The sequence below is a fragment of the Fictibacillus sp. 5RED26 genome, assembly GCF_015903895.1.
GTDB classification, from domain to species: Bacteria; Bacillota; Bacilli; order Bacillales; family Fictibacillaceae; genus Fictibacillus; species Fictibacillus phosphorivorans.
Window position 1 is genome coordinate 917121 of sequence record NZ_JACZDU010000001.1, and the last position, 57671, is coordinate 974791.

Consider the following 57671-nt stretch of genomic DNA (forward strand, 5'->3'; position numbering starts at 1 on the left):
ATACAGCTCTGTAAATTTTCTTCTTCCATTAGTCGATCGGCGGTTTTCGCCAGCTTTCCTAACTGAAAGTAGTCTCTGCCATCTTGTGCGATTAGAATAGGGTATTTAACGAGTGGAGTAAACTTAGAAGGCAGGTAGATGAGCAAGTCAATCTCCTCATCCAAGTAGTTGCTGTATATTTTATCATCTGTAATAGAACCTTTAAGTATGGCCATAAAAAGTACCTCCTGTGCTGACTGATCTTTAAATTATAAGCGTTTTCATTCAACTCGTTTTATTGTATCACATAATGATATAATGAAAGAATCAAATCGTTTTGCCATAAGAGATCGAACATTAAGAAGAGGTGAAGTCTGTTGAATAATAGAGTGCACAGTCGAGAAGTTGAAGCAGCGGCTAGAAGGCTGTTGAATGAAAGAGGCGTCACAATTCCTGAAATCGCTGAGATCGTATATGAAATGCAGATCCCATTTTCACCTGGCTTAACGAAAGAAGAGTGTATAGAAAGCGTCGATGCTGTTCTTATGAAGCGCGAGATTCAGCATGCTATTCTAGTCGGAGTAGAACTTGATATACTTGCGGAACAAAGAAAGTTATCTGAACCACTTCAAAGTATCGTTGAACAAGATGAGGGATTGTTTGGAGTAGATGAAACCATTGCACTTGGTGCCGTTTTCGGATATGGATCCATAGCTGTTACAACCTTTGGTCACCTAGACAAATTTAAAATGGGTATTATTCAAAAATTAGATACGAAGATAGCAAATGGGAAAGTGCATACATTCTTGGATGACCTTGTTGCAAGCATTGCTGCTAATGCTTCAAGCCGACTCGCACACAGACTTCGAGATAAGCAGGAGCGGCTTGATGTAGAAGAGATTAAAATACGTGATGAGGAAGAGAAGATAGGATAAGTATTACACAAAAAACACGCCATAATTTCGGCGTGTTTCTTTATTTTTATTAATTACAAGACATCAATAGATACGATATCTAAGAGTGGAAATTTTGTTTGTGCTGCGTTATTAATACGTGCGTAATCTGATTGTACTTCTTCAATTTGTACGCCATTGAACACTCTACCAGCTACGATTAAATCTACGATAACATCTCCATTAGCTAATGTAATCAAGACTGAACGAAGTGTACGACTTGTAACTGTTGGTGTATTAGTTGTAACTAATATAGAATTTTGATCTACTGCAGCAATAGTTGTGAACGGAATATATCTATCAACCGTTGCATTTGTCACTCGAATATAGTCCGATCCAACCTCTCTTATTGTCACATTCGTAAGAAATGCTGCTGCTAGACCCGGAACATAAATATCCACAGTGAATACTCTTGCAAAATCAATTACACGAGCTCTAAAATCAGCACTGTTTACTTCAGGAGTTACCCCCGCGCCTAGTGTATTATCAATGCTTCCAATTTCAAACAGATTGATTAATGCATTAATACCAGTAACTAAGTTGAAAACGCGAATGAAATTACCACCAACTTCTCTAATTGAGACACTATTAAAAGGTGTTACTGCATTCCCTGTGATATAAACATCTACTAGATTTTCACTAGCTAGAGGAATGATTCTGCTTCTTAGCGTGCGGCTTTGGATGATCGCCATATGATTCACCTCCTTGCCGGAACAAACTTTTATAGCAAGACGATGCTCAGTATAAAGATTCCATACTATAATCTATTAATAAAGTAAGAAAGTGTGTAGTGTTCTATCTTGCGTTTATCATAGGTAAACACATATTTATCGATTAATAGGCATGTATCCTATCATTTTCGAAATAAATTAATATGCTATTTAGTATCTGGTATACAGATTGATTAATTTTAAAAATGGATGGGAGGTCAGTAACGATGGGTGACTCTTTATTCCACGGAAAAGAGAAATGTACAAAGCATGATAACACACGCGGTTGTGATAGCTGTGTATGTGATTTCTTTCGTGATCTATCCGACGACATTGATTTTTGTAGCCAAAACTTAAACAGCTTCCTTGTAATCGTCTTAAAAGGAATTGGACCGTTAAGCTTGAATGGAACAACAGATCCTACGTTGTTCAGATTTGTACGTTGGGAACACACAAAGTGCTGTGTTGTGCTTTCTTATGAAGTAACGACGGCAACGGGAACAGCTACTCGTAATCTACTAGTTAACTGTAAAGACATCATAGCTGTAACTTGTGTACAAGACGGAGATCTTGCTGCAGGTACGTTCAACTAATCGTTGATTCAGCCGGGATACTCTCCCGGTGTATACATAAGAAAAGCTGAAGACATCATTGGTTTTTTTACAGAATTAGAAGAAAAGTGTTGTCAAAACTTCTAAAAAGCATATATAATAATTTTTGTTAGACAAAGGCATTGATTCGATAGCTCAGCTGGGAGAGCGCTACCTTGACAGGGTAGAGGTCGGGGGTTCGAACCCCTCTCGAGTCACCATACATAATAAGCAAACCTCCTTAGCGATAAGGAGGTTTTTTTGATCCTTTTTTTTGTTATATTTTAATGTGTTACAGTAGCAAAAACACGGCAGAGATAAAGACCCCTGTAATGATCATCATAACAAGACCATATCCCATGATGTCTTTTGCTTTTAATCCAGCAATAGCTAAAGCAGGAAGCGCATAGAATGGCTGGATCATGTTTGTCCATGCATCACCCCAAGCTACAGCCATAGCCGTTCTTGATAACGAAACGCCTAAGTTTTGTGCTGCTTCTAACATAACAGGTCCTTGAACCGCCCATTGTCCACCGCCAGACGGAACAAAAAAGTTAACGAGACCTGCACTCCATAAAGTAAATAAATGAAAAGTATGTTCGTTTGAAAAGGAAATAAGCATATTGGATAGGACCGCCACAAGTCCCGATGAAGTTACGATTCCCATTAGTCCTGCATAAAAAGGAAACTGAATAATAATTCCGCTCGCATTTTTCACAGCATCCGTAACCGCTTTCAAAAATAACAGCGGTGTTTTATGTAAGATGATACCGATAAAAAGGAATAAAAAGTTTACGATATCTAGATTTAAGCTAAATCCATTTTTCGTGAAATAATAGACTAAGTATGAGATTCCTAATAGCCCTATGAGAATAGATAATAACTGACTATTTTCAAGTCGATCAGCAGGTGTTTGAAGGGTTTCTTCTTTACTTGCTGCCTCATGTGATTTCTTTTCCTCTAACAAAGCGGGATCGATTACAAACGCTTTTTCACTCGGAGGAACCATTACTCTGTTTATGAGCGGTACCATTATGAATAAGCCAGCTAGGATAATTAAGTTGAACGATGAAAAGATTGTCTCACTCGTCGGAACAACTCCCATAATGTTTTCGGTAAAGTGTCCCGGTGTAGCGATTGTTAAGACAACCGAGCCTGATAGACCTCCACTCCATATGATAAAACCACTATAAGCACTTGCGATTAATAACCGGTAGTCGACACCTTTTACTTTCATCGCGATTTCTTTTGCGAATAGAGCACCTATTATAAGTCCGAACCCCCAATTGATCCAGCATGCGACGAGCGCGACTAACGTTACGAGTATGATAGCTTGTCCAGGTGTTTTTGGGATTTTTGCTAAGTAACCTAATAGTTTCTTAAATAGCGGGGAGCTTGCCATAACGTGGCCGGTCACTAATATTAACACCATCTGCATGGAAAACGTTAATAAACTCCAAAAACCTGTACCCCAATAATTAACGATTTGCACAGGAGTGCTATCTGTCGCAAATAGTGCTAAACCACATACGAAGAATGTCAGTAAGATGACCAACAGAAAAGGATCGGGCATATACCTTTGCATCAATCTGTTTGAAAATGAAATTAAAAGTCTCAAATTTCTTCTTCCTCTCCTCATAAATGATATTTGAATAGTATGTATTTCAAGTACAGTTCGATTAATTTCTACAAAATCCTTTTAATACTTATTGATAAATGGACGAACTTTTTAAGTCGTCCTACATAAAATATAGAGAAATAGGATATAAGGTTTTTGAAAGGAGAACATTTTTTTGGCTTTATTTAAACGCCCTGGCATTTTTGCCAAAAAGGGAATGGTTCCTAATATGGGTGCAATGGGACCTACGATGGGAGCAATGGGTCAGATGGCGCCTACGATGGGAGCTATGCAACAGATGCCCCAGATGGGTGGATGTGGATACCCAGCAGTATCACCATCTCAATATTATCCTCCACAAGTTATGCCTGCACAGTTTAGCCCTACGAACCAACAAGTTCAATATAACCAGCAAGATGTATATGTTCCGATGGTTCATCCAACTCAAACGACTCAAGTCAACCAGATGAACTATAAATATGTACATTATTTTCCTCAGAACACGAACGTCGTAAACCAAGCAACGCAGCAAAACCTTTGTGGAACGGTCCAACCCATCATGGCACCTTGTCCCCCGCCATGCCCTCCTCCATGTGGTCCATGTGGTCCTTGGAGAAAGAAGTAATAGTGAAGCTGTCGACACGGTCGGCAGCTTTCATTATTTCGACTAGTACACTCCACACGTTATAGATTTTTGAATAATTAAACTTTTCTAACTATAATGAATAAAAAATAGTATGATTAAACAATCGGCTAATAGAAAAACCATTAGTTTACTTTTAAAGAGTTTGCAGACGACTTCTAAGGAGGGACATACATGTCAGTAGTATTGGAGAAGGACACGATTTCTTTTTTCTATATAGAAGCAACTCTAAACAATGTAATCTTAATAATGAATGATCGATTGAAAGAAGAAATAAACAACACTGTTATAAATGAATCAATTGAAACAGTATTCGATGAGTGGAAACCAACATCAGGAGGCAATTTAATTCAAGCTCGTTTGAAGGATAAGAACTTTATTTTTATTAAAGATAAAATATCAGGTAATAGGTTTGTATACGTAGGAATCGTTTCTGCTGAATTGGAAAAGAAGTCTGAAGAAGTGAAAGAACTTCAGAGATTGAATCTTCACCTTGATGCTATCATTGAAAGTTCATACGATGGCATTTATATAACAGATAAAGACGGAATTACGTTACGGACAAACTCTGCCATTGAACGAATAACAGGAATACCAAAGGAATATTACATAAATAAAAAAGTGGATGATCTAGTGAAAAGAGGAATTCTTGAAAACTCGATCACAGATAAAGTCATCCAAAAGAAGAAAAGTGTCACACACATTCAATTAAGCTATTCTGGACGCGAAACTCTGCTTACAGGAAATCCTGTTTTTAATGAAAACGGTGAAGTTGAAAGTGTCGTTACCAATATACGTGATCTATCTGAATTAAACAGTTTACAAAAAGCACTTAGTCAGGCGAATAAGTTAAACGAAAGTTACCAAAAAGAAATAGAACGCTTAAAAGGGAGCGCATCTTTATTTGGTGGAAAAACAGTTGTTGAGGCGGATCAGATGAAACTTATCTACGATACAGCGAGTCGAATTGCGGATGTATCGGCAACTGTACTTATTTTAGGAGAAACTGGGGTAGGTAAGGATGTACTGGCAAAGTACATCTATAATAAAAGCGAGAGAAAAAGAAGTGGCACGTTTGTTAAAGTAAATTGTGGTGCTATTCCTCCTGATCTCTTAGAATCTGAATTGTTTGGGTATGCACCGGGAGCCTTTACAGGTGCAAACAAACAGGGAAAACCAGGTTTGTTTGAATTAGCTGATAAAGGCGTATTATTTTTAGATGAAGTTGGAGAGATGCCGTCGAACCTTCAGGTGAAACTGTTAAAAGTTATTCAAGAAAAAGAGATTCAACGTGTTGGCGGAACAGTAACTAAGAAAGTGGATGTACGTATTATTGCTGCTACGAACCGTAACTTAAAAGAGATGGTGCAACTGGGAACGTTTAGAGAGGATTTATTTTATCGACTAAATGTTGTTCCTTTATTCATACCAGCCCTTCGTGAAAGAAGGAAAGAGATCCCTAGTTTAATTTCATTATTTTTGGAACAAATTAACCAAAAGTACAACACAGCAAAAGTAATAGATTCAGAGCTCAATGCTTTTTTTTACAAGTATTCTTTTCCGGGTAATATAAGAGAGCTTTCAAATGTATTAGAGCAGCTTGTCCTTCTTAACAGTGAGGATTTATTGGGACTGAGACATTTACCAGAGGAATATCAGTCAAGTAAAGCTTCAATGAATGAAACAGAAATTCAAACATTAAAAGAAGTTGTTGAACATGCAGAAAGAAAATATTTAAGTCAAGCAGCAATCAATTACACAACCACCTATGAACTTGCTAAAGCTCTTGATACAAGTCAGCCCACAATCGTAAGAAAACTAAAAAAATATAATATCCGTTTAAATGAGTAATTCGAGCCACTTCTTTTTGGAAGGGGCTTTTTGCTTTTAATAGTTATCAATGATTCATTTTTGAATCATTGATTCTTTTTTAAATCATAGAAGGAATATCCAATTTGTTGCGATTTTGATTCATTTATGAATTCCGCTCTTTTTACTCATATTGTTATTCATGTTATTCATGTTATTGACAGATTAGTGCGGGAAAGATTCCCGAAACTTCTGCGACGGCTCGCCGGACAACACGCGGATAGCGATCATGTGATACGGAGATCAGCACTTTATAGAGAAATCATGTATCTGATTTGCAGAAAAATGAACATTCTCTAGAGTTGGCATGGAAATTGCATATCTGTTAACTAAGAACTTTTTCTTAATTTTTGTATTCAAAAGGAGGAAGAAAATGATTACGACATTAGCCCCAGAAATTGAACAGATGAAACAAATGGTGAAAAACTTTGTTGAAAACGAGGTAGAGCCTTATGCTCAACAAATTGAAGAGGATGATAAGATACCGCAACATTTGGTAGAACAAGCAAAAGAACTTGGTTTATTCGGGATGAGTATACCAGAGGAATATGGAGGAATCGGTTTAAATACAGTTGGAAAAGCAACGGTGCTAGAACAGCTTGGACGCACTCACAATGGATTTGTGAGTTTAATAGGTGCTCATACCGGCATCGGAAGTACGGGACTTGTAAAACTTGCATCGGAAGAGCTCAAGCAGAAATACTTACCAGCGATGGCGACAGGTGATAGGATCGCTGCGTTTGCTCTATCTGAACCTGGTGCTGGATCTGATGCGACCAACTTATCAACTCGAGCTGTAAAAAATGGTGATAAATGGGTCTTGAATGGAACGAAACACTTTATTACCAATGCTCCGATCGCCGATTTTTTCACAGTCTTTGCTTTAACAGATAAAGAAAAAGGGGCTAAAGGCGGAATAACTGCCTTTTTGATTGAGAGGAATTCACCTGGATTTAGTATAGGGAAAAAAGATAAAAAAATGGGTTTACGTGGATCTTATACAGCGCAACTCATATTTGAAGATTGTGAAGTACCTGAAGAGAACGTGATTGGTGAAGTTGGTATGGGCTATATGTCTGCTTTAAAGATATTGGGAGAGGGACGAATAGGATTAGCTGCAAGAGCAGTAGGTTCATGTGACAAACTGATCGAGCTCTCTGCATCTTATGCAAAGGAACGGAAACAGTTTGGAAAACCGATTGCTGATAATCAAGCTATTCAATGGATGTTAGCAGATATGGCAACCGAAACGGAAGCCGCTCGCTTGTTAACGTTGAAAGCAGCGCAAATGGTCGATGAAGGAAAGAAAGTGATTAAAGAAGCTTCTATGGCTAAATTATTTGCAAGTGATGTGTTCAATAGAGTGGCCGATAAAGCTGTTCAAATTCATGGCGGAATGGGTTACGTTTCCGATTATCCTGTTGAGCGGTTCTACAGAGATGCAAGGATCACAAAGATTTATGAAGGGACCAATGAGATTCAACGGTTAATTATCTCGAGAAGAATTCTTGAAGAAAATTAAAATCCTTATCTAAATTACAGAAATGAGGGATTATATGCGTTGGATCGTCCTCGTTTTATTATTCTTTGGAATGATCATTAATTTTGCAGACAAGTCTATTATTGGACTTGCTGCAGCTCCAATTATGGAGGACTTTAATCTTTCCTATACGGAATGGGGTCTTGTTGGGAGCAGCTATTACTGGTTGTATCCGGTAACAGGTATATTTGGAGCAGCCTGGGCTGACAGAATAGGAGCAAAGAAAGTATTAGGATTACTGATGTTAACATGGGCAGTTCTGCAATTTGGAGTGTTAGCGATCACTGCCTTACCGTTATTAATTGCTTATCGTATCCTACTTGGAGCATTTGAGGGACCATTCAGCCCAGTGGCATATAGTCATGCGAATAAGTGGTTTCCTCCTAAACTGCGAGGTCTTGCTAATTCAGTAGTCGTATCAGGTGCAACAGTAGGTGCCATGGTGGTTGCCCCTATTCTTGTGGCATTGATTAGCACGTTGGGATGGAAACCTGCTTTTGCTTGTTTAGGTGCTGCAAGTATCGTTTGGGCGGTTGCTTTTCATTTTTTTACGAAAGAAAATCCATTGAAAGTATTTGAAGAAAAGGAGAAGAAGCGAAAGGAGAAACTAGAAAAAATCAATCTAAGAGATTTTGGCAGATTACTGCTATCTCCTTCTGCATTATTTACAACACTCGCTTACTTTTCAACCTATTTCCTGGTCGTTTGGATCGCGGTTTGGCTGCCGATCTATTTAGTGGAAGTTGTGGAAATGACATCTAAGCAAATGGGTTTAGCCGTGATGATTATCGGTATAGTGTCCACGTTTATCTATATCGGAGTGTCTTTTATTTCTGATCATCTATACAAGAAAAATGAGAATTGGCGGATTTCCAGAGTTTATGTTGTAGGAATCTCTATGGTGATTGGAGCGTTATTAATGGCTTCTATTACCTTTTATCAAAATCCGGTATGGGTAATTATAGCCATGTGTTTGTCTAAGGGGTTAACTTATGCAATTTTACCAATTGGCCCAACCATTATGATCAACGAGATGCCAGAACGAGGAGGTTTAATGACCAGTATCCTCACTTCATCTGGCAATCTTGCAGGTATAATCGCGCCAATCATTACTGGGTATATTATTGCGATCTCCGATTCTAGTAAGATTACCGGATATAACTATTCTGTGCTGTTTATGGCTTTTCTCGTATTGACTTTTGCACTGCTGTTTCTACTATTTGTTAAACCTGATTCCACGTACAAGGAAAGATCACAGGGTCAGATGGAAGTGTTAGAAAAGAAGGTCAATTAGTCTGATATGAATCTCGTAATTTTGTTGGGAGGGAATACGAATGAACGAGATCCAGAACCGTCCATGGGACAAATACTACCGAGATGTGAACGAAGCAATAGTGTTTCCAGAAGTATCACTCTACTCATTTTTAGCAGACTCAGAAAACAAATATGGAGACCAACCCGCTATAACCTTTAATGATCAAGTTATCACGTATTCGGAATTAAAGAACAAGACAGATCGATTAGCAAACAGTTGGAGAGACCGAGGTTTTGAAAAAGGTGAACGTATCGGTTTGATGTTAGGCAATCACCCTGATTATATCGTTTCTTACTATGCGGCCATGTCGTTAGGGTTAATCATTGTTCAAATTAACCCTTCTTATACACCAAGAGAATTTCTGCAAATTTTGGACGATGCAAAAGTTTCTTATATTGTTGCAGATAATCGGTCATTGCAAACCATCTATGAGATTGAAGAATTCTACCCTTTTAAATACGTTATGACATCCAAGGTAAAAAAACAAAAAACAGATTACTTTCTTACCTTGGACGAGCTCATTGAACAAGGTTCACCATTATACTGCCCAGTCGAGATCAAGGCTAAAGATGATATAGCTGTCATTCAATACACAGGTGGGACGACAGGTAAAATAAAAGGTGCCATGTTAACTCATCATAATTTAACAACGAATGCGTATCAGAGTTTTACGATGTATAGACAAAAATATATTCCAGGTAAAGAAACGGTCTTAACCGTAACACCGCTTTATCATGTTTATGCGATGACGAGTGCAATGAATGTGGGCATTTTCTTAGGAGCTAACCTGTTATTATTGGACAAGTTTGATATCGATAAAATGATGCAGGCGATAAAAAAATACAGACCTACTGTTTTTCCAGGTGTTCCTAAAATGTATATTTCAATCGCTAATTACCCAAATGCAGAGCAGTTTGGATTAAACAGCTTGAAAATATGTTCTTCAGGATCAGCTCCTCTTCCTGTAGAAGTAATTAGAAGATTTGAAGAGGTTTCTGGCGCGACAATTCTAGAAGGATTCGGAATGTCTGAAACATCTCCTACCACCCATCGAACTCCGATCAATGGAAAACGGAAGGTAGGAAGCATCGGTATTCCAGTTCCAGAAACCGATTGCTGTATAACGGATAATGAGCATAACCTTCTCGAACCAAACTACGTAGGTGAGCTGTTGATCAGAGGTCCTCAAGTTATGAAAGGGTATTGGAACAATGAATCCGAAACGAAACATGCGATTGTGAATGGTTGGCTCCGCACGGGTGATTTAGCAACGATGGATCATGATGGGTACTTTTATATCGTCGGAAGAAAAAAAGAAATGATTATTTTTGGTGGATTTAATATTTATCCGCAAGAAATTGAAAGCGTTTTATATGATCATGAAGATGTGAAGGAAGCAGCTGTAGTAGGCATTCCAGATGAAATACATGATGAGATCGTAAAAGCGTATGTTGTCCCTAAAGAAGGACGAACTATAGACACCGATGCACTGAAAAGTCATTGTTACTCCAATCTTACTCCATATAAAGTGCCAAAGAGTATTGAAGTGAGAGAAAGTCTCCCTAGGAATGGAGTAGGCAAGTTATTAAAAAGACTATTAGTTAAAGAAGAGATGGAAAAAGGAGTGAGAGTGAATGAATAATATGTCCATTCAAAGAGTAGCAGTCGTAGGTTCAGGTGCGATGGGATCACAGATTGCAATGGTATGTGCACTAGCTGGGTATCCTGTCGTACTGCAAGATGTTCGTGAAGAAAGTCTTGTTAAAGGAAAAGAGCAATTGAAGAAGCAGATGGAAAAAAGAGTAACAAAAGGGAAGTTAACATCAAACGAGGTGAAGCAGGCGTTTAATCTCATTACCTTTACTACTTCTTTAGATGAGTTATCAGAAGCGGATCTTGTTATAGAAGCAATCATTGAAAAGTTAGACGCGAAGAAAGAATTGTTTCAAAACGTAGAAAAAATAGTTTCAGAACAGACGATACTGGCAACAAATAGTTCAACGATTGTAAGCTCAAAAATTGCAGAAGCTGTAAGTCGACCAGAGAATGTATGTAATATTCATTTTTTCAACCCTGCACTTGTTATGGAACTTGTTGAAGTAGTAAAAGGACCACATACGTCGAATCAAACTTCTGAAAGATGTATGGATTTTGTTCGAAGCATCAATAAAGCCCCTGTATTGCTAAAAAAAGAAATTTCAGGATTTATTGCGAACCGAATCTTAGGAAAACTTATGGATGAAGCACTTTTTCTATATGAGAATGGTTATGCGACACATGACGAAATTGACTTAGTCTGCAAAAAAGCGCTCAATCATCCAATCGGTCCGTTTGCTTTAATGGATTTAACAGGTTTAGACGTTAATTATTATGTTCGAATGCAGAGGTTTGAGGAAAGTGGAGATGAAAACGAAAAGCCTTCAAAAGTTGTAGCTGAAAAAGTAAGAAAAGGAGAATTAGGTAAAAAAACAGGTAAAGGATTTTATGAATACGATGAAAAAGGAAGAAAAGTAGAAGTAGTTTTATAGTATTTATCTCTCCCATCAGTCTATCGGGCGTGAAGCACCCTGTTCTTCTTCAGTTCTTAAAAATGGTTACGGGAGAATGAAATCATGATAAACGAAAGAAATTATAATTCACATTCAGCATTCTTTAATCATCTAGGAATAAAGAGGGAACCAAATGAGAATAAGAATGTCATCATATCACTCAATATGAAAGAAGAGCATTGTAATGAGTCAGGAGTGTTATCAAATGGAATCTATTATACCCTGCTTGATATAGCACTTGGGACTTCGATTACAGAAATGAAAAATTGCTTTACGATAACGATTAACATGCATGTTCAAGTATATGAAAACAGGTATGTAGAGCAACTTACATGCAAAGGACGTTCTATTAATATAACCGGAAATATTGGAAGTGGAGTAGGAGACATATTTGATGAGAATGGAAATCATTGTGCTTCAGGTTCGGCTACTTTCAAAATCATTTCGGCAGGAGGGGAGCGTAAATACTAAAATGACTACACCTGTTATTGTGTCAGCTGTTAGAACAGCAATCGGCAAACAAGGAGGGGCTTTGGCGACACTTCCTTACTATATGTTCGGAGCAGAAGTAATGAGAGAGGCAGTGAGAAGAGCAGAAATTCAGCATCACGAGATCGATGATGTAATTTTTGGGAATTGTTTAAGTGGAGGAGGAAATCCAGCACGAATGACGTTATTACAAGCTGGAATACCATTTGAAGTACCTGGTATGACGATTGACCGTCAATGTGGTACAGGCATTAATGCAGTTGCTCTTGCAGCAGATCTTATCAAGGCTGGAAGAGGAAGTGTGTATTTAACTGGAGGAGTAGAAAGCATGTCCCGTTCTCCCTATCTATTATCACCAGCAACTAGAACGTATGACCGAAATCCTCCACAATTTATTAAGAGAAAACTCTCTCCTGACGACATTGGCGACCCACCAATGGGCATCACAGCTGAAAATGTTGCTGAAAAATATAAGATTACAAGAAAAGAACAAGACGAATATGCAGCTGAAAGTCAAAGACGTATGGCAAGGGCGATGAAAGAGGGATTGTTTGATAAGCAAATCGTACCTATTGAGATAAGAGGTAAGAAAGAAACATATGTTTTTAAACAAGATGAACATCCTCGCCATTCAACAACTATAGAAAGTTTATCCCCTCTTTCACCTGTATTTAAAGAGGGTGGAACGGTTACAGCTGGAAATGCATCAGGTGTGAATGACGGTGCGTCTGCATTAGTGATGATGTCTCATGATGAAGCCCAGAAGCGCCATTTAACAGTACTTGCTGCAGTTGTAGATTCACAAGTTGCAGGAGTAGATCCAAATATGATGGGTATGGGTCCGGTTCCTGCAGTTAGAAAACTACTAAAACGAAACCAATTGTCGATCAAGGATATAGATTTTGTGGAATTGAACGAAGCATTTGCATCCCAAGTCCTAGCATGTAACCGTGAGTTGGAGATTCCAAAAGAAAAATTAAATGTTAACGGTGGTGCTATCGCGCATGGCCATCCAATTGCAGCGACCGGAGGGATTTTAATAACGAAAGCGGTCTATCATATGAATAAGACACGTGCCAAACGTGCGATTGTTACGGCATGTATCGGTGGTGGGCAAGGGATAGCGATTTTATTAGAAAATACAAACGAGGTGAAGTAATCATGCAAACCTTTCAAAATATTATTGTTGAAAAATCTAATCAGCTCGCCTATCTAATTATAAACTTACCCGAACAGCGAAATGCGTTGGGTAAAGAAACGCTCTTAGAGATAAAGAAAGCGTTGGATGAGTTAAAGAACGATGATCAAATTTACTGTATCGTATTTACAGGGAAAGGAGACAAATCATTTGCAGCAGGAGCAGATATTAGTCAGTTGAAAGACCGTGAGCCTTTAGATGTTTTCAATCCAGATGGAATGCAAGAAACGTATGATTATATTGAAGGGTTTGAGAAGCCAACTATTGCTATGATAAATGGATATGCTTTAGGCGGAGGATGCGAGCTTGCAATGGCATGTGATATTAGAATAGCTTCTCAAGATGCCAAACTTGGTCTTCCTGAATTGAATTTAGGTATTATTCCAAGTGCAGGGGGAACACAACGATTAGCGCGTTTAATCGGAAAAGGAAAAGCGATGGAACTTATACTGACTGGAAAAATAATATCGGCAGATGAAGCGGAAAGAATTGGCCTCGTGTCCGAAGTTGCACCAGCTAGACAATTGAAAGAATCCGTAGAGAGAACGGCACATCAAATCATATCTAAAGGACCGCTGGCAGTTAAGTTTGCTAAATTAGCCATTCATGCCGGTTATGATTCTGATATGAAAGCTGGATTATTAATAGAAAAGCTGGCTCAAGCTGTTTTATTTTCAACCGAAGATAAAAAGGAAGGAACAAGGGCTTTTCTTGAGAAAAGAGCTCCTGAATTCATGTCTAGATAGAAACGAAGGAAGAAGGGACAAACGATATGCCATTAACAATCGATGAAATCCACAAAGAATTTGCGCATTGTCCATACCTTCACCACTTAGGTATAGAGATCGTATCTTTTGAAGAAGAAAATGTGAGGATAAAATTAAAAATAAAGAATGAATTGTTGAATACGAATGGTACCCTTCATGGGGGTGTATATGCCTCCATCATTGACTTCGTTCAAAGTATGCATCTTCGCTCTGTTACAAAGACGAGGTGTGTGACGATGAGTTTAACCGTTCATTTTACGGCACCAGTCAAAACAGGCTACATATATGCAGAGGCTCATATTATTTCTAAAGGTCATAAGACCGCTTTTGTGGATGGGGTAATTAAAGATGAGTACGGAAATGTTGTTTCAAAAGGAACAGGGACTTTTAAGTTGATTCATGTGTAGGAATAGTTGCATGAGGATGAAAGATAACACTTCAAATCTAGGAGGTGGTGATGTTGGAACGAACTAGAATGATTGCAGGTCATGCGAAGCTTCCTCAAGGTATGTCGGCGAGTGAAATTCATCAAACATTAACAGTTACTATTGAAACGGATCATCAGTACTGGGTGATTCTAAATGCTTCATGTACTTTGTCAACGCAACATGCTCAAAGTTTTTTTAGTAGTTTATTAAAAGGGTTTAGTCTCATGGATGGGTGTGATCCCATTGTGAATACGATCGAAAGAAATTATCACGGAAAGGCAAAAACGGCATTAATAACGGCGGTAAAAGATGCCTATAAACAATATAGTGCAATAAGAGCAAAAACAGAGGTCTGATGGACTTGTTAAATTTCTGATTATTCAATTTATTTATTGACACAAGATAAAAACTGATTTAAAATGATATAAATATTACCCGTAGGTTGGTGTCCCCTACCACGTCTAGTAATAGTTAGTATGCAACTTATAATTAATAATAACTGTTAAGTCTATCGGACTTTTACCAAAAGCCAAAAGTAGACTACAAGCCAGTTTTATCATTTCCTAATGAAATGGTACAACTGGCTATTTTTGTGGAAAAAAAGGAGGAAGAAAAATGAGCGTAACTAAAGAAAATGAGAAAACATTTGTAGGAACATACGGTACTTTTAAGGTGAATAGTCATCCGAATCATCAACGACTATATCATCTAGTCATTGAAAAAGATTCATTATTAGCATTTTTGACTGAAAATCAACTAGTGAATGCACAACAATTAGAGTACGTTCCTTATATGAGACTCGTATTATCGCAATCATTGGAAAGACACTTAGGTAGTTCATTTTCTGATACCGTTCGTTCCATATTACACGATCGGAATACAGGTGGTTTTACAGTCGGAATGCAAGGGTTAACTCAAAATTATGATGAGTATATTAAATTTTCAACTGCTTTATCTCACTTGATCGGAGGGGTAAACTTTGATGCGATGTCAGGAACCTACTACGCTAGATTTACAGTTAAAGATACAGACGAAAGTGATTCCTACTTAAGGCAAGCATATCGACGTTTTACTCTTCATACAGATGGAACGTTCGTAGATGAACCTACAGATTGGCTTCTAATGATGAAGTTTGCGGAAGAAAATGCGAAAGGTGGAGAGTCTCGGGTTTTACATTTAGATGATTGGGAAGAATTAGACCACTTTTCCAGCCACCCATTAGCAACTTGTCGTATTGAATATAAGGCACCGGCTAGTAAAAATGTTGCAAAGAATGTTTATAATGAAACATTTTTTGAACATAACGGCAAACCATGTATCTGTTTTATTGACCAATTTGCTCATCCAACAACGATGGATCAAGCCGTTTACTTAAAAAATCTTTCTGAGTCTATGGAGAACAGCAAGTACACCATCGACCTCCCTCTCCCTGTTGGAGACCTTGTTATGGTGAACAATACTTTCTGGCTGCATGGCAGAGCTGCATTCGCAAAGAATCCTGAGCTTCATCGTGAATTATTAAGACAAAGAGGTTATTTTGCTAGAGTGTAACAACTACGAACATATCCGGAGGGAAATATGGAAGATATCGTAATTATCGGGGGAGGAATTGTTGGATTATCCACTGCGTACTCATTAAGCAAGAGATTTCCACACGCTCGTCTTAGCGTATTAGAAAAGGAAGATTCATGGTCAAAACATCAGACAGGAAATAACAGCGGTGTAATCCACTCAGGCATTTACTATAAACCAGGAAGTTTAAAAGCTAAGTTTGCAAAAGAAGGAAATAAAGAAATGATAGACTTTTGTCAAAAGTACAATGTGAACTATGAACAATGCGGCAAAGTTATAGTGGCAACGAAACAAGATGAATTGCCGCATATTAAAAATTTGTATCAAAGAGGCATTGCAAACGAGCTTGAGCTATCAATGATTGGTCCAGAACAAATAAAAGAAGAGGAACCATTTGTTCATGGGATACAGGCAGTTAAGGTACCTTCAGCTGGCATTGTAGACTATAAACAAGTATGTTTGACTCTTGTTTCCATTTTAGAAAAGCATGGAGTTGAACTTCTTTTAAATACTGAAGTAAAAAAGATTATTGAAAAAAACGAGCAAGTAGATATTGTCACAAATCAAAAAGATTTCACTTCTAAATATGTTGTGAACTGTGGTGGACTACACAGTGATCGACTTGCTAAAATGACGGGTTTATCACCAGATCTAAAAATAATCCCTTTTAGAGGAGAGTATTTCGAACTTAAACCAGATAAACAGTATTTAGTGAAAAATTTAATATATCCTGTTCCGAATCCAGAGTTTCCTTTTTTAGGTGTGCATTTTACTAGAATGATAAATGGTGGCGTTGAGGCTGGTCCGAATGCCGTTTTAGGATTAAAAAGGGAAGGCTATTTAAAACGTGATATTAACTTTAAAGATGCAACGGAAATCATGCTATATTCAGGTTTTTGGAAGATGGCACGTAAATATTGGAAAGAAGGGACGGTAGAAATTTGGCGATCTTTAAGCAAGAAAGCCTTTGTAAAGAGCCTTCAAGAGCTCGTACCAGACATTCAAGAAAGTGATATAATACCTTCACCATCTGGTGTTAGAGCACAAGCTTTGCGATCTGACGGCTCATTAGTCGATGATTTCTACATTGAACAGAGTAAACGAAGTATTAATGTGTGTAATGCACCTTCTCCAGCAGCTACTGCATGTTTTCCAATCGGAAGAGAAATTGCTAGAAGAGTGCCTGAATTAGAGTATAAACTTTTTGCTGCAAGATAGTTTGGAATGTAAAGAGAAGAGAGTGTAAAAACAATTGTTTTTATGCTCTTTTTTTATGTGTAAGTCTTTGATGAAAATAATAGAAAGAGGGGAAAGAATAGTATATATGGATTTTTTATTTTAGGAGGAACTTATTATGGTTAAGACTAGAGGTATAGTATTGGTTACAGGTGCTGCTGAGGGAATTGGAAAACAGATAGCAATTGATTTTGCCAAAGCAGGATGGAAGGTCTCGCTAATTGATTACAATAAAAATGAGCTTGAAACCACATTTTCTGAAGTCCGTCAAATTCAAGCAGATAGCATCTTTATTACATGCGATGTAAAAAATCCAGAGGAAATTATTAAAGCAGTATCAGAAACACATGATAGATTAGGCGGTCTGAACTGTGTTATCAACAACGCCGGTATTTCAAAATGGAAATCGCCATATGAATTAACAGTAGATGAATGGGATGACATTTTAAACACGAACTTGCGAAGTGTTTTTCTTTTTTCTAGAGAAGCGGCTAAGTACATGTCCCAGTCTGGAGGAGGTTCTATCATCAATATGGCTTCCACTCGTGCGGTAATGTCTGAGCCTCATTCCGAAGCATATGCGGCAACTAAAGGCGGAATTGTTGCTTTAACTCACGCCTTGGCTGCATCGTTCTCTGAAGATTTTATTACCGTGAATTCTATTAGTCCTGGTTGGATACATACAGGAGATTATAAAGAGCTGCGTGAAGTTGATCACGATCAGCATCTCTCAAAAAGAGTGGGTATGCCAGCTGATATTTCAAGGGCATGCTTATTCTTAGCGCAGTCTGACAATAATTTTATTACCGGGGAAAATATTACGATCGATGGCGGGATGACTAGAAAAATGATCTATGAACATTAATGTTTCCTATAGGGAAAAAGATTGCTCTAGACCCACCCCCAATCCATTCTTTATGATGTAAAAGGTATTATTTAACGAAGGAGAATAGAGAATGCAATCTGATCAGCAAAAAAGAGTGGAACGCGGTGTTTATCTTAGTCTAGGAGCATATATTTTTCTATCAATAGTTAAACTTGTGTCAGGTATTTTTTATAATTCCGATGCATTAGTTGCTGACGGATTAAACAATGCTACTGACATTATCGCTTCTATCGCAGTATTAATAGGATTGAAAATTTCAAGGAAGCCAGCAGATGAGGATCATCCTTATGGACACTTGCGTGCAGAAACGATTGCATCGATGGTTGCTTCATTTATTATGGTAGTCATCGGTATTGAAGTATTGATTTCATCTATTAAAAAGATGTTTAACGGAGTGGAAACGGAGCCTTCACTTACGGCGGCCTTGATCGCTCTGTTCGGTGCAGCTGTGATGTTGATCGTTTATTTGTATAATATAAAGGTTGCAAAAGAAACAGACAGCCAAGGGCTGAAAGCAGCCGCTCTTGATAACCGTTCAGACGCATTTGTCAGTATTGGAGCAGCAGTCGGAATTCTTGGCGCACAGATCGGCTTACCGTGGCTAGATCCAGCAGCAGCAGTTCTTGTTGGTCTGATCATCATCAAGACAGGTTGGGAGATTTTCACTGAAACCTCCCATAACCTTTCAGATGGCTTTGATTATGAAGAAGGCAAGGAAATGGAACACAAGATTTTAGATGTTGAAGGTGTAGAGAACGTGGGAGACCTGAAAGCTCGTAAACACGGTAACCGAGCTATTATCGATGTAACGATTAAAGTTGATCCTTCCCTTAATGTAGTGGAAAGTCACGAGATCACAGAAAAGATAGAAGACACGATTAAAGAAGCTTATAATGTCGAGAGTATACAAGTTCACGTTGAACCAGAGGACGGAAAGAACAAAGATAATTCATTAAAGTGAAGAGGGCTGAATGAATTCTATCCGATTTCCGAAGGGATCTCGTATCGTAAAGCGTGAAAATCCAGGAAACGGCAGTTCTTGTTGTATCGGTACTTGATGAAGAGCCAAATGATCTTTGAAACTTGTGAGGTCATCGACTAAAAAGGCAGGGTGATGTTTACCTTTGTAAACCTGATCTTCCACTCCGATGTGTAGTTGTTGATGACCGAATTGGAACCACATCCCACCATTTTTTCGAAGAGCATCTGGTTTTGGAATTTCTTCAAGTTGCAGGATTCCTTTATAAAAAGCTCGTGCTTCATCTTCCTTTTCTCGTGGAATACATATTTGGACATGATGGATACCTGTTATTTTCATGGTTTATTACCTCCATTGAATAATTAATTGAATAATTAGCAGAACAGTTACAGTCCTCATAAGGATTGTAACTTGTTTTGTTTTTAAATGAGGTGCAAGTTTTACCGCAGCTTGAGCACCGCATATACTTCCAATCGTAAGCGGTATAGCCACACTCCACATATAATGTCCTGCCCATAAATAAGTGAATACAGCTCCTGTACAGCTTAAGAACGTATTGAATCGTGTAAATGAGACGGTGCGAATATAGGAAAAGCCGTTTCGCATAAAAAGCTGCATCTGCAGGGTACCTTGACCTGGACCGAATAAGCCGTCATATGCCCCGATGCCAAAAAGGTAAGGATACTTACTCGGAGGGAGCTGTTTGATCTCATCATTAGGATCTTTTTCTCTTTTTGTTTTTAGAAAAGTTAAGAAGAGTGCACACGTGAGTAAGAAAAGTGCGATGATGGTTAAATTCTCTCTAGAGATTAAGGAAGCAGTCAAGCCACCTGCAATTCCTCCTAATAGACTGATAACACCAGAAATGATGTAAGGGGTAAGCTTTGTATCATTTTTTCGTAAGAGAACAAAAAAGCTTGAAAAAGAACTGAACATATTGGCAAATTTATTCGCTGCAATCGCAGAGTGGACTGGAACACCTAACAATAACATGATAGGAAAATTGATCATGCCGCCACTTCCAGAAAGAGTGCCGATAAAAGTCGCTACAAACCCAACGAATATTAGGATATACAGTATTTTCACATCCCTTCATTTTCCCTTTACATATCTATCCTATGTTAAGGTATACTTAAAATAAATTACATAAAATAGATATTTTTCAATAAGTAAAACTTATCATAGTAAAAGAAGGAGAAATGATGCAGTTATCTGAATTTCGTATTTTAAAAGTTCTTGCTGAAGAATTAAACATGAGAAAAGCATCTGAGCGGCTTTATGTATCTCAACCAGCTCTTAGTCAGCGACTTCAAACGATTGAAAATAATTGGGGAACCATCATTTTCATTCGTTCTCAAAAAGGATTGAATTTAACGCCCTCTGGAGAAAAGATTCTTGCTTTTGTAACGGAAGTTCTTCAAAAAGAAGAACTTGTAAAAGAAGAACTTCAATCTCTTTCAGAGCATGTTCACGGCACATTAAAGCTTGCGGTTGCCTCAATCATAGGTCAATATTGGTTGCCCCATGTGTTAAAGGAGTATGTAAATCTATACCCTCATGTAAATATATCACTTATTACGGGTTGGAGTTCTGAAATCATTAAACACCTTTATGAAGATAAGATCCATCTTGGCATTGTAAGAGGAAATCCAGAGTGGAGAGGCAGTAAAGAGCATATTTTGTCAGATCATTTATACTTAGTAGATACGACGATTTCATCCATTGACGAGCTTTCAGATACGACTAAACCATTTATTCAATTCAAGAGCCATTCAACTTATTATCAAGAAATACAAGATTGGTGGCACACTCATTTTAAAACAACACCGCAAAAGACGATTGTTGTTGACCAGATTGAAACGTGTAAGCAGATGGCGCTAAATGGAATTGGTTATGCGATTCTCCCATCGATCAGTCTTCGACCAGAGGATGATATGTTTAAGATTCCATTAACAGATAAAAAGGGTAATGCCATTAAACGAGATACTTGGCTCATTCATCACGGTACGGGATCGGAGCTAAAACAAGTGAATGTGTTTATGGATTTGATTCGAAAACTAACCAATGAATAACGTTTGAATCTTTCTATATTTAGTGGTTTAATACAATACAGAATGACTTTTAAGGAGGAACTACCAAACATGAAAATGATGGATGCAAACGAAATTATCTCATTTATCCAAAATGCAACAAAATCTACACCCGTAAAAGTTTACGTAAAAGGAAATCTTGAAAATATCGAATTCGGACAAGATACGAAAGTGTTCCCTTCAGGCAACACGGCTGTTTTATTCGGCGAGTGGAAAGATATTGAAGCTGCGTTAAAAGCAAATGAAAGCAACATTGAAGACTTCGTGATCGAAAATGATCGTCGTAATTCGGCGATTCCATTGTTAGATATGAAAAACATTAAAGCTCGTATTGAACCAGGTGCCATCATTCGTGACCAAGTCGAGATCGGTGACAATGCTGTAATCATGATGGGTGCTTCCATTAACATCGGAGCAGTAATCGGTGAAGGAACGATGATCGACATGAACGTTGTACTTGGTGGACGAGCTACTGTAGGAAAGAACTGCCACATAGGTGCAGGAACTGTTCTTGCAGGTGTAATCGAACCACCTTCAGCAAAACCAGTAGTTGTAGAAGACGATGTAGTCATTGGAGCGAACGTAGTTGTTCTTGAAGGCGTTACGGTAGGTAAGGGCGCAGTTGTAGCTGCAGGTGCCATTGTGATCGAAGACGTAGAACCATACACAGTGGTTGGTGGAACTCCAGCTCGCGTATTAAAAAAGATCGACGAAAAAACAAAATCAAAAACAGAAATCAGACAAGAGCTACGTCAGTTAAACGACTAATTTTTAGTGTAGGGGATGAGAGAAGATGAAATCATTGCTTGAGATAAGAAAAGACTTGCACCGTATACCGGAGCCAGGATTTTTAGAGTTTAAAACGCAGAGATATATCCTTGATCTCATCTCCACTTTTCCTCAGGACCATTTAGAAATTCATACATGGGAAACAGGCATATTTGTAAAAGTAATCGGAAGAAATGCATCTAAAACGATAGCTTACCGAACAGATATGGATGGTCTACCTATCAGTGAAGAAACTGGCTATGAATTTTCCTCTCTTCACGAAGGAATGATGCATGCCTGCGGTCATGATGTTCATATGACGATCGCTTTAGGGCTAGTGGCACATTTTGCGGAGAACCCAATAGATGATCATCTGTTATTTATCTTTCAGCCTGCTGAAGAAGGACCAGGGGGAGCTCTCCCAATGCGAGAGAGTGAGCTGTTTAAGCAGTTAAAACCTGACATGATCACAGCACTTCACATAGCTCCGGAATATCCGGTCGGCACGATCGCTGTAAAAGAAGGATTATTATTTGCTAATACTTCTGAACTTTTTGTTGATCTGATCGGAAAAGGCGGCCATGCTGCTTATCCGCATTTAAGTAATGACATGGTAGTCGCAGCAAGCCATCTTGTTACACAGTTGCAGTCGATCATCTCACGTAATATTGATCCACTGGATTCAGCTGTTGTAACGATCGGTAAGATCACTGGTGGAACGAAGCAAAATATCATTGCAGAAAAAGCAAGACTCGAAGGCACTATTCGAACGTTATCTCCAGAAGCGATGGATAAGGTTAAAAAGAGAATTGAAGCACTCGTTAAAGGTATTTCAGGCAGTTTTGAATGTGAGACTGCAATAGATTACGGTTCAAACTATCGTCAAGTTGATAATGAACCTATTCTAACTAGAGAATTCATGGAATTTGCAAAACAGCAAGAAACTGTGAATGTTATTGAATGTAAAGAAGCTATGACCGGGGAAGACTATGGATATTTTTTAGAAAAAATCCCTGGTTTCATGTTCTGGCTAGGGGTTGATACCCAATATGGTCTTCACCATTCAAAGTTAAAACCGCAAGCAGAAGCCATTCAGCATGCGGTAGATCTATTAGTTCAATATTTCCACTTTAAAGGGAATAGAATGTAGGGAAACGGCCAATCGGCCGTTTTTTCTTGCTCATTTCCCTAATTTCAGTCTCCTAATCACACTCAATTCACGAATTTTTCCCTCCAATCCAGAAATTTTAACCGTCAATCCAAAAGTTTTAATACGCAATCCACAAGTTTCGGGACTCAATCCAAAAGTTTTTATGATTTATCCGCGAGTCGACACTTTACGCCATATATCTACATGCGTGTCTCAACAGAAACACTTCATTTCTGCATTACATATTCCCATTATGAGTTGGAAACATTAAGAAAGGTAAGGAGGTGGGAATATGGCTAGAATTGGTGTAGAACAATCATTATCAAACGTCTCAGATGCATTGCGATCAAAGGGACATGATGTTGTAGAACTTCGACAAGAGCAAGACGCTAACGGCTGTGATTGCTGTGTAATTTCCGGACAGGATCAGAACATTATGGGCATTCAAAATGCAGAAACACAAGGATCTGTATTGAACGCTCATGGTATGTCAGCAGATGAAGTATGTCAGGCTGTTGAGAGCAGATTACAATCATAACACTCCTGGGGACAGCCATGCTGCCCCTTTATTTCTGTTTAACGCACGTTTTAACAGGGAATTAATTGACCAATCATAAAAAAATATGTTGTTTAGCAGCAGATGGGGAGGTCCATATGCCAATCTTTAATGTAATCATGATTATTTTACTTATCGTCTTAACCGCATTTTTTGTAGTTACTGAATTTGCCATTGTTAAAGTACGTAGGACGCGAATAGACCATTTAGCTTCCGAAGGTAATAGTAAAGCGATCGCTGCACAAAAAGTTATCGGCAATCTTGATGGCTATTTGTCAGCTTGTCAGTTAGGGATAACCATTACAGCACTAGGACTAGGTTGGTTGGGTGAGCCGACTGTTGAGATCTTTTTACGACCATTGTTTGAAAATGCAGGATTGAATGAAGGACTAACGCATACGCTCTCATTTTCAATCGCTTTCTTCTTAATTACCTTCTTGCACGTGGTATTAGGAGAATTAGCACCTAAAACTGTTGCAATTCAAAAAGCTGAAATGGTCTCGTTGGCTACAGCAAAACCAATAATCCTATTTTATAAGGTCATGTATCCTTTTATCTTCTTACTAAATGGTTCAGCGAATCTTTTAACACGAGTCTTCGGTATAAGTCCAGCTAGTGAACATGAGGTCGTACATACGGAAGAAGAGTTACGTCTTATCCTTTCAGAAAGTTTACAAGGTGGAGAGATCAATCAATCCGAATACCGGTATGTGAACAGAATTTTTGAATTTGATGACCGTGTAGCGAAAGAGATTATGATACCGCGAACTGAAATGGTATGTTTATTCCTAGAGAATAGTTGTGAACAGAACATGGCGATCATGCGTGAAGAAAAGTTCACGAGATATCCTGTTGGCCATGATGATAAGGATCATATCGTTGGTATTGTAAACATTAAGGAATTTTTCAATGAAAATTTCAGCAAAGAAAATTTTGATTTAAATGATTATATTCGCCCTATCATTACGGTCCATGAATCAATACCGATCCAAAAGCTCTTGGTCAAAATGCAAAAAGATCAGACTCATATGGCGGTGCTCGTAGACGAGTATGGTGGGACTGCAGGAATTGTAACGGTTGAAGATATATTGGAAGAGATCGTCGGGGAAATTAGAGATGAATTTGATATTGATGAAGAACCAGAGATTCAACAAGTTGATCAAAATCAAACGGTAGTGGATGGAAAAGTGCTCATTTCACAAATCAATGAACTATTCGCACTGGATATTGATAATAGTGAAATCGATACAATTGGAGGTTGGGTTCTAACAAGATCAGTTGATTTAGAAACTCATCACTCGTTTAATTATGAAAGTTATCGCTTTACGATTTTGGAGCTGGATGGCAGACAGATAAAAAAAATCGGAATTGAAAAAATATTAGAAGATAAAAATACTGATACAAATAAAGACTCCTGAACGATGTTTCAGGAGTCTTTGCTTTTCCATTGTCCATTTTTAGTCTTTTCGTATTTGTGTTTTACTGCGCTCCACGCTACCTTGTGTGCGGTTTCTTCTTCTTTATACTCTTGGAGTGCAGAATTAAAAGCCTCTTTATAGATTTCCTGACCGTGGTGGGGGAGATGATCTTTTACTCCTTCAGGTAGATCTTTAAGCGAATCATACGGCATATTTATCCCTCCTATACGATAAAGCGTTCCCGTGGAATCCTCAATGTAAACTCTTTATTGAGAATGAAAAGCATCTGAAATGAGCGGATAATTTCACATTTATAGTTTAAGTTGCTATGATTAAGGAGAAATTAAGTCGTGGGAATACCTTTCCTTATTTAAATTAATTATTATTTAACATTGACTAAAAATAAGGACTGTACTATAATTACCCATGTAAATAAAACAGTTTTTTTGGAGGGATTTTCACCTATGGCAGAACGTATGGTAGCAAAACAAGCACCTAGATTTGAAATGGATGCAGTATTACCAAACAAAGAATTTGGAAAAGTTAGCTTAGAAGAAAACATGAAGAATGACAAGTGGACTGTTCTTTTCTTCTATCCAATGGACTTCACTTTCGTTTGTCCTACAGAAATTACATCACTTAGCGACCGTTTTGACGAGTTCGAAGATTTAGATGCTGATGTAATTGGTGTTTCTACAGACACAATCCACACTCACAAAGCTTGGATCAACACACCACGTGACATGAACGGTCTTGGTGAGTTAAAATACTCTCTAGCAGCTGATACAAACCACACTGTAGCTCGTGATTATGGTGTTCTAATCGAAGAAGAAGGTATTGCTCTTCGCGGTTTATTCATCATCTCTCCAGAGGGTGAATTAATGTACTCTGTTGTTAACCATAACAACATTGGCCGTGATGTTGATGAAACATTACGTGTACTTCAAGCACTTCAAACAGGTGGACTTTGCCCAGCAAACTGGAAGCCTGGTCAAAAGACTCTTTAATCGTCAAATCGTGTATATTTCATAACCCAAGACGTTGTTCTTGGGTTATTTTTATAATTAATAATGAAAACGTGAACATATTCTGTATTTTTTACATAAGAGGTATTAGTTAGATATTGATTTGTAAATAATGTGGTAAAATAAGGCTATACCGCGAAAGATTGGAGTGAGGGACTGTGAAAAAGCAATATGCTGTAATCGGACTAGGTCGTTTTGGCGGTAGTATGTGTAAAGCATTGGCCGATCAAGGAATGGAAGTTCTTGCGATTGATATTGATGAAGATCGAGTGAATGAGTTTTCAAACGTTGTGACGCACGCTGTAATTGCAGATTCTACAGATGAAGGGGTATTGAAAAGTCTTGGGATACGGAATTTTCAGCATGTAGTGGTCGCGATTGGTGACAATCTTCAGTCGTCCATTCTTACAACACTCATTTTAAAAGAGATGGGTGTAGAAAAGATTACGGTTAAAGCTCAAAATGATTACCATGAAAAGGTGTTAAGAAAGATCGGAGCAGATAAAATTATTCACCCTGAGCGAGACATGGGTGTTAGAATTGCTCATCAAATCGTATCAAACAACGTTCTTGATTATTTAGAGCTATCCGACGAACATAGCATCGTTGAATTAGTAGCAAGTAAGAAGATGAACAATAAATCTTTGATACAGTTAGACATTCGGGCAAAGTATGGCTGTAACGTTGTAGCTGTTAAAAGAGGAAAAGACATCTTCGTTTCTCCACAAGCTGATCAAAACATTCACCAAGGAGATGTATTGATTGTAATCGGTGGAGATAAGGACATCAACCGCTTAGAAAAACAAATGGCTAATGAAGAATAAAAAAACCGTTACCCTTGAATAGGGAACGGTTTTTATTATGAAACTAAATTTCCATGATGATAGGTAGAATCATTGGACGTCTTTTTGTTTTTTCATATAAGAAAGGAGCCAACGTATCTGTGATTTCATTCTTGATTTCAGACCACTGTGTGGTTCTTTTCTCGTTCATGATCGTTTCTAAATGTTTGCTAAGAAGACTTTGAGCATCGTGAATCAAGTCTCCAGACTCACGCATATAAACAAAACCTCGTGAAATGATATCAGGTCCTGCTTCTATTTTAAACTCTTTCATGTCCATGCTTACGACAACGACTACAAGACCTTCTTCTGAGAGAATTTTTCGGTCTCGAAGTACGATGTTCCCGATATCACCAATTCCACTTCCATCTACATAGACGGAACCTGAAGGGATCTTACCAGCAACCATAGCCTCATTTTGTGAAAGAGCTAAAACTTCTCCATTATCCATTACAAATGAATTCTGAGATGGAACATCACAATCAGATGCAAGCTTCGTGTGCATCTTAAGCATTCTGTATTCACCATGAATCGGCATAAAGAATTTAGGCTTCATAAGACGTAACATAAGCTTTTGCTCTTGTTGTCCGCCATGTCCGGAAGTATGGATATCGTTTAATGACCCATGAATCACTTCTGCACCTGCACGGAACAACTGGTTGATCGTTTTACTGACACTAAGAGCATTTCCTGGGATAGGTGAGGATGAAAAGACAACCGTGTCTCCAGGAATGATTTGTATCTGTCTATGAGTTCCGTTAGCAATTCTTGAGAGAGCAGCCATTGGTTCACCTTGGCTTCCTGTACATAGAATCGTAACTTGATTATCAGGCAAACGATTGATCTGATTTGCATCAACAAACGTATTCTTAGGAGCTTTAATAAATCCAAGCTCTTGCCCAACGGTTATCGCAGAATCCATACTACGTCCAAACACAGCAATTTTTCTATTGTTTGCAACAGAAGCTTCAACGACTTGCTGCAATCTATGAATGTTCGAAGCGAAGGTAGCGAAGATCACTCGGCCTTCCATTTTTCTGAAGATGTCTTGTATGCTTTCTCCGACACGTCTCTCAGAAAGAGTGAACCCAGGAACTTCACTGTTTGTTGAATCAGAAAGTAAGCAGAGTACACCTTCTTTTCCGATCTCAGCCATTTTTGTTAAGTTAGCAGGTTCACCAACAGGCGTGAAATCAAACTTAAAGTCACCTGTATGAACGATGTTACCAGGTGGTGTTTTCACTACCAATCCATATGAATCTGGAATACTGTGAGTCGTTCTGAAGAAACTTACAGATGTTTTACGGAATTTAATCACATCGTCCTCAGTGATTTCATGTAATTGTGCACGACGAAGCAAACCGTGTTCTTCTAGTTTGTTCTTGATCAGAGCAAGCGCGAGTTTACCACCATAGATAGGGATGTTCACTTGTCTTAAAAGATAAGGAATACCGCCAATATGATCTTCGTGTCCATGTGTGATAAATAGCCCTTTGATCTTTTCTTCGTTCTTAACAAGATACGTGTAATCTGGTATTACGTAATCAATTCCTAGGAGTTCATCTTCTGGAAATTTAATTCCTGCATCAATAAGGATGATCTCATCTTGAAACTGAACGGCATACGTATTTTTACCGATTTCTCCTAGACCGCCAAGTGCGAAAACAGCGGCTTGATGATTTTTTACAAATTTCATAAATTATACATTCTCCAATTCCAATGAATTCGTGTCTTTTTCATACTCAAGAAATTTACCGTTAATTTCTTGTATGTATTCAATGTTGTATTTGCGGTCAGCGAGTTTTTTACGTACGTCGTTGATCGTTTCTGCTTCTACATATACTGTTTGAGTGTGTTCACGAACAGGAACCTCTGTTAAGCTAGTTTGAAAAAATACTTTATAAATCATATTTCATGTCTCCTTACCGGTCTGTAGTTTTTGAGTTTCTTCGTCCTATTATAAAGGAAAGTGACATGTTTTTCATGTTTTTTCATAATGCTTCATTGGAAAACCACAAAAATATAAAAATAATAACTGTTAAGCTATAGGTATTATCCTTTATAATTACTTTAGTTAAGAGAGAAACTTAACCTAGTTAAGAATTAATTTCCCGTTATTATTTTGTTGTCTTACCCATTTCCTAAGTCTTTTTAATAAGCGCGTTCTCATCTTCATTTATTGCCCTCCATGCCAATTTTTATTACTAGTATGTGTATTTGAATCGATATTGCTAGAGGGAAATTGTTACAATTCTTCATTTGCGGTGTTTATATGAAAGGGGTGAACAAATGAAGTTATATTCAGCGCTTTTTGTTTTAAGTTTAATATGGGGAATGTCTTTCTTATTTATAAAAGTCCTGCTCGGTGTATTCGATCCTTGGCAAATTGTATTTATTCGCTGTTTGTTAGGAATAATGACGATCGTTCCGTTGTTCATGTTAAGCAGGCAGACAGTGAACTGGAAAACACTTCCCTTGAAGAAGTTACTTTTCGTAGGTTTCTTGAACGCTGGTCTTCCTTGGGGGCTTATTGCTTGGAGCGAAACCTTCCTAGATAGCGGGTACACCGCTATATTAAATGCTACTACACCGATTTGGACGTCAATAATGGGCGTATTCTTTTTTTCCATTACATTGCAGTGGAAACAATGGGTTGGTGTAATAGTCGGTTTTGTTGGTATTCTATTGCTAATGGATGTTGATGCTCCTGGATTGACAAAGAGTCAGCTAGGTTTAGGGATTGTTTTAATGTTAATAGCTACGTGTTGTTATGGATACAGTTCACAGTACGCAAAAAAACATCTTCAAGAAACGACGGTTTGGATCACGGCCTCTTCTACACTTTTTGCAGGTATGCTTTTAAGTGCCATGATGATGTTATTCTCGGATGGATGGCATTTACCTGAAGACTCCTTAAATTACTATTCTTTATTATCTATCGTCGGTCTTGGAGTCTTTGGTTCAGGTATTGCATACTTGCTTTATTATTATATGATATCTGCAGGTTCGGCAGAGTTTGCTACTCTTGTTACCTATTTAGTCCCAGTTTCAGCGGTTATATGGGGAAGCGTATTATTAGATGAAAAAATTCATCTCAGTGCATTTTGGGGCTTGCTGCTTATTTTTACCGGAGTCTATTTAACAGGCAAGAGGGGAAAGAAAAAGAAACCTTTACACCTTCAACATGACAGAACAGCTTAAAAGCATTCAATTGAAAATTGAGTGTTTTTTTTATTTCGTGTAGAATGTAAGCGTATACAACGTGAGGAGGAATCTGGTTGATTACATTCTTAGTTTCAATCGTGTTATTGGTCGTAGGTTATTTTACGTATGGAAAGTACGTTGAAAAAGTGTTTGGAGTAAAACAGAAAAGAAAGACTCCTGCATATGCGCAAGAAGATGGTATCGATTACGTCCCGATGGGTACAAAAACGAATTCTCTGATCCAGTTATTGAACATTGCCGGGGTGGGTCCTATTTTTGGTCCCATTATGGGTGCGCTATACGGTCCGGTTGCATTTCTTTGGATTGTACTTGGTGCCATATTTGCTGGAGCTGTTCATGATTATTTGACTGGCATGATATCCATTCGTAATAGAGGGGCACATTTACCACAACTAGCTGGTAAATTTTTAGGGAATGCGATGAGACATGTTGTAAATGGCTTTACTCTTTTACTTTTGTTGTTAGTAGGGACTGTTTTTGTTAGTGCTCCAGCAGCATTGATTCATGATCTTACTGGAAACTGGTTAAGCATAAGTCTCATCATTGGTTTGATCTTTGTTTATTATATTCTAGCTACACTCTTACCGATCGATAAGATAATAGGTCGTGTCTATCCAATCTTTGGTGCACTGCTTGTTATAAGTGCTATTGGAATAGGTGGGGGTCTAGTAGTTACAGGGGCACCGATCCCTGAACTCTCATTTGAAAATATGCATCCAGATAATGTTCCTATATTTCCGCTCTTATTCTTGACGATTTCTTGCGGAGCACTTTCAGGATTTCATGCTACCCAATCTCCTATTATTTCTCGCACGACTAAAAATGAAAAAGAAGGTAGAAAAATTTTTTATGGCATGATGATTGCAGAAGCTGTAATCGCAATGATCTGGGCAGCGGCTGCAATGAGTTTATTTGATGGAAAATCGTTATCTGGAATTATTGCAGAAGGTGGACCAGTTGCAGTTGTCAGTGAAGTGTCAGTAACGATGCTAGGAGCAATCGGAGGGACGCTTGCGGTAATCGGTGTCATCATTTTACCGATTACTTCGGGAGATACCTCTTTCCGAAGTGCTAGAATGATACTAGCTGATTACTTTAACATTGGTCAAAAGAAATTATCTTCGAGGCTTTGGATTGCTATACCAATGTTTGTTATTTCTTTTCTATTAACTAAGATTGATTTTACATTATTATGGCGTTATTTTTCTTGGGCGAACCAATCAACGGCAATGCTAGCTCTTTGGGTAGGAGCTATGTATTTGAAAAGATCGAAAAAAAATCATTGGATCGCTACGCTGCCTGCAATTTTTATGACGATGGTGACTGTTACTTACATTTGTAATGCTCCAATAGGTCTTGGGCTGTCGAATGGAATATCCTACACGATTGCTACAATAACGACTGTATTTGTATCAATCTTATTCATTCGAAGTAAAACAAGCGATGAAGATGTAATGCTCGTTGATGATGATCGTGATGTAGCTTAATGAAAGTAGTAACTAATTCCGGTAGCAAGTTATGCGTAAAACAAAAAACTCACTAAGTCGATTTTTCGACTTAGCGAGTTTTTTTAGTTAATCGTTATCTGATTACAACAGAATTTGCAGGAGGTTCAAATGGTTGCTTTTCATTGATTCGATCAAAGAACATGATACCGTCTAAATGGTCAAGTTCATGTTGAAAGCAAATGCCAGGAAGCCCTTTTAACTTCAAGCTAACTTCTGAGCCGTCAGGTGTGAACCCTTTTACAGTAACCTTGGCATATCGAGGTACAAGTCCAGGCACATCTCTGTCTACAGACAAGCATCCTTCTCCTCCATCTAAATAAGTCATTTGAACCGAATGACTAATAATTTTCGGATTCAACAGTGCATAACTGTATAGATTTCCGTTTTCATCTGATACATGAAAAGCAAAAATTCGTTTTGAGATTCCGATTTGAGGTGCAGCAATCCCTATACCGGGTCTTAAGTTGTATTTTGCCGCAAGTTCTGGATCTTGGCTGTTCTTTACAAATTCCAGGAGCTGATTAGCTGTTTTAATATCTTCATCTGAAAAAGGAAAAGGTACTTCGACTGCTTTTTCTCTAAGTGTTGGGTGACCTTCTCTTATAACATCTTTCATTGTTAACACAAGCAAAACCTCCGTGCCGATATACTTTTAAGTTAATTTAGTTTCCCCTTATCATAACATAGAGGATTTTTAATAAAAAAGAACGGGAATAAAATATTTTGCTTCATCTTCTATTTTACCCTTCGTCTGTAAGCGTATCTATAAAAGCATACAATGACTGATACAGAAGTAAAATTATAATGAAGCAGTTACGGGGATGAGAGTTGTAAACGTCATATGAACGAAGTAAAAAAGATGTGGCAACTATATGCAACCTATAGATTGACTGTGTATGAGCAGTGGTGTAAACTAATTTACGTGAAAAGGATTGTTGTGTTACTCTAGATATGTAAATTAGTAATACAGTTAGGATGCCGCAAGATGGTTTAGCTCTTTGATACAAGGGAAAACTTCAGTGGGTATACAAAGGCATACCTAAAAGCCTTTTAAAAATATAAACCTGTCTTAAAAATGTTTCACTTTGGGCAACCTATTAAATATGTGCATGTTTTTAAGATTAGGGAAAATTGACAGGGTAAAAGAAAGGAAGAGGTGACTTTTCATGACGAAAACAATTGATGCAGTTCAAGATCAATTTGAAACGTTCCAGATTCTTTCTGAAGATGGAGAAGTTGTTAACGAATCGGCAATGCCGAATTTGTCTGATGAAGATCTGCAAGAACTAATGCGCCGCATGGTTTACACACGAATTTGGGATCAGCGTGCTATCTCTCTAAACAGACAAGGGCGTCTTGGATTCTATGCTCCAGTAGCAGGACAAGAAGCTTCCATGCTTGGAACTCACTATGCTTTAGATAAAGAAGACTGGATTCTTCCAGGATACCGTGATATCCCTCAAATGGTTTTCCACGGCTTCCCATTAACACAAGCATTCTTATGGTCTCGCGGACACTTCCAAGGTGGACAGATTCCTGAAGGTGTAAACGTATTGATGCCTCAAATCATCATCGGAGCTCAAATTATTCAAGCTGCTGGTGTTGGTTTCGGACTTAAGAAACAAGGTAAAAAGAACGTATGTATCACTTACACTGGTGACGGTGGAGCATCACAAGGTGACTTCTATGAAGGATTGAACTTTGCAGGAGCATACCGTGCTAATACGATCTTTGTTGTTCAAAACAACCGTTTTGCAATCTCTGTTCCAGTTGAAAAGCAATCTGCAGCAAAAACGATCGCTCAAAAAGCAGTTGCAGCTGGTATTGAAGGAATTCAAGTTGATGGAATGGATGTTCTTGCCGTTTATGCAGCGACTCAACAAGCTCGTGAACGTGCCATTTCTGGTGAAGGTCCTACATTAATTGAAACTCTTACTTATCGTTACGGACCACATACGATGGCAGGAGATGATCCTACACGTTACCGTACAAAAGATCTTGATAACGAATGGGAAAAGAAAGATCCACTTGTTCGTTTCCGTAAGTTCTTGGAAAAGAAGAACCTTTGGTCTGAAGAGCAAGAAAACAAAGTTGTAGAAGAAGCAAAAGAAGATATTAAAGCTGCGATCAAGAAAGCTGACGGAGCGCCTAAGCAAAAGGTTACTGACCTAATCGGCTTCATGTTTGAAGACCTTCCGTTCAACCTTCGTGAGCAGTTAGAAGAATACACAGCAAAGGAGTCGAAATAATATGGCTCAAATGACTATGATTCAAGCAATTACAGACGCTATGCGCAATGAATTGAAAAGCAATGAACAAGTTCTTGTTTTCGGTGAAGACGTTGGCCAAAACGGTGGGGTTTTCCGTGCTACTGAAGGACTTCAAAAAGAATTTGGAGAAGATCGCGTTTTTGATACTCCGCTAGCTGAGTCTGGAATTGGGGGACTTGCAATAGGTCTAGGGCTTACAGGTTTCCGTCCAGTAATGGAGATTCAGTTCTTCGGTTTCGTATTTGAAGTATTTGATTCAGTTGCTGCCCAAATGGGTCGTATGAGATACCGTTCAGGCGGGGTTTACACTTCTCCAGTAACGATCCGTTCACCATTTGGTGGAGGCGTTAAAACACCTGAGCTTCATGCAGACAGCCTTGAAGGTTTAATGTACCAAACTCCTGGTATCAAAGTTGTTATTCCTTCAACTCCTTATGACGCAAAAGGTCTATTAATCTCTGCGATTCGTGATAATGACCCAGTAGTTTATCTAGAGCATATGAAACTATACCGTTCTTTCCGTGGCGAAGTGCCTGAGGAAGAATACACGATCGAACTTGGAAAAGCAGATGTGAAACGTGAAGGTAAGGATGTTTCTATCATTACTTACGGTGCTATGGTTCACGCATCACTAAAAGCTGCTGAAGAATTAGAAAAAGAGGGCATCTCTGCTGAAGTGATCGACCTTCGTACAATCAGCCCGCTTGATATCGAAACGATTATGGCGTCTGTTGAAAAAACAGGTCGAGCGATTGTTGTACAAGAAGCACAAAAACAAGCTGGTATTGGAGCGTTCGTTGTAGCTGAAATCAACGACCGTGCAATCCTTCACTTAGAAGCACCTGTACTGCGTGTTACTGCACCAGACACAGTGTTCCCATATGCTTCTGCAGAAGATGTTTGGATTCCAGATCATCGTGATATTGTAGACAAAGCAAAGAAAGTCTACAATTTCTAAAAAAATGAATGTTAGCTGAAAGAGACGTCTGTACTAGACTGTTTCTTTCAGCTCTTTCACATCAGTGACGAAAAAAGATTGTTATTAACTAGGAGGCGTTAATCGTGGCATTTGAATTTAAGCTTCCCGATATTGGAGAAGGAATTCACGAAGGTGAGATCGTAAAGTGGTTTGTAAAAGCAGGGGATGAAGTTAAAGAAGACGATATCCTGCTTGAAGTACAAAACGATAAAGCTGTAGTTGAAATTCCATCACCTGTAGACGGTAAAATTCTTGAACTAAAAGTAGACGAAGGAACAGTATCTGTTGTTGGTGATGTTCTAGTAACAATTGAAGCAGAAGGTGAAATTCCTGCTGATGCTCATGGTGGTGGCGAGGAAGCTCCAGAACAACCTAAAGCTGAAGAAGAAAAGAACGTAACTGCTGATCAAGCTAAAGAAGCTGACAAATCAGAAGCTAAAACAGATAAAACTGAAGATACAGCTAAAGAAGAACCAGCAGACGAATCTAAGCGTGTAATCGCAATGCCTTCTGTTCGTAAATATGCGCGTGAAAAAGAAGTTGATATTCGTAAAGTACAAGGTTCTGGAGATAACGGACGTGTACTTAAAGAAGACATCGACAAATTCGTAAGCGGCGGCGGAACAGCTGAAGCAGCACCACAAGCTACTGAAACCGAAGCAGCTCCAAAAGCTGAAGCGAAGAAAGAAGCGCCTAAAGCAATTCCTGCTGGAGAAATGGAAACTCGTGAAAAGATCAAAGGTATTAGAAAAGCGATCTCAAAAGCGATGGTTAACTCCAAACATACAGCTCCGCATGTTACACTAATGGATGAAGTGGACGTTACTGATCTTGTTGCACACCGTAAGAAATTTAAGCAAGTTGCTGCTGACAAAGGCATCAAGCTTACTTATCTTCCATACGTGGTAAAAGCATTAACTTCTGCATTGCGTGAATACCCTGTGCTTAATGCATCTATCGACGATGCGAACGAAGAAATCGTATACAAGCACTATTACAACATCGGTATTGCGGCAGATACAGATAACGGACTAATGGTACCAGTTGTTAAAGATGCTGATCGTAAATCCATCTTCAAAATCTCTTCTGAAATCAATGAACTAGCTACTAAAGCACGTGATGGTAAGCTTTCTGGTGAAGAGATGAAGGGCGGATCTTGTACGATTACAAATATCGGTTCTGCAGGCGGTCAATGGTTCACTCCAGTAATCAACCACCCAGAAGTAGCGATCTTAGGTATCGGCCGTATTGCTGAAAAAGCAGTTGTTAAAGACGGAGAAGTAGTAGTAGCTCCTGTTTTAGCTTTATCTCTTAGCTTTGACCACCGTCTGATCGATGGTGCAACAGCTCAAAATGCATTGAATCACATTAAGCGTTTATTGAACGATCCACAACTATTAGTAATGGAGGCGTAATTCGATGGTAGTAGGAGATTTTCCAATTGAGTTAGACACACTTGTCATAGGTTCAGGTCCTGGGGGATATGTTGCAGCAATTCGTGCAGCACAATTAGGACAAAAAGTGGCTATTGCGGAAAAGGCAGAAATGGGCGGCGTCTGTTTGAACGTTGGTTGTATTCCATCAAAAGCTTTAATTAATGCAGGTCACCGTGTAGAACATGCTAATCACTCTGAAGATATGGGGATTACTGTTGATAACGTAACAGTAGATTTCAGCAAAGTTCAAGACTGGAAAGCAGGCATCGTTAAGAAGCTTACTGGCGGTGTAGAAGGGCTTCTAAAAGGAAATAAAGTTGAGATCATTCGTGGTGAAGCTTATTTCGTAAATGAAAACACTGTACGTATTATGGATGAGAAGAACTCTCAAACCTATACGTTTAAAAATGCAATCATCGCTACGGGTTCACGTCCTATTGAAATCCCAGGTTTCAAATGGAGTGACCGTATTATCTCTTCTACAGGAGCTCTTGCTCTTAAAGAAATTCCTAAGAAGATGGTAGTTATCGGTGGTGGTTATATCGGTATGGAGCTTGGAACAGCTTATGCCAACTTCGGTACTGAAGTAACAATCCTTGAAGGTGGAAAACAAATCCTTCCAGGTTTCGAAAAGCAAATGAGTCAAGTCGTTTCTAAACGCTTAAAGAAAAAAGGCAATGTGGAAGTATTTACTGAAGCAATGGCAAAAGGCGTTGAAGAAACAAAAGACGGAGTTACTGTAACTGCTGAGATCAAAGGTGAATCTAAGACATTTGAAGCTGACTATGTTCTTGTTACTGTTGGACGTCGTCCAAACACTGAAGAACTGGGTCTTGAGCAAGTTGGTGTTGAAATGACTGAACGCGGTCTTATCAAAATTAACAAGAAAGCTCAAACAAGTGTTAACGGCATCTATGCAATCGGTGATGTCGTAGAAGGTCCAGCTCTTGCTCATAAGGCTTCTTATGAAGGTAAAGTAGCAGCAGAAGTGATTTCAGGACATGCGGCAGAAATTGATTACTTAGCGATTCCGGCTGTAGTATTCACAGACCCAGAACTAGCTTCTGTTGGTTATGATGAAAAATCAGCAAAAGAAGCAGGATACGAAGTGAAAGCTTCTAAATTCCCGTTTGCAGCAAATGGTCGTGCTCTATCTATGAACGAGACAGATGGTTTCATGAAACTAATCACTCGTAAAGAAGATGGACTTGTACTAGGAGCTCAAATTGCTGGTGGAAATGCATCTGATATGATCGCAGAATTAGGATTAGCAATCGAAGCAGGTATGACTGCTGAAGACATCGCTATGACTATTCACGCTCATCCGACTTTCGGAGAAATTTCTATGGAAGCAGCTGAAGTTGCGATTGGACTTCCTGTACACATTGTAAAATAAATAAGTGAAAACCCCTTGTGACTGTTTTTACAGCTCACAAGGGGTTTTTTTCTGTTCAATCATATATAAGTAAACGCATCATAATCTTTATTTAGAAGCACTTGTCTAAACAGATGAATGTAGACAGTGGTTTTTTCTAATTTGATTAAGCCCTATCAAAATAATTCATATCGTTAAAATGGAGGAAGCGATGAGAGTTTTATTATGCACTTTCATTCAGATTGTAATGTGGTGCGGTTATTCAATCGTACTGTTTCTCTCACATCATGACCATAATTTTTTTGAAACAATATTAATGTTGATGTTTGGGTATTTTAATTTTCTGGTAGCACAGCGTTTAAACATAAACAAATCAGTAGCTTTAAACATGACGATATCGTTAACTCTTATTTATGTTACAGGTAAAATGATGATTGGATAGCTCATAGATGCTTCCTAAGCATGCTGAATATAGCGCAATGTGGCGAGAGACTCCTTTGGCAGAAAGCACCAGGAAGCTCACCTTAGGCCGCATGGATAGCGAGTTAGTGTGAGCTTAAATTATACTTTCAGAGCAACATTGAATAAAATAAACAGCTTATTTTAATTTTGTCTCTTCAGAAAGTGCCTTTTTAAGAGAGATCATCATAAAGATCAGTACGAATGCAAACGGGAAAGCTGCTATAATCGATGCAGTTTGCAATCCTTCTAATCCGCCGGTGTACAATAGTATCGATGAAGCTGCTGCGATAACGATACCCCAAATGAATTTAGTCATAGAAGTAGGATTCAATCGACCGTCACTTGTTTGCATACCTAGAACGAACGTAGCAGAATCAGCAGATGTAATGAAGAACGTACTGATTAAGAAAATGGCTAATAAGGACATGATCGTTCCGAACGGAAGATGTTCAAAAAGTGCGAAAAGAGCGACCTCTGTACCTTTGTCCGCAATGATCTTGTTTAGACCGACATTATTAAAAATTTCTAGATGCAAGGCTGCTCCGCCGAAAATAGAAAACCAAAGTGCACCAAAAACAGTCGGGACAAGCAATACACCCATGATAAATTCACGAATTGTTCTGCCTTTTGAAACACGAGCGATAAATGTACCAACGAATGGTGCCCATGCGATCCACCAAGCCCAATAAAAGACTGTCCAACCTTGAATCCAGCCTGCTTCACTAGGTCTGAAAGGACTTAGTTTTAAACTCATGCTTGGAAGGTATTGCAGGTAGTTCCCAAGAGATTGTACGAAAACATCCATGATGAAGTTTGTTGATGACGCAAAAAGCAAGAACGCCATTAACAGAACAGCTATAATAATGTTCAGGTTACTTAAGTATTTAATCCCTTTGTTTAATCCTGTTTGAGCAGAAAGCGTAAATAAGACAGTCACAATGCCAATGATGATCAATTGTGTCGTAAAGTTATTTGCAATGTTCGTTAAATAAGATACTCCACCGCTTATTTGGACAGCTCCAAGACCTAAGGAAGTTGCTACTCCAAAGATCGTTGCAAATACGGCGATTATATCAATCGTTTTACCAATTGGTCCATGAACTTTGTCACCTAATAAAGGAGTAAAGATTGCACTGATTAATCCAGGTGCACCTTTTCTAAATTTAAAATAAGCAAGTGACAACCCGATTAACGTGTATATCCCCCAAGGGTGCAATCCCCAATGAAAGAAGCTGTAACGAAGCGCAGCTTGAGCAGAGGCGGCATTTCCTCCTTCGCCTGATGGTGGAGTATAAAAATGGCTGATTGGCTCAGCTACACCCCAAAAGACAAGTCCTATACCCATACCAGCACTAAACAGCATAGCAAACCACGTGATAGTAGAGTATTCAGGTTTATCATCTGGTTCTCCAAGTTTAATTTTTCCGTACTTACTAAAAGCTAGATAAAGTACAAAAATCAAAAAGCTTGTAGCAGAAAGTAGATAGAACCAGCCGAATTTCTCTTGTAAGAAATTTTGAATGACGGTTGCCTTAGCTTGGAATTCGGTAGGAAATAAACTTCCTATGATAACAAAAACGACAGAAATTATTAGTGAAACGATAAAAACAGTATTTGGTTGTTTTTTCATTTCTTCACATCCTTTCATGATATGTATCCATTTTATTTTTCCCTAAGGGCCCGAAAGTTTACATTGTAGTAAAAATAAAATAGGAAGTCCAATCATATGATTGGGCTTCCTATAGCAAATTACCTATACTTTCCTTATTTTTTGGGGTAATAATACATTACTCTGCCGTTAAAAAGGTGAAGTTCGCCTTTTAGTTTTGAAGCGATAAACTTACAGAACTCATTGGCCTTACCTTTGTCACCGTGAGTTGAAATATCGGTTAGGGTAAATTGTATGTAATGTTTTTCAAGATCTGAGTCACTTTCTTTTTCTGTTCCGATACCAACTAAAATATATTTATTTTTCCTTTGATCTAAACCTTTTAAATAAAACCATCGCCCGTCAGCTTCTGCTTTTTCCTCGATCGTATACGGAAACGCTGCATCTTCATAGCCCCATGATAATTGTTCACCTGTTTTAGTCGTGATGGAACGGTAATACAGCAGAAGGTCTTTCAGTTCATCTATTGTGATCACTTGTTTTTCAGATGCGGGAACAAGTTTTACATAGGCGCTTTGAGACATGTAATCCACTCCAATTTGTAATTTTTAACGTCATCCAAACATACTAATAGTATATCATATTTTAAGAAGATTTTGACAAATCGAGTTTGAATCTTCTGAAATTAGGGAATTACTCTTACATTCAATGACACTCTTATTAGTATAACTTATTTAATTCCAGTAATAGACGACCCGATCGATGAAAGAGGCAATCATACGAGGAGGGGTAATATGGAATGGTTTGAGAAATTGTATGACGAGAGTGAATCCGTTAATGTCAGGTTTGTAGGTTTTACTACAGATACTGTCAGGTATGATTTTGGTATTGTTTATACGAATATGTTCTTCGGTAAACCATTAGTAGTATGTATGCAAACGGGAAGATCGGCTTTATTGGACTCGAACGATATGCGGAATTTGGAATACATCAAACAGGTTTTTCATATTAAAACCCTTAAAGAAGCGGAAGATCTAGCACTATTTTTTGAAGAGGCTGTTCCTAATATCCATACCATTGAGCAATATGATTAAATAGCATATTTTTTTAATGTGTTATACTAAATGTGTTGACAAAGTTAATGTGACATAATAATATAAGATTACAAACGTAAGCGCTTTCAAAATGTGAAGGGAGATGGAACGGATGGGAGTAATCATTTGCCAAACGTGTGAAACAACAATTGAACATTTTGAAGAGGAAAAAGTGACCACATTATATTCAAACACATGCCCGCATTGCCACGAGCAAACGAACTTAGATAAGTAAGAAAAAAAGAAGACCTCTTAAGGTCTTCTTTTTTTTGAGAAAATCAGCGTATGGCAACTTGTTCTTGAATAACCTTCAAGTACTTTAAATCTGCATTTTCTGGACCTTGAACGGGTAGACCGGCTTCAAGGTTTTCTTTAATATAATCTAAGTTTTCTTTTGTGATGATTTCACCAGGAATGAAAATCGGTATTCCAGGGGGATAGACCATTACGAACTCTGCTATAATCCTGCCGGCAGATTCTTCAAACGGAACACTCTCTGTATTTGCGTAAAATGCATCACGTGGTGATAATGCAAGCACAGGAATATCTGGAACGTGTACAGGTATTGATTTGATCTCCTCATTCTTTGAATGGCTTAACTCATCAGAAAGTTGAGATAACGCTTGAACGAGTACCATTGTATCTTTTTCATGATCTGCCGTTGTAATCAAACAAAGGATGTTGTAGAGATCAGATAATTCCACTTCAATATTAAAGTTTTGACGAAGCCAAGTTTCCGCGTCATATCCTGTAATGCCTAAGTCTTTTACTGATATTAAAAGCTTTGATGGATCATAATCAAAAGTTGCAGATGTGCCAAGCTTTTCTTCACCTACACAGTATAGGTTAGGGATATCATTGATCTTTGCTCTCGTTTCATTAGCAAGTCGAATTGTTTTTTCAATTAGTGTATACCCTTCAGTGGCAAGACGGCGACGAGCCGCATCCAAAGAGGCAAGAAGGATATAGGATGTAGATGTCGTAGTCATCATACTTAGAATGGTTTGCACGCGTTCAGGTGAAACAAGACCTTCCCTCACGTTTAAAATGGAGCTTCCTGTCAATGACCCGCCCAGTTTATGAACGCTCGTTGCTGCCATGTCTGCTCCAGCTTGCATGGCAGATAGTGGCATGTGATCATGAAAGTGGATCAAAACACCGTGTGCTTCATCTACAAGTACAGGTACGTCAAATCGATGAGCAATATCGACGATTCCTTTTAAGTCAGCAGCGAAACCAAAATAAGTTGGGTTGATAACAAGCACAGCTTTTGTGTCTGGATGCTGATTTAAAGCCTTTTCTACACTGTCTGGTGTTATTCCGTGTGAGATCCCTAGTTCAGGATCGATCTCAGGGTGGATAAAGATTGGAGTTGCGCCTGAGAATACGATTGCTGTCATAATCGATTTATGAACGTTTCGTGGTACAAGAATCTTATCTCCTGGTGACACAACAGACATGATCATCGTCATGATGGCACCGCTTGTTCCTTGTACAGAAAAGAAAGTGTGATCCGCACCAAATGCTTGTGCAGCAAGTGCTTGTGCTTTTTTAATCATTCCTTTTGGATGATGCAGGTCATCTAGTGGTGTAATGTTAATAAGGTCGATTGATAATGCGTTCGGTCCAATAAAATCTTTAAATTCTTCATCCATTCCTTGCCCTTTTTTGTGACCAGGAATGTGAAACTGTAATGGGTTCTTGTTTGCATGTTCACGCAAACCAGTAAATAAAGGAGTTTCGTGTTGAGACAATGTATTCTACACCTCATCTATCGTTAACTGATAATAAATTTTATCTTTTTATAAAACAAAAGAAGTATAACAGAAAATGCATGAAGATGTAAGTAAATGATTTAATTTTCAAGGAGGAAATGAGTTGAACACTAGACTAACAGAACTATTACAAATTAAGTTTCCAATTATTCAAGGAGGGCTCGCATATCTGGCATATTCTGAACTTGCTTCAGCCGTTTCTAACGCGGGTGGTTTAGGTCAGATTACAGCTATGTCATTAGCAGATTCAAAGTCATTAAAGTCTGAAATTCAGAAGACAAAAAAATTAACCTCAAACCCTTTTGGAGTTAATTTTGCAATCGGACAGCATGGTAGGCCATATGAAGACATGCTTGAGACTGCAATTGAAGAAGGTGTAAAGGTAATCAGTGTAACGGGAGGCAATCCAGCACCAGTATTAGAGCGACTAAGAGATACAGGTATTCAAACATTAGTCCTTGTATCAAGTGTCAGACAAGCTATAAAAGCAGAACAATTAGGCGCGGATGCTGTAATGGCGGTAGGTCAAGAAGGCGGTGGCCATATCGGAAAGGATGACACGGGTACAATTGTGTTAATTCCTGGAGTAGTTGAAAATGTTTCGATCCCAGTAATCGCCTCTGGAGGAATCGGGGATGGAAAAGGACTGATGGCAGCGCTGGCTCTAGGAGCGGAAGGTGTTGAGATGGGTACAAGATTTATAGCTACAAAAGAATGTGTTCATGCACATTCAGCATATAAAAAACTTGTAGTTGAAAGTTCAGAACTAGATACGGTGGTTATTAAAAGAACGCTAGGGGCCCCCGGCAGAACGCTCAGAACAGATTTCACACTCAACATTTTAAAAGAAGAAGGTATGGGTGGAACGTACGATCAAATAAAGGATTACATTAGTGGTGCGGCCAATCAAAAATTTATTTATGAAGGAAAAAGTGGAGAAGGCTTTGGGTGGGCTGGACAAATTATCGGAAGGATTAAAGATATACCTTCAGTAGAAGAATTATTCAATAGGATGAATACGGAAGCTGAAACCATTAAACAAAGATTAAACAACCTATTCTAACACTTTTCTAACAATGATGATACTTACCCATACATTTCTGTTGTACGGCAATATACTAGTGGTAAGAAGCAGCGTATTCTCTGCTTCCTGCCACTTTTTTTCATTACAGTTTTTTCTTTAATTCGTATAGGGGTAAAAGCGTCTTAAACGTTTCATCAATTCGTTCGTACCAGTCATTCTCACTCATGTTTGACGCTTCGTCTCTTTCAATGCGAACGCCACAAAGCAATTCAGCTTTTTTCACAGTGCTAAGACGGCTTGCCATTTCTTCTAGTCGTTCCTTTTTAACCTCACGATGTGGAAAACTATCCGGCTTCATATGATCATCAGACCATACGAAATCGTTAGGTATGTTCTTCTTAATCTTGTTTAGGTTCTTAAGGATCAATTGGCCATATGCATTCTTTATTGGTGCTTCGTAAATGAGCGCGAACCACAGAAATACATGTGATTCCCAAAGTCCTATTTGAAAATGTGGCAACATTTTATATCCTCTTTTGTTAGGTGCAAAGGCTACCCAAGTATCCTTTGGAGGATTTACAGTCCTTCTTGCATGTTTTGCTACATGAAAGAACATTTCTTCTCCAGTAAGAACAGTAAGTTCTTCTGCATATTTATTACCTAAGGACTCAAGTTTTGGCCGAATCTGGCTGATGATTTGCTCCATACGCTCATCAAGACCTTGCGTTTGGAAAACATTGAAGTCTGAATCATTAAATCCGTTAAATGTCATTTGAAAAATCCTCCTGATGATCAAGTGCTACAAAGAATTTTACCATACGAAAAGCTTTATAAAAAAATGTTTGCATTAGATTCCGCAAAGTGCCGTTTCCATATACATGGTTGCTTCATAAAATGAAGAAAAGAAGAAAACGAAAAGAAAGGATGTGCCCGTGAAATGAAACAAGTAATGAACACTTTAAAAAGAACGGATGCAGAAAGAAGAATTCCAGTATTAAAACTTGAGATTGATTATGAACTAGCTACTTTGTTTGATGCTTTAAAAGCGAAAGATCAAAAACAGATCAACGAATCGAAGCGTAAGCTCGAACGATTAAGGCTGGAGCTCGTGAGATTAGAAGCATGATCCAAGCTGATAGCGGATAACAAAAACGAATCCATCATGAACGGATGGTTCGTTTTTTTGTGAAGAGAATGAAATTGCCTTATACTATAGTAAAGGTAAGGAGTGAAAACATGACGAACGAAGAAATGATAACCATAGAGAAACACATGAAGACATGGACACTTGAAGCCGCACAGCTCTTAAAAGATTCTTTTCAGAGCACATTAACGATTACATATAAATCTCATATCGCAGATCTAGTCACGGATATGGATAAGAGTATTGAGAAATTTTTTATTAATAAGATACAACAAACCTTCCCAGACCATAAAGTACTTGGGGAAGAAGGCTTTGGAGATGAGATAAAAGGGAATTCCAATGGTGTCATTTGGATTATTGACCCGATCGATGGCACAACAAATTTTATCCATCAACAAGCTAATTTTGCGATTTCAATTGGAGTTTATGAAGATGGAATCGGAAAACTAGGATTGATATATGATGTGGAGGGAAGTAACCTTTATTTTGCTAAAGATGGTGAAGGTGCTTATTTAAACGATAAGAAATTACCGAAATTAGAGGAAGTCACTTTATCAGAATCTGTTGTTGGTGTTAATGCAACGTGGGCGGGTCCGAACAGACGAATCAATCACGAGCATGTCCAACAGATCATCAGAAAATCTAGAGGGACTCGATCATACGGCTCTGCTGCAATTGAACTTGCTTATGTTGCATCAGGAAGACTCGATGCCTATATGACACTTCGACTTTCCCCGTGGGATTTCGCAGCAGGTTTAATTCTTTTAAATGAAGTAGGTGGGATTGTAAGCAGAACGGATGGAGAACCTGTACAGCTTCTTGAACAAAACAGTATTCTCGCTGCAAAGCCAGGGTTGCATAAAGAAATATTAGACCACTTATTATAAAGCGCAACGCAAAAAAGAGAACGTCCGATTAGGAACGTTCTCTTTGCTTCTTTTTAAGAGTAAACCCGTATCCCATAAGAAAAAATACAGAAACGGTCGATATAAGAAAGATCAACCAGCTTTTTTCACCAATAGCTATTCCAATGCCACATATTGCAAATGCCGTTAGTAGAGCTATAAAAAAGAAAATGATATTCATGATGACCTCCAAGCCAAAAACTTGTCTATACTGTATAAGTGTACCGAATTTACATAAAAAGAAAAAGCCTTTCTGTAAATTTGTGATATAATAGTCAAGTTGAACAAAAAATGATAAGAAAAAGAGATAGGATATAAGGAGAGAATACACTTGAATAGAAGAGATGATTTACGCAATATAGCAATTATTGCCCACGTTGACCATGGTAAAACGACATTGGTGGACAAATTGCTACATCAGTCAGGAACTTTCCGTGACAATGAACAAGTTAATGAACGTGCTATGGATTCCAATGCTTTAGAACGTGAGCGTGGAATTACAATTCTAGCTAAAAATACAGCGATTAATTATAACGAGAAACGCATTAACATCATGGACACTCCAGGACATGCCGATTTCGGTGGTGAAGTAGAACGTATCATGAAAATGGTTGATGGTGTTCTACTTGTTGTAGATGCATATGAAGGTTGTATGCCGCAAACGCGTTTTGTTTTGAAAAAAGCGCTAGAGCAAAAGTTAACGCCAATCGTAGTTGTAAACAAAATTGACCGTGACTTTGCACGCCCAGAAGAAGTAGTAGACGAAGTAATCGATCTATTCATTGAACTAGGTGCTGAAGAAGATCAATTAGAATTCCCTGTTGTTTATGCATCTGCGCTTAAAGGAACAGCTTCAATGGATCCTAGCAAGCAAGATGAAGATATGACAGCTCTTCTTGATACAATTATTGACACGATTCCTGCTCCAGAAGATAACAGCGCTGAGCCACTTCAGTTCCAAGTTACGATGCTTGATTACAACGACTACCTTGGACGTATCGGTATTGGTCGTGTATTCCGTGGAACGATTAAAGTTGGTCAAGCCGTTTCATTAATGAAGCTTGATGGATCAGTTAAAAAGTTCCGTGTTACAAAGCTGTTTGGTTTCTTAGGTTTGAAACGTATTGAGATCAATGAAGCAAAAGCTGGAGACTTAATCGCTGTATCTGGAATGGAAGAGATCAACGTTGGGGAAACAGTTTGTCCTGAAGGTCAAGAAGAAGCACTTCCTGTTCTTCGTATCGATGAGCCAACATTGAAGATGACTTTCTTAGTTAACAACTCACCGTTCGCTGGTCGTGAAGGAAAATATGTAACAAGCCGTAAAATTGAAGAGCGCTTAATGTCTGAGCTTGAAACTGATGTAAGTCTTCGTGTTGAAAACACGGATTCTCCAGATGTTTGGACAGTTTCTGGTCGTGGTGAACTTCACCTTTCAATCTTGATTGAAAACCTTCGCCGTGAAGGATTTGAACTTCAAGTATCAAAGCCAGAAGTAATCGTTCGTGAAATTGATGGCGTTAAATGTGAGCCAGTTGAACATGTTCAAATTGACATTCCTGAAGAGTACACAGGTGCGATCATGGAATCTTTAGGAGACCGTAAAGGTGAAATGAAGAACATGGTGAACAACGGTTCTGGTCAAGTGCGTCTTGAGTTCATGGTACCTGCTCGTGGTTTGATCGGTTATACGACTGAATTCTTAACACAAACACGCGGATACGGAATCTTAAACCACACGTTCGACAGCTATCAGCCTATGGTTGCTGGAAACGTTGGTGGACGTCGTCAAGGTGTACTGGTTTCAATGGAAAACGGAAAAGCATCTCAATACGGAATCATGGGTGTTGAAGACCGTGGTACGATCTTTATTGAGCCAGGAACAGAAGTATACACGGGTATGATCGTTGGGGAACACACTCGTGAGAATGATATTACGGTTAACATCGTAAAAGTGAAGCAGATGACAAATATGCGTTCTGCGAACAAAGACCAAACGGTTAGCATGAAGAAGCCTCGTATCATGTCATTAGAAGAAGCGTTAGAATACTTGAACGATGACGAGTATTGTGAAGTAACACCTGAAAGCATTCGTCTTCGTAAAAAAGTACTTGATAAGAACGAGCGTGAAAGAGTAGAAAAGAAAAAGAAACTTGCTCAAGGCTAAACGTATTTCTTAACAAAACGATCGGGAGTGGGAATCGTGGAGGAACAAGAAATCATGAAAGCGACAGGGGAAGATTCATCCTCCATGGCATTGCTGCTAGGAATTGAAAACGACCCTGTCAGAGCTTTTCTGCTGTTGTATCTCATCATAACAGTGTTAAGTATCGTTGTTTTTAAGTTAGGTTTTGCAAAAAAACTGCCGCCGCTAAAAGCGATAGTCATCTATTTGTTTTTGATTATCGGATGTCTGCCACTAGCATTTTTCGGCATCGGTTTGCCTGTTGCTGAAGGTTTGATGGTAGCCGCACTCATCTTGATCATCTATAAAGTCCGGCTTCATCAGAGCAAGAAAGAAAAAAGCTGATTGGGGGTTCATTATGCAACTTGTTGACGCTCTATCCAATTGGTTGAGCATTAAGAAAGTACATGAAGAGAGACCCCGAGACCAAGCAGCTAAGGAGACTTTTGAGTTTTTTACTGAGATTCTCACAGAGGATCATCATGTAAACATCTCTACTGTATCGACTTCAGGTCCGTTTTATGTCGTTTTGTATGAAGTTAACGGCATTGAAAACTCCGAAAAGTTTTTTATCGATAGTATCGATGCTTTATATGAAGGAATTCAAAGTGAACCAAGATTTAACGAGGAGTACTGATAATCAGTACTCCTTTTTTTTGTGTAGGAGTGTAACAAAATAAGCTATGATTATCGCGAAGAGTATATGGCCGAGCAGCCAAATGATAAAAGGTAAGGTTAGTGGGGCTGAGAATGGCTTTTCAACAGCTAGGTGGTACAGAGGAAAAAATGTAAAAGACATGATCACATTTATGATTAACGAAATCTGATAGGGATGATAATAAATTCTGCAGAACAGATCTACGAATGCAATCAAAATGATCGCTATGATAATATGAAGAACAAATTGAAAAGGTTCATTATAGATAACGGAATCAGGAAGAGGCAGGAAATCAATATTTAATAAGAATGTGTAAAGATTCAATCCAAATAACACTTCTGGAACGTAAAAAAAACAAGCCAGCAGAATGCCGGCAAGGGAACCAAATAAAATCCATGAAATAATTCTTATGTTATTACCAATCATTGTTTGTATCCGGACTTCGATATAATGTGAAATTACCTGTAGCTTCACGCTGAGCGGTTTTTCGCGTTATGCGTTCTCTGCAAGATTCGCACATAAACGTGTGTATGGGACGGTTTCTTAATTTTTTTGCAAGTGAGCATTCATTTTCAATTACTTCGATCGTATCACATAATACGCATTTTACACGCATCGTATTTCACCTCTTTCAAATAGTATACCATAAAGAAATTGGAAAATTAAACGAACGATGCTTGGGATGCGAGTAGAGAGTAATGTAACGGATCGTTTTTGATAAAAAGCAATGTACGTAACCCTGGGGTGAACAAAATTAACCGAGTGTCTTTCTTTAGCGAACACATATCGTTTTTTACGAGGTAATTTGTATTTTATCCGTAGAAAGCAGTCTTAATTACGAGGTAATTCTGATTAATTACGAGTATAAAATTTTTTATCCGATTTTCGACAAAACATCTGTGTTTAACAAGTGTAAAAAAGACTCATGAGCTAAGGCGCTATGAGTCTTTTTTACATATCTCAAAAAATCACGTTTCATTCAATCGTTGAGGCTGATTTTTATCTGATTTTTCTTGTTTTTGTTGTTGGTTTTTAAGCTCTTGTTGTTCTCTTTCTGATAATTGACTATCGTTTGTTTCTGTTGGAGACGGCTTTTTCGTTTGTATACTGTGAGGTACTTGTGGCATCAGACGTCCAACGATCCCTGCAAGCTCCTTCATAATTCCGCCGATTGGATGACCTTGTCGGATTTGTTTGCCCATCTGACGAAGTCTTTCTACCGTATCAGGATCAGCTGTAACGAGTGCATTCTTTCCATTTGGATCGTTTTTTAGAGATTCTGCTACAGAATACTTTATAGAACCAACCTTTGAATTATCAAGCTTGCGATCTACATCTATCCCTACTACTGCATATGGGCCTAATACTACTGCAGTTGCATCTTCAACGCCTGGAATACCTGTTGCGAGACCTACAAGGTGTCTCGATATTTCTTGAGATCCTTTTGGCTGGTGAGGCTTCTTACTATTTGCAGTTTGGTTGACTTTAGTAAGCCTCGGAGTGTTTTGGTCATTTTGAGCGTTATCATTATTATTGTTCATGCAGCCAAAAAGTACGAATATAGCACTAAGAACGGCTACGATACGAAATATTTTCAATGACATTCATCCTTCCAGTTCATTTTCCTTATTTTTTGTACATTCTTCTAACTTTATTCCTTTGTACATACATTTTTAATAGGCAGTCCATAAAGACGCTAAATGAACAATGACTAGAACACATTAAGTCAGGAGGCTGAATGTTGAATAAACGATACGTCCTAGATACGAACGTGCTGTTGCAGGATCCATACTCCATACAATCCTTTGGAGATAGTGAAGTGATCATTCCTGCAGTCGTGTTAGAAGAAGTGGATTCAAAGAAACGTTATATGGACGAAATTGGAAGAAATGCACGTGAGGTTTCTCGTTTGATTGATAGAGTCAGACAAAAAGGACAGCTTCATAAAGGAGTTCCTCTAGAAAATGGAGGTACCCTTCGAGTAGAACTCAACCATAAATCCTTTAAAAGGCTTCAGGAAACCTTTGTTGAACAAACAAACGATAACCGAATACTGGCAGTTACCTTAAACCTAAAACAAGAAGAAGAAGAGAAGAAAAGCGGAATAAAAGTTATACTTGTTTCAAAAGATGTGCTCGTCCGAGTAAAAGCTGACGCACTTGGAATAGAAGCTGAAGATTTTCTGAGCGATCGCGTTATAGACAAGAATGATCAAACGTACACAGGCTATAAAGAAATTTATGTACAAGGTGATCTGTTGAATAAATTTTATGAAAAAAATGAACTTCAACTGATCGAGTTGACAGGTCACTCATTTCATCCTCACCAATTTGTAATCTTAAAGGATGTGTTCAGATCTTCGGTTTCTGCTCTTGGAAAAGTTGATGAATTCGGAAAGACATTAAAGCCGCTTCGATATGATTCAGAACAAATATGGGGAATTCGAGCAAGAAATGTTCAGCAAAAGATGGCGTTTGAGTTACTTCTCAGAAAAGATTTGCCACTCGTAACTCTGATCGGTAAAGCTGGAACTGGAAAAACACTGATAACGCTCGCTGCAGCACTTCTTCAAACAGAGGATTTGAAAGATTATATCAAGCTCTTTATTGCTCGACCGATCGTTCCGGTCGGAAAAGATATCGGCTATCTGCCAGGGGAAAAAGAAGAAAAATTAAAACCGTGGATGCAACCTGTCTATGACAACTTAGAATATTTATTTAATACAAAAAAATCAGGTGAACTGGAAAAGATTTTAGCTGGTATCGGTTCAATTCATGTTGAAGCACTGACTTATATTCGAGGAAGAAGTTTGCCGGACCAATTTATCATCATAGATGAAGCGCAAAATTTAACGAAGCATGAAGTAAAGACCATTTTAACACGTGTCGGAGAAGGCAGTAAGATCGTTCTCTTAGGAGATCCTCAACAGATCGATCATCCGTATTTAGATGAATTTACTAACGGATTAACGTATGTAGTAGAGAAATTTAAAGATCAAGCATTGAGTGGGCATGTTCGCTTAGAAAAAGGAGAACGTTCATCGCTAGCTCAGATTGCTGCAGATCTATTATAAAGTTGTATGGTCATTAAAAAAGACAGCCCAATTATGAGCTGTCTACATTTTCAATTAAAGAATCGTTACTGCTGAAATGTGTTTGATCGGATTTTCTTTGTTGCGACCATCACCAAAATAAAAATGTACAGGGCCGTCTTCTTTTAGCGGTTTTCCACTGTTAGAAAAAGCAAAGTATCCGTTTTGTGCTTCCTCAAGTGTGATCTCAACGCTACCGTCCCCTGACTCAAGCCTAACTTTTTCTGCGTCAGGGAGCGGTTGTGCATTATAGATAAAATAGGATAGAGAAATTGCAAATGAACTTGATAATAATGTTTCTTTTAAAGTGGTTTTTGAACTTTTTTTCTTTTGCTCTTGCTCTGAAGGGGGAACGGCACCCTCTTGTAATTCGCGGTCCCAATGTGCAGACACTTCTTTTAAGTATTTTTCTTGCTCGTTTTCCTTCGATTTATCTAAATCGAACAATGTGTGTAAATCCTCTTTTCTATCATCAAAAATCCATACTCCTGGATCTAATGTAAGGGGATAGTTTACTTTTCCGTTTAATGCAACGATGAACTCCATATAAACCTCCTTGAATTTGAAAACGCTATAAAAAGCATAGCACGATTATAAGAATACTGTAATATGTTGATTTTTTTTATGCAAACCTTTATATTTAAAGGTAGAAATCGTGTCGAACGGAGGGATGATCATTGTCAGCTGAGATGGCAACTGGACATCGGGAAAGGGCATTTGAACTATTAAAAGCAGATGCAGACAAAATCCTGAAACTAATTGAAGTTCAAATGGAAAACTTAACAATGCCACAATGTCCCCTCTATGAGGAAGTATTGGATACGCAAATGTTTGGTTTATCCCGTGAAATAGATTTTGCAGTCCGTTTAAACCTGGTCGAAGAAGAAGCAGGTAAGAAATTATTAGAATCACTTGAAAAGCAGTTAACTGCTTTGCACGATGCCTCAATGAAAAAATGATCGACACCCAGTCCGAGAATGTAAATTGGACTGGATTTTTTTATATATATAACTAAGTTTGTATTTTAATAATAGGCTGTTTTCGTAAATTTTATTGCTTTTGGGCTTTTGGTCCTGTCGTCTTAAGGAAGTCACTCTTGCTACTATGTCTTCATCATGATGTGTTCGCAGTAAGCTTCTTTGTCTGAGGGCTTACAAGAAGTTTCTAATGTGGTAGTCACCCACCTTCCACTCCACACAACTGTTCAAAGATGACTATGAAAATGAAAAGCAACTATTCTGTAGGTTAAAGCCTATTCAAAAACAAGATAAAACCTTCGAAATAGTATAAGAAGCTGAAGCTGTAGTGTTGTATCATAAATAAAAAAGGTTTATGTGATACAATATCTAATAATTATAAAGATGCAGTTTCAAGACTTCAGAAGAGAGGAGAAAGGTGAACAACGTGAAAAAAGCAGTAAGACCCTATGACTATTCTTTGATAGTAGCCGTACTATTATTGTGCAGTGCTGGATTAGTCATGATCTACAGCGCGAGTATAGGGGTAACGATCAATAAATACGATTACAGCAGTAGCTTTTTCTTTTCGAGACAACTTGTCTTTCTGCTAGTTGGGATAGGACTCATGTATTTTACCATGAGGTTCAATATACAAATCTACAAAAAGTTAATGATGCCTATCGTCGTCTTTTCAATTCTCATATTGATATTTGTCTTATTGTTCGGACGAGAAGTGAACAATGCAAAAAGTTGGCTATACATAGGTCCGATCGGTATTCAGCCTGCTGAATTTATTAAGCTAACACTAGCTATCTACTTAGCGGCAATCTATTCAAAGAAACAAGGGAAGATGCAAGATTTCAAAAAAGGAGTCATCCCTCCACTAACGATTTTCGCCATCATGTTTCTATTGATATTGAGACAGCCAGATTTAGGGACAGGCATTATCGTTTCAGGTGTTGCTGGAGTTATTCTGTTCTGTTCAGGTATAAAGTTTAAACATATTTTTTCAATGGCAGCTTTAGCGGGTATCGTAGGGTTAGGTATATTCCTTCGTTTAACCCCAGAACAACTTTCTCGTTTCGATGCAGCTTATGCACCCTTCAAAAATCCTGCGGGCGACGGTTATCAGCTCGTTAATGGATATATTTCTATCGCTGCGGGTGGAATGACAGGATCAGGTCTAGGTGAGAGTATTCAGAAATATGGATTCCTCCCAGAACCACATACAGATTTTATAATTGCCATCATCGCCGAAGAACTAGGTTTTATTGGAGTATTTTTGATCATCGCCTTGTTAGGGTATATCGTTTTAAAAGGATTTTATATAGGTATGCAAAGTAATGATACATATTCAAGCTTATTAGCTTTTGGTATCGCTGGAATGATAGGTATTCAAACAGTGGTCAATCTAGGTGCAGCAGTAGGGTTATTGCCGATTACTGGTGTTCCGTTACCATTTATTTCGTATGGGGGCTCATCCCTTCTTTTGTTTCTAACATCGATGGGGATTCTTATAAATATTTCTGCAAAAGTAAATCTGAACAAGAAAGTCCCAGATAAAAAGCCCGAAGTAAACAGAAAGATAAAAGCTATCATGTAACGGTAAAAGGAGAGGAACTTGTATGAGTAGAAAAATCAGCAAAGTCTTAGTAGCAAATCGTGGGGAAATTGCAATTCGGATTTTCAGAGCTTGTACCGAACTAGATATACGAACAGTAGCTATTTATTCGAAAGAAGATACGGGATCTTATCATCGTTATAAAGCGGATGAGGCTTATCTAGTAGGCGAAGGAAAGAAACCGATCGATGCTTATCTGGATATTGAAGGTATTATCGAAATTGCAAAAGCAAATGGTATCGACGCAGTTCATCCTGGATATGGTTTTTTATCAGAGAACAAGGAATTTGCAGAACGCTGTAGTGAAGAAGGCATCATTTTTATAGGACCGAACGAAAAACATCTTGATGTATTCGGGGATAAGGTTAAAGCTAGACAAGCTGCTATTGATGCTAACATTCCAGTAATTCCAGGTAGTGATGGACCTGTTAACAGTCTTTCAGAAGTGAGAGACTTTGCTCTAAGTAATGGTTTTCCAATCATCATCAAGGCATCTATGGGTGGCGGTGGACGCGGAATGCGTATCGTCAGAAGTGAAAACTCCCTTGCAGAAAGTTACGATCGTGCTAAATCAGAAGCAAAAGCCGCGTTTGGTAAAGATGAAGTATATGTTGAAAAATTTGTAGAAAACCCAAAACATATTGAAGTACAAATACTCGGAGATCATGAAGGGAACTTAGTGCATTTATATGAGCGTGACTGTTCTGTACAAAGAAGGCACCAAAAAGTAGTCGAAGTTGCACCAAGCGTCTCGCTATCTGATGAGCTTCGTCATGATATCTGTAAATCAGCTGTATCGTTGATGGAGCATGTAGGGTATATCAATGCAGGTACCGTTGAGTATCTAGTAACGCCAGACGGCAAATTTTATTTCATAGAAGTAAATCCGCGCGTTCAGGTGGAGCACACGATTACTGAGATGGTCACTGGAATCGATATTGTCCAATCGCAAATCCTTATCGCAGAAGGATACCCGTTGCATGGAAAAGAGATTGGAATTCCAAAGCAAGAAGATATTTATTGTCATGGCTATGCGATCCAATCGCGAGTAACGACAGAAGATCCTTCTAATCAGTTCATGCCTGACACTGGTAAGATCATGGCGTATCGTTCAGGTGGAGGTTTTGGAGTTCGATTGGATGCTGGTAATGGATTCCAAGGTGCGATTATCACTCCTTTCTATGATTCTTTACTCGTTAAAGTGTCTACGTGGGCTTTATCTTATGAGCAAGCAGCATCTAAAATGTTAAGAAACTTAAAAGAGTTTCGTATTCGTGGGATTAAAACAAATATTGCTTTCCTTGAGAACGTTGTAACACACCAGAAGTTTTTATCAGGTGATTATGATACTTCTTTCATTGATACAAGCAGTGAACTCTTCGTCTTTCCTAAGCGTAAAGATAGAGGAACGAAGATGCTTTCCTATATTGGTGCAACAACAATTAATGGTTTCCCGGGACTTGCTAAGCAGGAGAAACCTAATTTTGCTAAACCTCGTATTCCAAAAATAAAGCACTCAGAACCGATTCCGAATGGAACGAAGCAATTGTTAGACGCTGAGGGGCCAGAAGCTGTGTCTCGCTGGATAAAGGATCAAAAGAAACTCTTACTTACGGATACAACCTTCCGAGATGGTCACCAATCATTGCTAGCAACTCGCGTTCGTACGAATGACCTTTTGCACATTGCTGAACCGACCGCAAGATTATGGCCAGAAATGTTCTCACTTGAAATGTGGGGAGGAGCAACGTTTGATGTTTCTTATCGTTTCCTTAATGAAGATCCATGGGACCGCTTGATTAAGCTGAGAGAAAAAGCTCCGAACGTGTTGTTTCAAATGTTACTTAGAGCTTCAAACGCAGTAGGTTACAAAAACTATCCAGATAATGTCGTTGAAGAGTTCGTTAAAAAGTCAGCAATGGCAGGAATCGATGTGTTCCGAATCTTTGATAGCCTAAACTGGGTGGAAGGAATGAAAGTGGCAATCAGAGCTGTTCGTGAGACAGGAAAAATTGCCGAAGCAGCCATCTGCTATACAGGAGATATTTTAGACCCGAACCGTACGAAATATGATCTGAAATATTATGTGAATCTCGCGAAAGAACTTGAAGCGGAAGGAGCACATATACTAGCTATTAAAGATATGGCAGGACTATTAAAACCTCAAGCTGCTTATGACTTAGTATCAGCGCTGAAGCAAGCGGTCGAAATTCCGATCCATCTTCATACGCATGACACGAGTGGTAACGGAATCTATACTTACGCAAAAGCAGCTGAAGCAGGTGTTGATATCGTAGACGTTGCTGTAAGTTCTATGGCGGGTCAGACATCTCAGCCTAGTGCAAATTCACTCTACTACGCGTTAGCAGGGAACGAAAGACAGCCAGATTTAAACATTGATCATGTTAAAGATCTATCTTCTTATTGGGAAGATATCAGAAAATATTACTCAGGGTTCGAAAGCAATTCGGCTGCACCAGATCCGGAAGTTTACGAGCATGAGATGCCAGGTGGGCAGTTTAGTAATCTTCAGCAGCAAGCAAAGGCAGTCGGTCTTGGAGACCGCTGGGATGAAGTCAAACAGATGTATCGTAGAGTGAATGATATGTTTGGCGATGTGGTTAAAGTTACACCATCTTCAAAAGTTGTAGGTGACATGGCTCTATATATGGTTCAGAACAACTTAACGGAAGATGATGTTTATGATCGAGGAGATTCATTAGATTTTCCTGACTCTGTTGTAGAATTCTTTCAAGGGTACCTGGGGCAGCCGTACGAAGGTTTTCCTAAAGAGTTGCAGCGTATCATCTTAAAAGGAAGAGAACCTTTTTCAGAGCGGCCAGGGGAGCTTTTAGAAGCTGCTGATTTTAATGACATTAAGGAAACGTTATTCCATAAGATCAATCGCCAAGTAACAAGTTTTGATGTTTTGGCGTATGCGCTATATCCAAAAGTATTCTTAGATCGTGAAAAGATGTATTCACAATTCGGTGATATCTCAGTTCTCGATACGCCAACATTCTTTTATGGAATGAAGCTAGGGGAAGAGATTGAAGTCGAAATTGAACAAGGTAAGACTTTAATCGTGAAGCTCGTTTCAATCGGTGAAGCACAGAATGATGGATCTAGAGTACTTTACTTTGAACTTAACGGTCAATCGCGTGAGATCGTAGTAATCGAT

General features: G+C 38.5%; 60 protein-coding genes and 1 tRNA gene (2 of these 61 cut by a window edge). 43 read left to right on the top strand and 18 right to left on the bottom strand.

What is annotated here, in order from left to right; genetic code table 11:
* Positions 1 to 215, bottom strand: the 5' end (the start) of a protein-coding gene (locus IHV10_RS04845; protein WP_197127571.1) for an alpha/beta hydrolase. 517 nt of this gene lie to the left of the window's left edge; only the first 215 of its 732 coding nucleotides appear in the window; it begins with the start codon at positions 213 to 215; its stop codon lies beyond the left edge, outside the window.
* A gap of 141 nt (positions 216 to 356) precedes the next feature.
* Between IHV10_RS04845 and IHV10_RS04850 the strand changes: the two genes are divergently transcribed.
* Positions 357 to 914 (top strand): phosphatidylglycerophosphatase A family protein, encoded by a 558-nt coding sequence (locus tag IHV10_RS04850; protein ID WP_197127572.1) that lies wholly within the window; start codon positions 357 to 359, stop codon positions 912 to 914.
* A 53-nt stretch (positions 915 to 967) separates the two neighbouring features.
* On the opposite strand, the gene IHV10_RS04855 is transcribed toward IHV10_RS04850, so the two are convergent.
* A complete protein-coding gene (locus IHV10_RS04855; RefSeq protein WP_197127573.1) occupies positions 968 to 1624 on the bottom strand; it encodes a hypothetical protein in 657 nt (218 codons plus the stop codon).
* 245 nt (positions 1625 to 1869) lie between these two features.
* Between IHV10_RS04855 and IHV10_RS04860 the strand changes: the two genes are divergently transcribed.
* Together IHV10_RS04860 and IHV10_RS04865 are read left to right on the top strand one after the other, a co-directional pair.
* Entirely contained in the window at positions 1870 to 2235 is a 366-nt protein-coding gene (locus IHV10_RS04860; protein WP_197127574.1) for a hypothetical protein, read from the top strand.
* 142 nt (positions 2236 to 2377) lie between these two features.
* Positions 2378 to 2453: transfer RNA gene (locus tag IHV10_RS04865), tRNA-Val, on the top strand.
* Between the two features lie 71 nt (positions 2454 to 2524).
* On the opposite strand, the gene IHV10_RS04870 is transcribed toward IHV10_RS04865, so the two are convergent.
* Positions 2525 to 3850, bottom strand: a complete 1326-nt coding sequence (locus IHV10_RS04870; RefSeq protein ID WP_197127575.1) for a short-chain fatty acid transporter — start codon at positions 3848 to 3850, stop codon at positions 2525 to 2527.
* A gap of 175 nt (positions 3851 to 4025) precedes the next feature.
* On the opposite strand from IHV10_RS04870, the gene IHV10_RS04875 reads away from it, so the two are divergent.
* The 15 genes from IHV10_RS04875 to IHV10_RS04945 all read left to right on the top strand — a co-directional run bounded on the left by IHV10_RS04875 (position 4026) and on the right by IHV10_RS04945 (position 19303).
* Positions 4026 to 4475 carry a CotD family spore coat protein gene (locus tag IHV10_RS04875; protein ID WP_231618128.1) on the top strand — a complete coding sequence of 150 codons (450 nt, stop codon included), beginning with the start codon at positions 4026 to 4028 and terminating at the stop codon, positions 4473 to 4475.
* A gap of 192 nt (positions 4476 to 4667) precedes the next feature.
* A complete protein-coding gene (locus IHV10_RS04880) occupies positions 4668 to 6344 on the top strand; it encodes a sigma-54 interaction domain-containing protein (RefSeq protein WP_197127576.1) in 1677 nt (558 codons plus the stop codon).
* Positions 6345 to 6735: 391 nt separating this feature from the next.
* On the top strand, positions 6736 to 7884 hold the full coding sequence (locus IHV10_RS04885; RefSeq protein ID WP_197127577.1) for an acyl-CoA dehydrogenase family protein: 1149 nt from the start codon (positions 6736 to 6738) through the stop codon (positions 7882 to 7884).
* 34 nt (positions 7885 to 7918) lie between these two features.
* A complete protein-coding gene (locus IHV10_RS04890) occupies positions 7919 to 9196 on the top strand; it encodes an MFS transporter (RefSeq protein ID WP_197127578.1) in 1278 nt (425 codons plus the stop codon).
* A gap of 40 nt (positions 9197 to 9236) precedes the next feature.
* Complete coding sequence (locus tag IHV10_RS04895; RefSeq protein ID WP_197127579.1) at positions 9237 to 10859, top strand: long-chain-fatty-acid--CoA ligase; 1623 nt, start codon at positions 9237 to 9239, stop codon at positions 10857 to 10859.
* The gene (locus IHV10_RS04900) at positions 10852 to 11745 is read left to right on the top strand and encodes a 3-hydroxyacyl-CoA dehydrogenase family protein (protein WP_197127580.1); all 894 of its coding nucleotides are present in this window, start codon (positions 10852 to 10854) and stop codon (positions 11743 to 11745) included. Before IHV10_RS04895 ends, IHV10_RS04900 begins: the two co-directional genes overlap by 8 nt.
* A gap of 84 nt (positions 11746 to 11829) precedes the next feature.
* Positions 11830 to 12237 carry a PaaI family thioesterase gene (locus IHV10_RS04905; protein WP_197127581.1) on the top strand — a complete coding sequence of 136 codons (408 nt, stop codon included), beginning with the start codon at positions 11830 to 11832 and terminating at the stop codon, positions 12235 to 12237.
* Position 12238: 1 nt separating this feature from the next.
* Entirely contained in the window at positions 12239 to 13414 is a 1176-nt protein-coding gene (locus IHV10_RS04910; protein WP_197127582.1) for a thiolase family protein, read from the top strand.
* A gap of 2 nt (positions 13415 to 13416) precedes the next feature.
* Positions 13417 to 14199 (top strand): enoyl-CoA hydratase/isomerase family protein, encoded by a 783-nt coding sequence (locus IHV10_RS04915; protein WP_197127583.1) that lies wholly within the window; start codon positions 13417 to 13419, stop codon positions 14197 to 14199.
* Positions 14200 to 14225: 26 nt separating this feature from the next.
* Positions 14226 to 14627: a PaaI family thioesterase gene (locus IHV10_RS04920; protein ID WP_197127584.1), complete on the top strand. Its 402-nt coding sequence runs from the start codon at positions 14226 to 14228 to the stop codon at positions 14625 to 14627.
* A gap of 50 nt (positions 14628 to 14677) precedes the next feature.
* Positions 14678 to 15004, top strand: a complete 327-nt coding sequence (locus IHV10_RS04925) for a DUF3870 domain-containing protein (protein ID WP_197127585.1) — start codon at positions 14678 to 14680, stop codon at positions 15002 to 15004.
* A gap of 259 nt (positions 15005 to 15263) precedes the next feature.
* On the top strand, positions 15264 to 16199 hold the full coding sequence (glaH, locus tag IHV10_RS04930) for a glutarate dioxygenase GlaH (protein WP_197127586.1): 936 nt from the start codon (positions 15264 to 15266) through the stop codon (positions 16197 to 16199).
* 27 nt (positions 16200 to 16226) lie between these two features.
* Positions 16227 to 17438: an L-2-hydroxyglutarate oxidase gene (lhgO, locus tag IHV10_RS04935; RefSeq protein WP_197127587.1), complete on the top strand. Its 1212-nt coding sequence runs from the start codon at positions 16227 to 16229 to the stop codon at positions 17436 to 17438.
* Between the two features lie 136 nt (positions 17439 to 17574).
* On the top strand, positions 17575 to 18321 hold the full coding sequence (locus tag IHV10_RS04940) for an SDR family NAD(P)-dependent oxidoreductase (RefSeq protein WP_197127588.1): 747 nt from the start codon (positions 17575 to 17577) through the stop codon (positions 18319 to 18321).
* A 91-nt stretch (positions 18322 to 18412) separates the two neighbouring features.
* The gene (locus IHV10_RS04945) at positions 18413 to 19303 is read left to right on the top strand and encodes a cation diffusion facilitator family transporter (protein WP_197127589.1); all 891 of its coding nucleotides are present in this window, start codon (positions 18413 to 18415) and stop codon (positions 19301 to 19303) included.
* Here the strand turns inward: IHV10_RS04945 and IHV10_RS04950 are convergent.
* Together IHV10_RS04950 and IHV10_RS04955 are read right to left on the bottom strand one after the other, a co-directional pair.
* Positions 19295 to 19660, bottom strand: coding sequence for a VOC family protein (locus IHV10_RS04950; RefSeq protein ID WP_197127590.1), 366 nt, complete (start codon positions 19658 to 19660; stop codon positions 19295 to 19297). The two genes, IHV10_RS04945 and IHV10_RS04950, sit on opposite strands and share 9 nt — an antisense overlap.
* Positions 19661 to 19666: 6 nt before the next feature.
* Positions 19667 to 20407, bottom strand: coding sequence for a sulfite exporter TauE/SafE family protein (locus tag IHV10_RS04955; RefSeq protein WP_197127591.1), 741 nt, complete (start codon positions 20405 to 20407; stop codon positions 19667 to 19669).
* Positions 20408 to 20523: 116 nt separating this feature from the next.
* On the opposite strand from IHV10_RS04955, the gene IHV10_RS04960 reads away from it, so the two are divergent.
* The 5 genes from IHV10_RS04960 to IHV10_RS04980 all read left to right on the top strand — a co-directional run bounded on the left by IHV10_RS04960 (position 20524) and on the right by IHV10_RS04980 (position 25303).
* Entirely contained in the window at positions 20524 to 21393 is an 870-nt protein-coding gene (locus IHV10_RS04960) for a LysR family transcriptional regulator (RefSeq protein ID WP_197128204.1), read from the top strand.
* Between the two features lie 69 nt (positions 21394 to 21462).
* Positions 21463 to 22179, top strand: coding sequence for a 2,3,4,5-tetrahydropyridine-2,6-dicarboxylate N-acetyltransferase (gene dapD / locus IHV10_RS04965; RefSeq protein WP_197127592.1), 717 nt, complete (start codon positions 21463 to 21465; stop codon positions 22177 to 22179).
* A 25-nt stretch (positions 22180 to 22204) separates the two neighbouring features.
* Complete coding sequence (locus IHV10_RS04970; protein ID WP_197127593.1) at positions 22205 to 23329, top strand: N-acetyldiaminopimelate deacetylase; 1125 nt, start codon at positions 22205 to 22207, stop codon at positions 23327 to 23329.
* A gap of 292 nt (positions 23330 to 23621) precedes the next feature.
* Positions 23622 to 23867 carry a YkuS family protein gene (locus IHV10_RS04975; protein WP_197127594.1) on the top strand — a complete coding sequence of 82 codons (246 nt, stop codon included), beginning with the start codon at positions 23622 to 23624 and terminating at the stop codon, positions 23865 to 23867.
* 116 nt (positions 23868 to 23983) lie between these two features.
* Positions 23984 to 25303, top strand: coding sequence for a hemolysin family protein (locus IHV10_RS04980; protein WP_197127595.1), 1320 nt, complete (start codon positions 23984 to 23986; stop codon positions 25301 to 25303).
* Between the two features lie 8 nt (positions 25304 to 25311).
* On the opposite strand, the gene IHV10_RS04985 is transcribed toward IHV10_RS04980, so the two are convergent.
* Complete coding sequence (locus IHV10_RS04985; RefSeq protein WP_197127596.1) at positions 25312 to 25515, bottom strand: ChaB family protein; 204 nt, start codon at positions 25513 to 25515, stop codon at positions 25312 to 25314.
* A gap of 252 nt (positions 25516 to 25767) precedes the next feature.
* Between IHV10_RS04985 and IHV10_RS04990 the strand changes: the two genes are divergently transcribed.
* Both IHV10_RS04990 and IHV10_RS04995 read left to right on the top strand, forming a co-directional pair.
* A complete protein-coding gene (locus IHV10_RS04990) occupies positions 25768 to 26310 on the top strand; it encodes a peroxiredoxin (protein ID WP_066393264.1) in 543 nt (180 codons plus the stop codon).
* Positions 26311 to 26486: 176 nt separating this feature from the next.
* Positions 26487 to 27152: a potassium channel family protein gene (locus IHV10_RS04995; RefSeq protein ID WP_197127597.1), complete on the top strand. Its 666-nt coding sequence runs from the start codon at positions 26487 to 26489 to the stop codon at positions 27150 to 27152.
* Between the two features lie 43 nt (positions 27153 to 27195).
* Here the strand turns inward: IHV10_RS04995 and rnjA are convergent, their stop codons facing one another.
* Positions 27196 to 28866 (bottom strand): ribonuclease J1, encoded by a 1671-nt coding sequence (gene rnjA, locus IHV10_RS05000; protein ID WP_197127598.1) that lies wholly within the window; start codon positions 28864 to 28866, stop codon positions 27196 to 27198.
* Positions 28867 to 28869: 3 nt separating this feature from the next.
* Positions 28870 to 29079, bottom strand: a complete 210-nt coding sequence (locus IHV10_RS05005) for a DNA-dependent RNA polymerase subunit epsilon (RefSeq protein WP_197127599.1) — start codon at positions 29077 to 29079, stop codon at positions 28870 to 28872.
* Positions 29080 to 29459: 380 nt separating this feature from the next.
* On the opposite strand from IHV10_RS05005, the gene IHV10_RS05010 reads away from it, so the two are divergent.
* Positions 29460 to 30371 (top strand): DMT family transporter, encoded by a 912-nt coding sequence (locus IHV10_RS05010; RefSeq protein ID WP_197127600.1) that lies wholly within the window; start codon positions 29460 to 29462, stop codon positions 30369 to 30371.
* 77 nt (positions 30372 to 30448) lie between these two features.
* A complete protein-coding gene (locus IHV10_RS05015) occupies positions 30449 to 31882 on the top strand; it encodes a carbon starvation CstA family protein (protein WP_197127601.1) in 1434 nt (477 codons plus the stop codon).
* Between the two features lie 94 nt (positions 31883 to 31976).
* Here IHV10_RS05015 and def read toward each other — a convergent pair whose 3' ends face one another.
* Positions 31977 to 32528 carry a peptide deformylase gene (def, locus tag IHV10_RS05020; protein WP_197127602.1) on the bottom strand — a complete coding sequence of 184 codons (552 nt, stop codon included), beginning with the start codon at positions 32526 to 32528 and terminating at the stop codon, positions 31977 to 31979.
* Between the two features lie 541 nt (positions 32529 to 33069).
* Here def and pdhA point away from each other — a divergent pair.
* From pdhA to lpdA, 4 genes are all read left to right on the top strand, one after another.
* Positions 33070 to 34152, top strand: a complete 1083-nt coding sequence (pdhA, locus tag IHV10_RS05025; RefSeq protein WP_197127603.1) for a pyruvate dehydrogenase (acetyl-transferring) E1 component subunit alpha — start codon at positions 33070 to 33072, stop codon at positions 34150 to 34152.
* Position 34153: 1 nt separating this feature from the next.
* Positions 34154 to 35131, top strand: coding sequence for an alpha-ketoacid dehydrogenase subunit beta (locus tag IHV10_RS05030; RefSeq protein WP_144701024.1), 978 nt, complete (start codon positions 34154 to 34156; stop codon positions 35129 to 35131).
* Between the two features lie 104 nt (positions 35132 to 35235).
* A complete protein-coding gene (locus IHV10_RS05035; protein ID WP_197127604.1) occupies positions 35236 to 36567 on the top strand; it encodes a dihydrolipoamide acetyltransferase family protein in 1332 nt (443 codons plus the stop codon).
* A 4-nt stretch (positions 36568 to 36571) separates the two neighbouring features.
* Entirely contained in the window at positions 36572 to 37984 is a 1413-nt protein-coding gene (gene lpdA / locus IHV10_RS05040; protein WP_197127605.1) for a dihydrolipoyl dehydrogenase, read from the top strand.
* Positions 37985 to 38561: 577 nt separating this feature from the next.
* Here the strand turns inward: lpdA and IHV10_RS05045 are convergent.
* Positions 38562 to 40055, bottom strand: a complete 1494-nt coding sequence (locus IHV10_RS05045) for a glycine betaine uptake BCCT transporter (RefSeq protein ID WP_197127606.1) — start codon at positions 40053 to 40055, stop codon at positions 38562 to 38564.
* Positions 40056 to 40189: 134 nt separating this feature from the next.
* Entirely contained in the window at positions 40190 to 40618 is a 429-nt protein-coding gene (locus IHV10_RS05050) for a DUF1885 family protein (RefSeq protein ID WP_197127607.1), read from the bottom strand.
* A 210-nt stretch (positions 40619 to 40828) separates the two neighbouring features.
* Here IHV10_RS05050 and IHV10_RS05055 point away from each other — a divergent pair, with 210 nt between their 5' ends.
* Both IHV10_RS05055 and IHV10_RS05060 read left to right on the top strand, forming a co-directional pair.
* Entirely contained in the window at positions 40829 to 41128 is a 300-nt protein-coding gene (locus IHV10_RS05055) for a DUF3055 domain-containing protein (RefSeq protein ID WP_197127608.1), read from the top strand.
* 112 nt (positions 41129 to 41240) lie between these two features.
* On the top strand, positions 41241 to 41363 hold the full coding sequence (locus tag IHV10_RS05060; RefSeq protein ID WP_082861350.1) for a GapA-binding peptide SR1P: 123 nt from the start codon (positions 41241 to 41243) through the stop codon (positions 41361 to 41363).
* A 43-nt stretch (positions 41364 to 41406) separates the two neighbouring features.
* Here IHV10_RS05060 and IHV10_RS05065 read toward each other — a convergent pair whose 3' ends face one another.
* On the bottom strand, positions 41407 to 42882 hold the full coding sequence (locus IHV10_RS05065; RefSeq protein WP_191755264.1) for an aminotransferase class I/II-fold pyridoxal phosphate-dependent enzyme: 1476 nt from the start codon (positions 42880 to 42882) through the stop codon (positions 41407 to 41409).
* Between the two features lie 124 nt (positions 42883 to 43006).
* Between IHV10_RS05065 and IHV10_RS05070 the strand changes: the two genes are divergently transcribed.
* Positions 43007 to 43966, top strand: coding sequence for an NAD(P)H-dependent flavin oxidoreductase (locus tag IHV10_RS05070; RefSeq protein ID WP_197127609.1), 960 nt, complete (start codon positions 43007 to 43009; stop codon positions 43964 to 43966).
* Positions 43967 to 44069: 103 nt separating this feature from the next.
* Here IHV10_RS05070 and IHV10_RS05075 read toward each other — a convergent pair whose 3' ends face one another.
* Positions 44070 to 44699, bottom strand: a complete 630-nt coding sequence (locus IHV10_RS05075; RefSeq protein WP_197127610.1) for a YktB family protein — start codon at positions 44697 to 44699, stop codon at positions 44070 to 44072.
* A gap of 165 nt (positions 44700 to 44864) precedes the next feature.
* On the opposite strand from IHV10_RS05075, the gene IHV10_RS05080 reads away from it, so the two are divergent.
* Both IHV10_RS05080 and IHV10_RS05085 read left to right on the top strand, forming a co-directional pair.
* Positions 44865 to 45053, top strand: a complete 189-nt coding sequence (locus IHV10_RS05080; RefSeq protein ID WP_066393326.1) for a hypothetical protein — start codon at positions 44865 to 44867, stop codon at positions 45051 to 45053.
* Between the two features lie 110 nt (positions 45054 to 45163).
* Positions 45164 to 45958, top strand: a complete 795-nt coding sequence (locus IHV10_RS05085) for an inositol monophosphatase family protein (protein ID WP_197127611.1) — start codon at positions 45164 to 45166, stop codon at positions 45956 to 45958.
* A gap of 28 nt (positions 45959 to 45986) precedes the next feature.
* On the opposite strand, the gene IHV10_RS05090 is transcribed toward IHV10_RS05085, so the two are convergent.
* The gene (locus IHV10_RS05090; protein WP_231618129.1) at positions 45987 to 46157 is read right to left on the bottom strand and encodes a DUF5325 family protein; all 171 of its coding nucleotides are present in this window, start codon (positions 46155 to 46157) and stop codon (positions 45987 to 45989) included.
* A gap of 150 nt (positions 46158 to 46307) precedes the next feature.
* On the opposite strand from IHV10_RS05090, the gene typA reads away from it, so the two are divergent.
* From typA to IHV10_RS05105, 3 genes are all read left to right on the top strand, one after another.
* Positions 46308 to 48143, top strand: a complete 1836-nt coding sequence (gene typA / locus IHV10_RS05095; RefSeq protein ID WP_191755268.1) for a translational GTPase TypA — start codon at positions 46308 to 46310, stop codon at positions 48141 to 48143.
* 84 nt (positions 48144 to 48227) lie between these two features.
* Positions 48228 to 48506, top strand: coding sequence for a YlaH-like family protein (locus IHV10_RS05100; protein WP_231619466.1), 279 nt, complete (start codon positions 48228 to 48230; stop codon positions 48504 to 48506).
* Positions 48507 to 48519: 13 nt separating this feature from the next.
* Positions 48520 to 48798, top strand: a complete 279-nt coding sequence (locus tag IHV10_RS05105) for a hypothetical protein (RefSeq protein WP_197127612.1) — start codon at positions 48520 to 48522, stop codon at positions 48796 to 48798.
* Between the two features lie 3 nt (positions 48799 to 48801).
* Here IHV10_RS05105 and IHV10_RS05110 read toward each other — a convergent pair whose 3' ends face one another.
* The 3 genes from IHV10_RS05110 to IHV10_RS05120 all read right to left on the bottom strand — a co-directional run bounded on the left by IHV10_RS05110 (position 48802) and on the right by IHV10_RS05120 (position 50417).
* Positions 48802 to 49245 (bottom strand): hypothetical protein, encoded by a 444-nt coding sequence (locus tag IHV10_RS05110; RefSeq protein ID WP_197127613.1) that lies wholly within the window; start codon positions 49243 to 49245, stop codon positions 48802 to 48804.
* The gene (locus tag IHV10_RS05115; protein ID WP_197127614.1) at positions 49235 to 49435 is read right to left on the bottom strand and encodes a YlaI family protein; all 201 of its coding nucleotides are present in this window, start codon (positions 49433 to 49435) and stop codon (positions 49235 to 49237) included. The genes IHV10_RS05110 and IHV10_RS05115 overlap by 11 nt, the downstream gene beginning before the upstream one ends.
* Before the next feature lie 352 nt (positions 49436 to 49787).
* Positions 49788 to 50417 carry a YhcN/YlaJ family sporulation lipoprotein gene (locus tag IHV10_RS05120; protein ID WP_231618130.1) on the bottom strand — a complete coding sequence of 210 codons (630 nt, stop codon included), beginning with the start codon at positions 50415 to 50417 and terminating at the stop codon, positions 49788 to 49790.
* 140 nt (positions 50418 to 50557) lie between these two features.
* Between IHV10_RS05120 and IHV10_RS05125 the strand changes: the two genes are divergently transcribed.
* On the top strand, positions 50558 to 51892 hold the full coding sequence (locus tag IHV10_RS05125) for a PhoH family protein (protein WP_197127616.1): 1335 nt from the start codon (positions 50558 to 50560) through the stop codon (positions 51890 to 51892).
* Positions 51893 to 51946: 54 nt separating this feature from the next.
* Here the strand turns inward: IHV10_RS05125 and IHV10_RS05130 are convergent, their stop codons facing one another.
* Complete coding sequence (locus tag IHV10_RS05130; protein WP_197127617.1) at positions 51947 to 52456, bottom strand: peptidyl-prolyl cis-trans isomerase; 510 nt, start codon at positions 52454 to 52456, stop codon at positions 51947 to 51949.
* A gap of 143 nt (positions 52457 to 52599) precedes the next feature.
* Between IHV10_RS05130 and IHV10_RS05135 the strand changes: the two genes are divergently transcribed.
* The 3 genes from IHV10_RS05135 to pyc all read left to right on the top strand — a co-directional run.
* A complete protein-coding gene (locus IHV10_RS05135) occupies positions 52600 to 52869 on the top strand; it encodes a YlaN family protein (RefSeq protein WP_370568668.1) in 270 nt (89 codons plus the stop codon).
* A 436-nt stretch (positions 52870 to 53305) separates the two neighbouring features.
* Complete coding sequence (gene ftsW, locus IHV10_RS05140; RefSeq protein WP_197127619.1) at positions 53306 to 54472, top strand: putative lipid II flippase FtsW; 1167 nt, start codon at positions 53306 to 53308, stop codon at positions 54470 to 54472.
* Between the two features lie 22 nt (positions 54473 to 54494).
* Positions 54495 to 57671, top strand: partial view of a pyruvate carboxylase gene (pyc, locus tag IHV10_RS05145; RefSeq protein WP_197127620.1) — the 5' portion only. 267 nt of this gene lie beyond the right edge of the window; only the first 3177 of its 3444 coding nucleotides appear in the window; it begins with the start codon at positions 54495 to 54497; its stop codon lies off the right edge, out of view.

What these genes read in the sequence shown, in the direction of transcription:
- IHV10_RS04920 (WP_197127584.1), top strand. Translation starts at nt 14,226, where the DNA reads ATGCCATTAACAATCGATGAAATCCACAAAGAATTTGCGCATTGTCCA.
- IHV10_RS04910 (WP_197127582.1), top strand. Translation starts at nt 12,239, where the DNA reads ATGACTACACCTGTTATTGTGTCAGCTGTTAGAACAGCAATCGGCAAA.
- IHV10_RS04950 (WP_197127590.1), bottom strand. Translation starts at nt 19,660, where the DNA reads ATGAAAATAACAGGTATCCATCATGTCCAAATATGTATTCCACGAGAA.
- IHV10_RS04895 (WP_197127579.1), top strand. Translation starts at nt 9,237, where the DNA reads ATGAACGAGATCCAGAACCGTCCATGGGACAAATACTACCGAGATGTG.
- lpdA (WP_197127605.1), top strand. Translation starts at nt 36,572, where the DNA reads ATGGTAGTAGGAGATTTTCCAATTGAGTTAGACACACTTGTCATAGGT.
- IHV10_RS05030 (WP_144701024.1), top strand. Translation starts at nt 34,154, where the DNA reads ATGGCTCAAATGACTATGATTCAAGCAATTACAGACGCTATGCGCAAT.
- IHV10_RS05130 (WP_197127617.1), bottom strand. Translation starts at nt 52,456, where the DNA reads ATGGAGTTCATCGTTGCATTAAACGGAAAAGTAAACTATCCCCTTACA.
- IHV10_RS04860 (WP_197127574.1), top strand. Translation starts at nt 1,870, where the DNA reads ATGGGTGACTCTTTATTCCACGGAAAAGAGAAATGTACAAAGCATGAT.
- IHV10_RS05010 (WP_197127600.1), top strand. Translation starts at nt 29,460, where the DNA reads ATGAAGTTATATTCAGCGCTTTTTGTTTTAAGTTTAATATGGGGAATG.
- IHV10_RS04970 (WP_197127593.1), top strand. Translation starts at nt 22,205, where the DNA reads ATGAAATCATTGCTTGAGATAAGAAAAGACTTGCACCGTATACCGGAG.
- IHV10_RS04975 (WP_197127594.1), top strand. Translation starts at nt 23,622, where the DNA reads ATGGCTAGAATTGGTGTAGAACAATCATTATCAAACGTCTCAGATGCA.
- pdhA (WP_197127603.1), top strand. Translation starts at nt 33,070, where the DNA reads ATGACGAAAACAATTGATGCAGTTCAAGATCAATTTGAAACGTTCCAG.
- dapD (WP_197127592.1), top strand. Translation starts at nt 21,463, where the DNA reads ATGAAAATGATGGATGCAAACGAAATTATCTCATTTATCCAAAATGCA.
- IHV10_RS04985 (WP_197127596.1), bottom strand. Translation starts at nt 25,515, where the DNA reads ATGCCGTATGATTCGCTTAAAGATCTACCTGAAGGAGTAAAAGATCAT.
- IHV10_RS04890 (WP_197127578.1), top strand. Translation starts at nt 7,919, where the DNA reads ATGCGTTGGATCGTCCTCGTTTTATTATTCTTTGGAATGATCATTAAT.
- IHV10_RS05045 (WP_197127606.1), bottom strand. Translation starts at nt 40,055, where the DNA reads ATGAAAAAACAACCAAATACTGTTTTTATCGTTTCACTAATAATTTCT.
- IHV10_RS04855 (WP_197127573.1), bottom strand. Translation starts at nt 1,624, where the DNA reads ATGGCGATCATCCAAAGCCGCACGCTAAGAAGCAGAATCATTCCTCTA.
- IHV10_RS04900 (WP_197127580.1), top strand. Translation starts at nt 10,852, where the DNA reads ATGAATAATATGTCCATTCAAAGAGTAGCAGTCGTAGGTTCAGGTGCG.
- IHV10_RS05075 (WP_197127610.1), bottom strand. Translation starts at nt 44,699, where the DNA reads ATGACATTTAACGGATTTAATGATTCAGACTTCAATGTTTTCCAAACG.
- glaH (WP_197127586.1), top strand. Translation starts at nt 15,264, where the DNA reads ATGAGCGTAACTAAAGAAAATGAGAAAACATTTGTAGGAACATACGGT.
- IHV10_RS04990 (WP_066393264.1), top strand. Translation starts at nt 25,768, where the DNA reads ATGGCAGAACGTATGGTAGCAAAACAAGCACCTAGATTTGAAATGGAT.
- IHV10_RS05055 (WP_197127608.1), top strand. Translation starts at nt 40,829, where the DNA reads ATGGAATGGTTTGAGAAATTGTATGACGAGAGTGAATCCGTTAATGTC.
- IHV10_RS05085 (WP_197127611.1), top strand. Translation starts at nt 45,164, where the DNA reads ATGACGAACGAAGAAATGATAACCATAGAGAAACACATGAAGACATGG.
- IHV10_RS04945 (WP_197127589.1), top strand. Translation starts at nt 18,413, where the DNA reads ATGCAATCTGATCAGCAAAAAAGAGTGGAACGCGGTGTTTATCTTAGT.
- IHV10_RS05005 (WP_197127599.1), bottom strand. Translation starts at nt 29,079, where the DNA reads ATGATTTATAAAGTATTTTTTCAAACTAGCTTAACAGAGGTTCCTGTT.
- rnjA (WP_197127598.1), bottom strand. Translation starts at nt 28,866, where the DNA reads ATGAAATTTGTAAAAAATCATCAAGCCGCTGTTTTCGCACTTGGCGGT.
- IHV10_RS04885 (WP_197127577.1), top strand. Translation starts at nt 6,736, where the DNA reads ATGATTACGACATTAGCCCCAGAAATTGAACAGATGAAACAAATGGTG.
- IHV10_RS05135 (WP_370568668.1), top strand. Translation starts at nt 52,600, where the DNA reads ATGGCAACTGGACATCGGGAAAGGGCATTTGAACTATTAAAAGCAGAT.
- IHV10_RS04980 (WP_197127595.1), top strand. Translation starts at nt 23,984, where the DNA reads ATGCCAATCTTTAATGTAATCATGATTATTTTACTTATCGTCTTAACC.
- lhgO (WP_197127587.1), top strand. Translation starts at nt 16,227, where the DNA reads ATGGAAGATATCGTAATTATCGGGGGAGGAATTGTTGGATTATCCACT.
- IHV10_RS05115 (WP_197127614.1), bottom strand. Translation starts at nt 49,435, where the DNA reads ATGCGTGTAAAATGCGTATTATGTGATACGATCGAAGTAATTGAAAAT.
- IHV10_RS05100 (WP_231619466.1), top strand. Translation starts at nt 48,228, where the DNA reads ATGGCATTGCTGCTAGGAATTGAAAACGACCCTGTCAGAGCTTTTCTG.
- IHV10_RS04880 (WP_197127576.1), top strand. Translation starts at nt 4,668, where the DNA reads ATGTCAGTAGTATTGGAGAAGGACACGATTTCTTTTTTCTATATAGAA.
- IHV10_RS04905 (WP_197127581.1), top strand. Translation starts at nt 11,830, where the DNA reads ATGATAAACGAAAGAAATTATAATTCACATTCAGCATTCTTTAATCAT.
- IHV10_RS05090 (WP_231618129.1), bottom strand. Translation starts at nt 46,157, where the DNA reads ATGAATATCATTTTCTTTTTTATAGCTCTACTAACGGCATTTGCAATA.
- IHV10_RS04960 (WP_197128204.1), top strand. Translation starts at nt 20,524, where the DNA reads ATGCAGTTATCTGAATTTCGTATTTTAAAAGTTCTTGCTGAAGAATTA.
- IHV10_RS04925 (WP_197127585.1), top strand. Translation starts at nt 14,678, where the DNA reads ATGTTGGAACGAACTAGAATGATTGCAGGTCATGCGAAGCTTCCTCAA.
- IHV10_RS04940 (WP_197127588.1), top strand. Translation starts at nt 17,575, where the DNA reads ATGGTTAAGACTAGAGGTATAGTATTGGTTACAGGTGCTGCTGAGGGA.
- IHV10_RS05060 (WP_082861350.1), top strand. Translation starts at nt 41,241, where the DNA reads ATGGGAGTAATCATTTGCCAAACGTGTGAAACAACAATTGAACATTTT.
- IHV10_RS05105 (WP_197127612.1), top strand. Translation starts at nt 48,520, where the DNA reads ATGCAACTTGTTGACGCTCTATCCAATTGGTTGAGCATTAAGAAAGTA.
- IHV10_RS05050 (WP_197127607.1), bottom strand. Translation starts at nt 40,618, where the DNA reads ATGTCTCAAAGCGCCTATGTAAAACTTGTTCCCGCATCTGAAAAACAA.
- IHV10_RS04915 (WP_197127583.1), top strand. Translation starts at nt 13,417, where the DNA reads ATGCAAACCTTTCAAAATATTATTGTTGAAAAATCTAATCAGCTCGCC.
- IHV10_RS05110 (WP_197127613.1), bottom strand. Translation starts at nt 49,245, where the DNA reads ATGATTGGTAATAACATAAGAATTATTTCATGGATTTTATTTGGTTCC.
- IHV10_RS05080 (WP_066393326.1), top strand. Translation starts at nt 44,865, where the DNA reads ATGAAACAAGTAATGAACACTTTAAAAAGAACGGATGCAGAAAGAAGA.
- IHV10_RS05125 (WP_197127616.1), top strand. Translation starts at nt 50,558, where the DNA reads ATGTTGAATAAACGATACGTCCTAGATACGAACGTGCTGTTGCAGGAT.